The sequence below is a fragment of the Planotetraspora kaengkrachanensis genome (assembly GCF_016862895.1).
GTDB lineage: Bacteria > Actinomycetota > Actinomycetes > Streptosporangiales > Streptosporangiaceae > Planotetraspora > Planotetraspora kaengkrachanensis.
Map to the genome: position 1 here is coordinate 229,071 of NZ_BONV01000006.1, position 57,016 is coordinate 286,086.

Genomic DNA, 57,016 nt, shown 5'->3' on the forward strand with positions numbered 1-57,016 from the left:
CAGGTCGGCGGTCGCGGGGGCGGACCTGACGGCGCCCGTGCCCTCCTGCCCCGGCTGGAATCTGGGCCAGTTGCTGAAGCATCTGGGCGAAGGCCATCGGTGGGCCGAGACAATCGTCAGGACCAGGGCGACCCGGCCGCCCTCCGACCGGCGGCTTCGCGACCTGCCGGCTGGTCACGAGGAGGATGCGGCCGAGCTCGGCGCGTGGCTCGCCGAGGGCGCGGAGCGACTGGGGGAGACTCTGCGCGACGCCGGGCCCGGTGCGCTGATGTGGACGCCGTTGCCGGGAGAGGGCTCGGCGTTCCTGGCCCGGCGATTCGCACACGAGACGGCCGTCCATCGGGCCGACGCGGCCCTGGCCGTCGGAGTGGAGTACTCCCTGAATCCCGAGGTCGCCCGCGACGGCCTCGATGAGTGGATGAAGCTCGAGTCGCTGCCCCAGGCCTTCGACATCCATCCGGGCAAGCGTGAACTCCTCGGCCCCGGCCGGACCCTGCTCTTCCAGGCGACGGACGGCGACGCGGCGTGGCTGGTCGACCTCACCGGCGACACCATCGCCTGCCGGCGTGCAACGGGCGAGGCCGCCGTCACCGTGCGCGGCCCGTCGGCCGGCCTGCTGCTGGTCCTCTATGGACGGCGGGCGCCGGCCCGTGAGGACGGCGTCGAGGTCCTCGGCGACGCCCACCTCCTCGACTGGTGGCTGAGCCGAGTCGGGTTCGGATCCTAGGCGAGGGGCCGGCCCGGCCGGACGCGCTGGTCCAGTGCCTGCACCCACTTGACCGCGACCGCGGCGACCTGGACCAGCTCGGCACGCAGCCGTTCGGGATCGTTCTCGGCGAACGCCTCCATGACCTCCTCGTACAGGATGTCCCGCCAGGTCGGCAGGCCACGGGCCGCGGCGTCCTCCACCGCCTGCCTGGCCCGGTCGGCCTCGGCCCGGCGCTCCGGTCCGGTGCCGTCGGGGAGCTCCTGCACACCCCACATGGCGTCCTGCGCCGCGCGCTCCACGCTCACGTCCGCCAGCACGCGGGCCAGGGAGCCGGGTGCGCCGTAGTCGCCGGGCTGGGTCATCTCTCCGGTTCCCTTCGCAAGGTGCGCACACGGGCCCGCCGCCCGGTGCATGTCAATGAACCCCCCCGGCGCCGGGCCTCGGCGGGCTGATCCGGCAGGGCGATGGGTACGGCATCCGGATGGGGGGATCCATGGACGACGTCGCAGAGCTCACCCAGCTCGTTCTGCACGAGCGCCAGGCGCGTGACCGCGGGTGGTGGACCCGCATGAACGCGTGCTTTCATCCGGACTCGACGGTCCGCCTGAGCTGGTTCGCGGGCGGCGGGCCGGACTTCGTGGCCGCGTCACGGGAGATGAGCGCCCGAGGGGTCAGGTTCACTCATCGGCTCTGCCCGCCGGTTGTCCATCACTACGGGGACCGTGCCGTCGTCGAGATGCCGGCCGCGATCGAGACGCGCACCGACGTCGACGGGGTGCAGGCGGATCTGAGCTCCTTCGCCCGGCTGCTCTACCGGGCCGGGCGGCACTCCGGCTCCTGGGCCGTCGTGTCGCTGGACGCCGTCTATGAGCGGGACATACTTCTTCCCGCGCTCCCGGGCACGCGGCTCGACCTCGATCCCGCGGTGTTCATGGCCTACCGCCCCAGCTACCGCGTCCTGGCGTACCTGTTCGACCGGCTCGGGTACCGCGTCGCCGACGATCTGTACGGTGACGACGTACCCGGCCCGGTCGAGGAGCTCTACCGTTCGGTGTTCGCCTGGGCGGAGGGCTGATCCGCCGCGGGGACAGCCGGCGTCCTGGCCGTCTCCCTGAGGACGGCCAGGAGGTCCGCGGGCGTGTCGACGACCGAGATGACCTCCGGCGCGGTGAACTCGCCCGGCTCGCCGAACCCCCAGCGGACGGCGACGCTCCGCACCCTGCACTCAGCGGCTCCCGCGACGTCCTCGCGGCGGTCGCCGACCATGACGGTCGCCTCGGGCGGGGCGCCGAGCACGTCGAGCGCGTGACGGATGACGTCGGCCTTGTAACGCCGGGAGCCGTCCAGGGTCGCCCCGGCCACATAGGTGAAGAAGCCGCCGAGCCGGAAGTGTTCCACGATCCTCTCGGCGAAGACCGCCGGCTTGGACGTCGCGACGGCCAGCGTCCAGCCGTCGGCCACGAGGGACTCCAGGACGGCGGGGACGCCGGGGATGACCTCGTTCTCGTACATCCCGACGTCGGCGTACCGTTCCCGGTAGGCCGCCACAGCCGCGTCCACGTCCCGCACTCCGAGCCTCGCGAACCCGTCCCACAGCGGGGGGCCGATGAGTGAGCGGAGGGTCGCGTGGTCCACGTCGTACACCCCCACCGCGGAGAGTCCATGCCGCATGGACCGGACGATTCCGGTCTCGGGGTTCGTCAGCGTGCCGTCGAGGTCGAAAAGGCCGTACCGGGAAGGTGCCATCTGCGGGCGTCCGCTCCTTCGGTCGTCGTGCGAGGAATGCCGGGCGGCGGCCCGGCCTACGCGGTGAGGATACGGATCGGAAGATCGCCGGCCTGCACCGTCCAGCCGTCCGCATGCCGCTCGAGCACGGTCCCGGGGGAGGAGGGCCGGTCGCCGGGGACACCGTACGCGTGCAGGACCGTCTTCTCGATGCCGTCGAGGTGGATCCGCGCCTGCGGAGAGGTGACGTTCAGCGCGGCGACCCTGCGGCGGATGGTCGCGACCGGCTCGGTGAGGTCGATCAGGCGCTCGGCGTCGGTGTAGAACGGCGCCTCCGACGCCTGCGAGGGGTCCTGCGGGATGCCGGGATCCCCGGCGACGGCGCGGGCCGCGCCCTCCTCGAGGCATTCGGCCAGCAGTTCGCTCCACAGCCGCCCCAGCGTCGGGCCGTCGAGGTCGTCCGGCAGCGGGCGCTCGCGCCGGCTCAGTACGGCGCCGGTGTCGAAGTCCTTCTCGGTCCGGTGGAGGGCGGCCCCTACCGTGGTGGCGCCTTCGTAGATCAGTCGCCCCGGGTTGGGCCCGCGTCCGGCCGGCAGCGGCGACGGGTGCAGGTTGAGCGCCCCGTACTTCGGGATGCCGAGGATCTCGGCCGGGATCAGCCGGGGGAACGCGGCGGAGATCACCAGGTCGGGCCGCAGGGAGTCGATCACCGGGGCGGCGACCGAGCGCAGCCGGCCGGTGACGAGGACGTCGGCGTCCCGCGGGAGATCGAGCACGAACGGCGTCGCGTTCTCGTCGTAGCGCTGGTTGGCGCCGGTCGGCGGCGTGACCACCAGGACGATCTCGTGGCCGTGTCGGTCCGCCCAGTCGGCGACAAGCCGGTAACCCGGCAAATATGCATGCATCGCAACAATGCGGAGTTTTGGAGCATTTACGGCATTAGCGGCATTCACGGGCAAAGTCTGTCATGCAACTCAAGGCTTGACGGGGTCGTCCGGGACCGGTGAGACGGACCTCACGCCGGACACGCCGTGGGACAAAATCGTTTGTCCCCGACGACCGCCGTCTGTTCTACTCGCCGGGACAGCCGATCCACCGAGGAGGCGAAATGCGCGCAGCGTGCATGTCCATCCAGCAGGCGAACTCCACTCACCCAAAGGACATGACGCTACGTGAGAACGCTGAACTTGGGGATTTTGGCGCATGTAGACGCTGGTAAGACCAGCCTCACCGAGCGGCTGCTGCACGCCGCCGGTGTCATCGACGAGATCGGCAGCGTCGATGACGGGAACACCCAGACCGATTCGCTGGCGCTGGAGCGGCAGCGCGGAATCACGATCAAGTCCGCCGTCGTCTCCTTCGTCATCGGGGACGTCACGGTCAATCTGATCGACACGCCGGGCCACCCGGATTTCATCGCCGAGGTCGAACGTGTCCTGAGCGTGCTCGACGGCGCCGTGCTCGTGATCTCCGCCGTCGAGGGGGTGCAGGCGCAGACCCGCGTGCTGATGCGGGCCCTGCGGCGGCTGCGCATCCCCACCCTGATCTTCGTGAACAAGATCGACCGCAGGGGTGCGGACGACGCGCACGTCCTGCGTGTCATCGCCGAGACGCTGACGCCGTCCGTCGTCTCGATGGGCTCGGCGTACGGCCTCGGCACGCCCGAGTCCGGCTTCACCGAGTACGGCGCGGCCGACGGCGCGTTCACCACCGCGCTGGCCGACGTCCTGGCCGGAAACGACGACGAGATCCTGGCCGCATACGTCGGCGACAGGCCCCCGGTCCCGTACGGCGGGCTCCGTGCCGAACTCGGCGCGCAGACCGGGCGGGCGCTGGTCCATCCGGTGTTCCTCGGCTCGGCGATCACCGGTGCCGGGGTCGACGCGCTGATCTCCGGACTCACCGAACTGCTCCCCGCGAGGGAGGGCGACGCAGGAGGACCGGTCTCCGGCACCGTGTTCAAGGTCGAGCGGGGTCCGGCCGGGGAGAAGATCGCCTACGTCCGAATGTTCTCCGGAACCCTCCGCACCCGCGACCGGCTGCGCCTGCGCGAGGACGAGCGGAAGGTCACCGCGATCCGCGTCTTCGACCACGGTTCGGCGGTGCCCCGCGATTCGGTCGCCGCCGGGCGGATCGGGCAGCTGTGGGGTCTCTCCGACGTCCGGATCGGTGACCCGATCGGCCTGCCGGCGACGGACTCGCAGGCCCACCATTTCGCGCCGCCCACCCTGGAGACGGTCGTCGTCCCGCGCCTCTTCGGGGAGAAACAGGCGCTGCACGCCGCCCTCGCCCAGCTCGCCGAGCAGGATCCGCTGATCAACCTGCGGCAGGACGACATCAGGCAGGAGCTGTTCCTGTCCCTCTACGGAGAGGTGCAGAAGGAGGTCATCCAGCAAACACTGGCGGCCGACTACGCCATCGACGTCGACTTCCGCGAGACGACCACGATCTGCGTCGAGCGGCCGGTCGGCACCGGCTCCGCCGTCGAGATCCTGGGCAGGGGGGCCGACCCGTTCCTCGCCACCGTCGGGCTGCGCGTCGAGCCGGCCGCCCCGGGCTCCGGCGTGCGGTTCGACCTGGACGTCAAGGTCGAGACGATCCCGCTCTACGTGTACAAGGCCGTCGAGGAGTTCCGCGCGGCGCTCGAGGAGACGGTTCGCAAGACGTTGCGCCAGGGCCTGCGCGGATGGCAGGTAGTCGACTGCGCGGTGACGCTGACGCACTCCGGGTACGCCTCGCCGGAGACCACCGCGAAGGACTTCCGCCTGCTGACTCCGCTGGTGCTCATGAGCGCACTGAAGCAGGCGGGCACCATCGTCTGTGAGCCGATCCACCGCTTCCATCTCGAGGTCCCCGCCGGCACGGTCGGCGCGATCGCCCCTGTCCTGGCCCGGTCGCGCGCCGTGCCGCGGGCGACGGTGACGCGCGGGCCGACGTGCCTGATCGACGGGGACATCCCGGCCGGCCGGGTGCACGACCTGCACCGACGGCTGCGGGGGCTCACCCACGGCGAGGGGGTGATGGAGTCCGCCTTCGACCACTACGAACCGGTCCGCGGGCCGGCCCCGGTCCGGCGGCGGACGGACGACAACCCGCTCAGCCGCGACGAATATCTGCTGCACATCAGGCGGCGGGTCTAGCCATGACGACCACCACCCACCGGGCGACGACCCGGAGTTCCGTCCTGCGCCACCTCCGCCCGGGGCCTCGCGCGGCCGCCGTCCTGGTCGTGTCCGTCGCCGCCACGACGGTGCTGCCGCTGCTCGCGCCTCCCCTCACCGCCCACTTCGTCGACGACGCGATCGGCGGGGCGAGCACCCGTCATCTCGTGCTGATCGCCGCGGGCTATCTCACGCTCGCCGTCGCCGGGCAGGTCGCCCGGATGCTCACCGCCTGGCTGGCGACCGGGCTCGCCTGGGACGGCACGAACCGCCTGCGGGAGACGCTCGCCGGGCACGCCCTCGGCCTCGACATGGCCTACCACGGCAGGCACACGCCAGGCGAGATGATCGAGCGGGTCGACGGGGACGTGGTCGCCGTCGCCGAGTTCGTGGTCGCCTTCCTGCTGGACGTCGTCGCCGGAGTCCTGCTGCTCGCCGGCGTGCTCGTCATCGTCTTCGCCGTCGACCCGCGCATCGGCGGCTTCCTGCTGGTCTACTGCGTGCTGGCCGGCTACGCCATGGCCCGGGCGCAGCGGCTGGCCGTACCGTCTGCAGCCGGTGCGCGCGCGGAGGGCGCGGCCTTCTTCGGCGGCCTCGAGGAACGGCTGGCCGGTGCGGAGGACATCCGGGCCAACGGCGCGGGCGAGCACGCCGTCCACCGCCTCTACCAGGCCGGCTCCGCCTGGTACTGGGCGAACCATCGGAGCGGCCGGATCGGGGTCGGACTCCTCGCGGGCACATGGGTGGCGTTCGCGGCCGGTACGGCCGTCGCGCTCGGCCTCGCCGCGTGGGGCCAGCGGTCGGGGGCGATCACGGTCGGCACCGCCGTGCTGCTCTTCCAGTACACGCTGATGGTCCGGGCGCCGTTCGAGCGGCTGATCGACCAGCTCAGGCAGTATCAGGCGGCCCTGGCCGGCATCACGCGCATCGGCGACCTGCTCGCCGTGCGGCGCACGCTGCCCGCGCCCGCCGATCCCCGGCCGTTGCCGGCCACCGGGCCGCTTGAACTGTCCGTCGAAGGCGTGGGCTTCGCCTACCCCGACGACGGCGAACAGGTGCTGTCGGACGTCACCCTCAGCCTGGCGCCGGGTGAGACGCTCGGCCTGGTGGGCCGTACCGGCAGCGGCAAGACCAGCATCGCGCGACTGGTGTTGCGGCTCTACGACCCGACCGAGGGCGCCGTCCGGGTCGGCGGGGTCGACCTGCGCGACGCCGACCCGGGAGCGGTCCGCCGGCGGATATGCGCCGTCACTCAAGACGTGCAGATCTTCGCGGCCGGCGTCCGGGACAACCTGACGCTCTTCCGGCCGCCGCCCGCCGATCGCGTGCTGCGGGACGTCCTCGTCGACGTCGGCCTGGGCGACTGGCTGGCGTCCCTGCCCGACGGACTCGACACCGTGCTCGGGGGCGCGTCGGGAAGCGGGGTGTCGGCCGGTGAGGCCCAGTTGCTCGCGCTCGCCCGAGCGTTCCTCGCCGACCCCGGGCTCGTCGTGATGGACGAGGCGTCCAGCCGGCTCGACCCGGCAACCGAGCGGCGGATCGAGCGGAGCGTCGACCGGCTGCTCACCGGCCGGACCGGCGTGATCATCGCGCACCGGCTCTCCTCCCTGTCCCGCGTGGACAAGATCGCCGTCATCGACGGCGGCAGGGTGGTGGAGTACGGCCGCCGCGAGGACCTCGTGGCGGACCCCACGAGCAGGTTCGCGCGCATGCTGGACCTGGCGGGGGTGAGCCGATGAGGCCCCTGTCACTGGTGGTCGCCCGCCTCGTGCGCAACGACCTGCGCCGCTACCTCGTGGGCGGCCTGCTGTGGCTGCCGGTCAGCGTCATCCCGCTTGGCAGCGGGCTGTTGCTGCAGCAGATCTTCGACCGGATCGGCGGGGACCGCGTGGCGGGTCCGGACCAGATCCTCTGGCTGTGCGCGGCGTTCGTGGGCGTCGAGGTCGCCCGCAGTCTGATCATGTACGTCGCGAACCTGTACGGAGGCTACTGGTGGGACGCGATGGCGACCCTCTTGCGGGCCAACGTCCTCCGCTCGCTCCTGACCGCGCCAGGGCCCGCCGCGGGGAGGCAGCCGCACTCGCCGGGCGAATCGGTCGCCCGCCTCCGGGACGACGTGAGCGACCTGGTCGAACTCGTCGACGAAAGCGTTCCGCTCGCCGGGACGTTCCTCTTCAGCGGCGCCGCACTGGCGATCATGGCGACCGTCGACCCCGTCATCACCCTGGTGCTGATCGTGCCCATGATCGTGGCCGGCCTGCTCAGCCGGCTGATGAGCGCGGTGGTGCGGCGGCTGCACAGCCGTGCCCGGGGGCTCGGCGCGGCCGTCACGGCGTTCATCGGCGAGACCTTCGGCGGCGTGCTGGCGATCAAGACCACGGGCGCCGAGGACGCGGTGCTCGAGCGCCTGCGCGCGCACAACAGGAGCAGACGGGACGCGGCCGTGAAGGACCGGCTCGCGGCCGACCTGCTCGAAACCTCGACGAGCGCGACCGTCGAGATCAGCATCGGCCTCGTCCTGCTGCTCGCGGCGCCCGCGATGCGCCGCGGCGACTTCACGGTCGGCGATCTCGCGCTGTTCACCAGCTACGTCGGCTGGCTCACCGCGCTGCCGCGCATCGTCGGCCGGGTGCTCTTCCGGCTGCCCCAGGCCGCGGTCTCGACCGAGCGGCTCACGCGGCTGATGGCGCCGCACGAGGACGCCGACCACCTGTCGAGGAACAGCGGCGTCTGGTTCCACCGGGAACCGCCCCGCCCGCCGGGGTCCGTGCCGGCCCACGACGACCCACTCGAGGTCCTCGAGGCGCGCGGGCTGACCGTGCGCCACGACGAGAGCGGCCGCGGTGTGCACGGGATCGACCTGGTGATCCGCCGGGGATCTTTCACCGTCGTCACCGGAGCCGTCGGATCGGGCAAGACGACTCTGGTGCGGGCCCTGCTCGGCCTGGCGCGGGCCGACGCGGGCACCGTCCTCTGGAACGGCCGGCCCGTCGCCGACCCGGGGACGTTCCTGGTGCCGGGCCGCGCGGCGTACGCGAGCCAGGTGCCGCGGCTGCTCTCGGAATCGCTCAGGGAGAACCTGCTCCTCGGCCGGTCCGGAGACGACGCCGACCTCGCCCGAGCGCTGGAGTCCGCGGCCTTCGAGGAGGACCTGGCCGAGATGCCCGACGGCCTGGACACGGTCGTCGGCCCCCGCGGCGTCCGGTTGTCCGGAGGCCAGGCACAGCGGGCGACCGCCGCGCGGGCGCTGGTCCGGATGCCCGACCTGCTGGTCGTCGACGACCTGTCGTCCGCTCTCGACGTGGAGACGGAGAAGCTGCTGTGGGACCGGATCGCCGGGGCCGCCCGCGACGGGCGCGGCCCCGCGACGCTGCTGGTGGTGTCGCACCGGCAGGCGGCGCTCGAGCGGGCCGACCAGGTCGTCGTGCTCGATCGCGGCAGGGTCGCCGGGCGCGGCACTCTCGGCGACGTCCTTGAGACCTGCCCGGAGATGCGGCGGCTGTGGCACGAGGAGCGCGTCGTCGAAGCCGAAGAGAGCCCGGTGCCGCCCGGCGGCTGAGACACCCGCCGGTTCCCACGGCGGAGCGCGGCCGCGCCACGGCGGTCGTGCTCCCGTCCGCGCCGCCCCGCCGCCTGACCTGGCCGGACGTGTTGGCATGCTGGTCGCCACACTTTCATGGCGGCATCTCCGTCCTGTGCCGGGCGACTCCCACGATGAGCGTGAAAGCGGATCCGGGGATCGGGCTATACACACTGACCGCTTTTCACCCGTGGAGAGGCAACCGATGACAGGGAGGCTTTCGTGACCGCCCCACCCTGGCCGGACGTGTCCACCGAGATCCGGCTTTCCCACGACGAACCCGAACGGTTCGCCGCGGTGTTCGACGCGCACTTCAGCGAGATCCATCGATATGTGGCGAGCAGGCTCGGGCCGAGCGCCGCGGAGGACGTCGTCGCCGACACCTTTCTGACCGCGTTCCGCAACCGGTCGCGCTACGACGTGAGCCGGGGCGGCGTCCGCCCGTGGTTGTACGGCATCGCGACCAACCTGATCAGCCGGCAGCGGCGGGTGGAGGTGCGCGCGCTGCGAGCCATGGGCAGGCAGGGGCCGGAGCCCCACGCGGAAGGCCCGGAGAACCGGGTCGTCTCCGACGTCACGGCGCGGGGACTGAAGCCGGCGCTGGCCGCGGCGATCGCCTCGCTGAACGACGGTGATCGGGACGTGCTCCTGCTGGTGGCCCTGGCCGAGCTGACCCACGAGGAGGTCGCCGCGTCGCTCGGGATTCCGTACGGGACCGTCGGATCCCGGCTCAACCGCGCCAGGAAGAAGGTGCGCGCGGTCCTCGGCGACACCAACCCCATGAACGACCTCACGGACTTTTCGCGAAAGAAGAACCAGCATGGATGACCTGAAGATGGTGCGTGACGTGTACGGGGAGATCGCGCCCGACCCGCAGCTGGAGACCCGGATCCGGGCCAGGCTCGCCCACGAGGGCGGCCGTCCGTCGTCCCGGCGCGGATTCTCCCGCGGTCGCATGGGCGTCAGCGTCGGGCTGCTCGCCGCGGCCGCCGCAGCCGCGGTCGCCGTCGCGGCTGTCGGCATAGGCGGCGGCATCGGCGGCGGCGGTTCGGGCACGTCCCCCGTCGCGGGCGCCCCGAATACGGAGCTGTCGGCCAAGTCGATCCTGCTGGCCGCGGCGGACCAGGCGGCGAACGAGCCGACCGGCAGGTTCTGGCGGCTACACATGATCAGCGGCTCCTCCGGCAGGGTGGAGGGCGCGACGCCGTACACGGTCTTCAGCCCGAACGAGTTCGACGGCTGGCGTTCGCCGTCCGCACAGGAGACCGACTTCACCTTCCAGCGCGAGCTGGCCGCCTACCCGCTGACGAACGCGGACAAGGCCGCGTGGAAGGCGGACGGCTCGCCGTCGTCCTTCAAGGTGCGCAACAACGAGGACTTCTACACCTACCGGGCGACCGACGGCGTGTGGACCACGCAGCGGATCACCCCTGAGCTCAAGAAGTCCGCCTCGGCGTCCTTCAAGCAGCTGTGCGCCCGGGCGGACGCCGCCGCCAAGTGCCCGCCGAGCGCCCAGTTGACCTGGGCAGAGAAGGAGAAGATCGCCTCAGACCCGGCGCGGTTCGATGAGTTGCTCTTCCCCCGGTCGGCCCAGGGGCCGGACGCGGCAGGCAAGCTCGCCCAGGGGTTCAACTTCCTCATCGAGCAGCCGGCCTCGCCTGAGATCCGGGCCAGGGCGTTCCGCGTCCTCGCCGGGCTGCCCGGGGTCCGCAGCGTGGGCACGGTGAAGTCGCTGGACGGCCGCACCGGCGTCGGGATCGCCGCCGAGGGCAAGCTGGTCGAAGGCGGCGTCGCCACGTTCGAATACCAGATCATCCTCGACCCGAAGACCAGCAAGGTGATCGGGAACAAGATGACCATCGTGGACGGGACCTACCGCGGCCTCGGCCCGGGGACGGTCCTGACCGAGCAGAGCGTCATGCAGGCGGGCTGGACCGCCGACACGCCGCACCACGGCTGAACGGCAGCCTTCTGAGACCGGAGGCCGGAGTGACTCGCCCACTCCGGCCTCCGCTGTGTTCCCTGCGATCCGCCGATTCGGCGAAGCCCGGCCGGAGAGGACGATGCGGGGGCACGCCCTGAGGCCGGCGGCGAAGGACCGGCGCGGGAACCCGACGCCGGGTCGCGGAGTAGAAGCAGGGAGGAGGCATCATGCGCACATTTATCAGCCCGGTGGCGATCGCGGCCGTTCTCGCGACGGCCGCCTGCACGTCCGGCTCCGCCGGCGGTACGGCCACGGCGGACGGGACGGCACCCGCCACGCCCGCCGTCGCGAGCGGCGTTCCGTCCACCCCGCCGCCTTCGCTCCCGCCGACCGCGGAGCCGGCGACCGGTCGGTGCGGCACGCCGGTCACGGACACGGGGGCGGGCATGCCGGACCTGCGGGGGACGTCCCCGGACGCCGAGTTGTGGGCGTTGCCGTTCGCGGCCATGCCGTTCAAGCGGGGTGAGGAGGTGAAGATCGTCTGGCGGATGACCGGAAGCGGGCCGCTCGTGGTCGGAGCCACTCTTCCGGACGGCACGAAGGCCACGCTGGCGTGGGGACCGCAGCAACATTCCGGGTCGAACTGGAAGCGGCCGGGCGAAGAGTGGGGAACCGGCTTGGTCTTCCCCAAGAAGGGCTGCTGGAAGGTGCACCTGACGCGCACCGCCGGACAGGGAGACGTCTGGTTCGCCGTCAGGTGACCGTCGCGGCGGCGTCCGGTTCCGTGCCGATCTCCCATGAGCGTGCGGAAATAAGGTGGAGCCCCTGAGCCTTTCGGGAGGACACCACATGATCGACATCGGCCGCCTCACCCCGGCGGACCGCGATGGCTGGCAGACGCTGTTCCGCGGCTACAACACCTTCTACGAGCGGACGCTCCCCGCCGAGATGTACGACCGGGCCTGGAACGCCTTCCAGGAGGACACCCGGATGCACGCCTTCTGCGCGAAGATCGACGGCGGGCTGGTGGGGATCACGCACTTCCTCGTGCACGCCAGCACCACGGCGGAGGACGTGTGCTACCTGCAGGACCTGTTCACCGCGCCGGAGGCCCGGGGTAAGGGGGTGGCGCGCGCCCTCATCGGCGCGGTGACCGGATGGGCGCGGGAGCGGGGCTGCAGCCGGGTGTACTGGTCCACCCAGGCGACCAACGCCACCGCCCGCAGGTTGTACGACCAGGTCGCCGTCAACCGGGGTTTCATCCTCTACCAGATCAGCCTGTAGCGGGCCGGACGCGCGGAAGGGTGCCGCCGGAGTGGCGGCACCCTTCTTCCACGCGGGATGAAACGACTACTTGGCGCTGTCGTCGAGCGCGACGAGCGCGGCGGCGTACCGGAAAATCTGGCTGCGGCCGAGGTCGCCGATCGTGACGATGCCGAGCGTGCGGGCCAGCGCCTCGGCGCCGGCCTCGCCCACGCCGGCGAGGGCGGCGACGGGGGCGTCCACGAGCTTGTCGAGGGTGTACTCCTCGTACTCCCGGTCGAGCAGCTTGTCGAGGTTGGCAGAAACCGCCATGGATATCTCCAATGTTTACGATCTTTAAGGCCGCTTGTGTACGGCTTGATCGGAATCTTTGCAGATTCAACCCGTGCGGGTGATTCGTCCGCTCAAAGTCGTCAGGCACCCGGGGACGGGGCTACCGGCTCGGGAGCGATCGCGGCAGCCCGAACCACGGGAGCACGTCGTTGTCGAACCGGGTCATGGCGCTGATCCGGTCGCCGGAGAGGGTGAGCACGAACAGGCCGGTCCCGTGCCGGATGCCGGTTGGGGTGCGCAAATACGCTCCGAACGCCGGCTGGCCGTTGGCTCGCGTCGGCACGAGGTCGAACCTCCGGTTCGCGCCGAAGATGCCCGTGCAGAAGCGCGCCACGACGTCTCGGCCCTCGTATTCGAGGGGCATCGGCGGCATCGAAACGAAGACGTCGTCCGTCAGCATGGACACCAGCGCGCCGAGATCGGCGGACTCGTACGCGCTGACGAACCTCGCCACGACTGCGTCCTCGGCGGGCGAGCCGGACGCGGGGGGCGGTTCACGGTCGGGAGCCTGCAGCCGTCGCCGAAGGCCGGCGCGCGCCCGTTTGAGGGCGCTGTTGACCGACTCGACGCTCGAGTCGAGCATGCCGGCCACCTCGGCGGCGTGGAATCCGAGGACGTCGCGCAGGACGAGGACGGCGACCTGACGAGGCGGCAGGACCTGAAGCGCGGTCACGAACGCCAGAGAAACGGATTCGCTCTGCTCGAAACGGGCCTCCGGGCCGAGCGGCACGTGAATCGCGTCGGCAAGGAAGGCGTCGGGAATCGGCTCGAGCCACACGACCTGGCCGAGCCGGGTCGGTTCGGGCGGTTCGACCCCGGGCACGTCCCACTCCCTGGCCGGTCGCCGGCTGGCCGAGCGACGCGCGTTGAGGCACCGGTTGGTGGCGATCCGATAGAGCCAGGTGCGGATCGAGGCGCGCCCCTGGAACCCGCCGAAGCCCTGCCAGGCGGCCAGCAGCACGTCCTGCAGGACGTCCTCGGCATCGTGAAAGGAGCCGAGCATCCTGTAGCAGTGCACCTGCAACTCCCGGCGGTGCGGCTCGGTCAGTTCCCGGAACGCGTCGCCGTCCCCGGCCTGTGCTCTTGAGATCAGGTCGGCTGTCACTGCTCCCACCTTCGCGTCACCTTCTTCGCAGATCCTGTCGTACGTCCGTCTGTGTACGGACACCGGTCAAGGGGGCGAACTGGGCGGTCGGCGGACGCCCATTTCCCCGGCCTGGCGGTGTCTGCATCGTCGGCGGATCCGGGTTCGGGCCGCCGCTCGACACTCGCGGGGTGGGCGGTTGCGACCACCCGGAGCATAGGAAGGAATCAGAGATGTCGCTGAAGGACAAGGTCGCGGTGGTCTACGGAGCCGGAGGCTCGATCGGCGGGGCCGTCGCACGCGCCTTCGCGTCCGAAGGGGCGAAGGTCTTCCTCACCGGACACTCCCTGGCATCCGTCGAGATCGTCGCCAAGGACATCGTCTCCGCCGGCGGATCGGCCGAGGCTGCGGAGGTCGACGCACTCGACGAGCAGGCCGTGGACGGGCACCTGCGGTCCGTGGTCGATCAGGCGGGCCGCGTCGACGTCTCGTTCAACGCCATCGGGATCCCGGACACGGGGATTGTGGGCGTCCCGCTGGCCGACCTGGACGTCGAGCGGTTCTCCCTGCCGATCGCGGCCTACACGACGTCGTACTTCCTGACCGCACGCCTGGCCGCGCGGCGCATGATCCCGAACAACTCGGGGTGATCATAACCGTCAGCGCGCTCCCCGCACGAATGGGCTCGCGCCTGAACGGGGGCTACGGGCCGGCGCAGGCCGCCAAGGAGGCGCTCACCCGGGACCTGTCCGCTGAGCTCGCTCCGCACGGCATCCGCGTGGTCTGCCTGCGACCACACGGCATCCCCGAGACGAGCACCATGAAGGAGGTCTTCGACACCAAGGCGGTGGCGGGCATGACCTGGGAACAGTTCGCCGGATACCTCGCCGGCACGACCCACCCGCGACGCGTCCAGACGCTCGCGGAGGTGGCGAACACGGCGGTCTTCATGGCGTCCGACAAGGCGAGCGGGATGACGGGAACGACCGTCAACCTGACCATGGGCAGCCTGGACGACTAGTCTGCTGAGTCTGGAATTCGGTTCAGACATCCGGCGAGGCGTTCAAGGATCTCGTCCGCGGTCTTGGTCCATACGTAGGGCTCGGGGTCGCTGTTCCAGGTGGCGATCCAGTTACGGATGTCGGCCTCGAGGGCCTGGATGGACTTGTGGACGCCTCGCCGTATCCGCTTGTTGGTCAGACGGCTTCAGCTATGTCGTCGGGCTGGTCAGAGCATTGGCCAGGACCGCTGCGAACTCGACGGGCCGGGACCAGTAGCCGGTGTGGTCACCGGGGAAGTCGACAATGCGTTTTCCCCATCGGTCGGCCAGGGTGGTGCTGGGGCGATAAGGAAAGTGTTGTCGCGAGTCGCGGCCGCCGGCCATCATGATCCGCGCCTGCTGAGCGTCCAGCGCCTTGAGGTCAGGGCGATAGCCGGGCGCCTGCCGTACCTCATGACGAAGGAAGAAGTCCAGATTGCTCGAGAGTCGGTTGATCAGCTCGGGGTCGACACCGGTCGGCCGCTCAAGCGCGTCCGCGCCGATGCCGGTCATGAACACCTGCATGGCCCGGCCGGCACCTTCACGCCGGTACGTCTCGTAGACCTCTTCGAAGAACGCTCGCCACTCCGACGCGTCCGGCAGCACTTCTGCCAGGGGCGGTTCGTGAGCGATGAGCCTGGTGACCAGGTCAGGGCTCTGGCTCGTAAGCGCGAGTCCTACGACCGCGCCCGCACTGCTGCCGAAAACGTGGGAAGGTCCGGCGGCGACGGTCTTGAGCAGGCAACGCGCGTCGCCTACGTGCGTCTCGCTCCACCCTGCTTCCAGGGGCCCGTCGAGCGTGCTGCGTGAGAACCCACGTCGGTCGTAGGTGATCACGGTGAACCGGTCGGCGAGCAGGTCCGCAATGGCGTCGAAGAGGCCGGCGTCGCCGTTGCTTCCCGGGATCAGCAGGAGCGTGGGCCCCCTGCCGCGGAGCTCGTAGTAGAGGCGGCCGCCGGGCACGTGCAAGGCGTGAGTCTGTTTGACAGGCATGACGCGGCCCTCCCGGTAGCTTACTTGCCGTCAGGTAAGTACTCTACTTGCCTGCCGTCAAGTAAGCAGGGGTCGCTTCGTTGAAGCGACCTGTATCGCGCTACACGGAGGGCACACCCGACCTATGAAACAGGCCCTGGCTGTACGTGGCCGGCGTCAGCGCGCGGAGTGACGCAGCGCCGCGGCGTAGCGGTCGGCGAACGCTCGTTGGGCCATCGCGGTGACCGGCCCGGCGAGACGCGTGTACCAGCGCCCTGGCCGGGTGAACGCGCTGATGGTGAAGGAGAGCGAGCCGTCGTCCGCCACGTCGAGCAGGAACGACTCCTCTCCGCTCTCCGGGTGGCCGGGCAGCGTGCCGTAGGCGAAACCGGCCCGGCGGTCCTCGTCGACCACCCAGACGACCCTGCACGGGGCCTTCAGCGCGAGGGGACCGGGACCGAGCCTGCTGACCACGACGACGCCGGGCGCGGCCCGCGGCGCCGTGGCCAGCGGGCGCAACCCCAGCGCGGAGTGCATCCGCCAGGTGAGCAGCGCCTCGGCCGCGTCACGGAAACGGACGGCCGCACCCAGGTCGTAGCGCCGGCGAAGATGGCGATATCCGTCGGGCAGGTCCGCTGATCCGGTGGCCCCGGCCTCCTCGTAGGTCAGTTCGGCGTCGGTGTAGCGCTGCGGATCCATCGCGCTCCTTCCTGGACGACATGGCACACAAGCTCACACGGGTTCACAGAGGCCGGGGCCGGAGTCTGCGCCAGGCGGCGACGCCGCACAGGGCGAACCCGGCGGCGTTGCACACGCCGTGAGTGGCGGCCATCCACTCCACCGACGGATGCGGCACCCCGGTCGCCTCACCGAACGCCCAGCTCAACGCGAGGAGCATCGTCGCGACCAGGACGGCGGCCGAGACCCCGAGCAGTCGCCGTGTGAGCCGGTCCGACACCTCACGGCGCACCTCGGTCCAGGTCAGCCACCCGACCAGCCACATCCCCGCGGTGAGGACGACCGCACCCGCGAGTTCCGCCCAGTCGTCCACGAAGTAACCGGCGAGCACGAGAGCCGTACCGGAAGGTACGGCCAGGGCCGCCGCGGTGGCCGACCTCCGCCCTCCGGCCGCGCGGCACACGAGCCCGGCGACCAGCGCCGCCGCGAAACCGGCGAAGTGGAAGTGCGCCACCGTGAGGGCGAGGAGTGACGGTTTGAAGCCGAGCAGCGCGTGCCCGGCGCGCTCCCAGACGAGTGAGATCCCCGCGACGGCCGGGGACGCCATCGCGGTGAGCACCGCCACCTCCTGAGGGGCGAGGGAGCGGACTCGCCACGCGCGTATGACGGCGTGCGCGGCGAGGACTCCGGTGGCGACCGCGTAGGGCGTGGCGAGTCCCGCGGCGACCACGCCCCGCCCGATCCAGAGGGAGGCCGCCCCCGGCAGCGCTCCGGCGATCCACAGCACGCGGACATGGCGGGGAGTCTCGATCAGGGCGAGGCCGGCGGGCACCACCACCAGCATGCCGAGCATGATGATCACGTTGACGAGGGGGGTCATGGCGCCTCTTCTTGAACGTGTTCAAAGTCAAGCGGTGAGCACACCGTACCAAGCCGTGAACCGTCTGCGAAGGCAGGGATCGCCTTCTGTTCTCACCGGTCGACGACGTTGCGCAGGGGAGCGCCCTCGAGCAGGGCGCGCACGTTCTCCGCGATCAGCGTGTCGGCGCCCAGCGGCCGTCCACCGGCGGCGTGCGGACTGATGATCACATCGGTTTCCTCCCAGAGCGGCGAGCCGGCGGGAAGCGGCTCGTCCTCGAACACGTCGAGCGCGGCGCCGCCGAGCCGTCCGGCGCGGATGGCGCCGAGCAGCGCGGAGGCGTCCACGGTGGAGCCGCGTCCGACGTTCACCACCCACGCGTGTGCCGGAAGGAGAGCGATCCGTGCGGTGTCGAGTGCGTGACGGGTCGCGTCGACGGACGGCAGGATCATGATCAGGAGGTCGGTGGCGGGGAGTTCGCCGGGCAGTTCCTCCACGCTGATCACCCGGTGACCCCCGCGTTCGCCCGCCGTGCGCGCGACGCCGGTGACATGGGCGCCTAGAGCCGTCAGCAGCGGTGCGAGCGTGCCCGCGATCGAGCCGAAGCCCCAGATCAGCACGCGTGCGTCGCGAAGTGTGCGAAAGTCCCCGCTCGTGGTGATCGGCTGGATGCCGCCCAGTTCACCCGCCCAGCGACGGCCGATCTGCGCGCGCGTCAACCGGTGCAGCCTGCGTGCCGCGGCCAGCACGAGGGCCAGCGTGTGCTCCGCCACGGGCCCGTCGTGCAGGGAGCGTCCGGAGGTGATGACGACATCCGGAGCGAACCCGGCGGCCAGCACCTGATCGGGACCCGCGGCCAGGGTCTGCACCCAGCGGAGCGAGCCGAGCCGCCGCGCGGCGTCGCGGAGCATCTCCCCGGAGTTCCCCCACGCGACGAGAGCCCCGGCGTCCACGGCGTGCTCCGGCAGAGGCTGGTGCGGATCGTAGGACACGGCGGTGACGTCGGCGGGCAGCCGCGGATCCAGCGGGATGGTGGTCGGCAGCAGGATCTTCAGGCTCATCGTTCTCCTCGTCGGCAGTGGATGTCACCACTCGCTGATACGGCCGGGCGCCGCACGTTCCGATGGTTTCACCACGATGCCGGCGGACGCGGAACCGGGCTCTGCCCGGCCTCCTTGGTTCGATAGTTGCGATCGCGCTCAGCAAGTTTCGGAGACTTTTGACGCGTTCGGTTCTTGCTCGTACGACTGACGCGCGGAGCGATGCGGGGAACATAAGCACAGGTGAGAGGCATCAACGGCATGCCTCGCACCGATCGCCGCACTAGGGTGCGGTTGCTCGCGCATCTGACGACTGGTGGGGTTCCACGGTTCGGAGATCGCGAATGTTTCCGAAACTATTGACGGCCTCTGTTCGCAAGACCTAGCGTGGCAGCGATCGAGTTCGAGGCCTGAGCGGAAGGTCGCCGGCCGAGCGCCGGAGCCGGGGTTCGGCGGCCGAGGCGAGGGCGGTCGGGGACGGATGGGTCACATGAGAGCCGCGCTGCTGCACAACGTCGGAAGTCCTCTGAAAGTCGGGGAGCTGGAACTCGACGAGCCGCACGCGGGCGAGGTCCTCGTCAGAGTCGAGGCGGCCGGCGTCTGCCACAGCGACCAGCACTATCTCGCCGGAGACCTGCGGTGCCCACTCCCGGTCGTCCCCGGGCACGAGGGCGCCGGCGTGATCGAGGCCGTGGGGCCCGGCGTCACCCGGTTCGCGCCGGGCGACCGCGTCTGTCTCATGTGGCGGCCCCGCTGCGGGCGATGCCGCTACTGCCTGGTCGGACGGCCCGCCCTGTGCGAGGCGGCCGGCATCCAGTCGAGTTCCGGCGGCCTGCTCGACGGGACCAGCCGCCTGAGCACCGGCGGCACGAAGGTCCACCACCTGCTGGGCGTCTCCTGCTTCGCGGAGCACTGCGTCGTCTCCGAGCATGCCGTGGTGCCCGTGCCCGACGGGGTTCCCGCCGAGATCGCGGCGATCGCCGGCTGCGCGGTCATCACCGGCGTGGGCGCCGTGCTCAACGCCGTCGGCCGCTGCGCCGGCGACGGCATCGTGATCTTCGGGGCGGGCGGCGTCGGGCTGTCGACCGTGCTCGGCGCGGTGCTGGCGGGCGCGGACCCGATCGTCGTCGTCGACGTCGTAGCGGAACGGCTCGAGATGGCTGAGCGGCTGGGCGCCACCCACACCGTGGACGCCTCCCGTGAGGACGCCGCCGACGCCCTGCGCGCGATCCGCCCCGGCGGCATGGAGTGGGCGATCGAGGCGGTCGGCCGCCCCGCCACGCTCGAGACGGCCCTCGACGTGCTGCGCCCGGGAGGCACGCTCGTGGCGGTCGGCCTCGGCGCGGTCGGCACCACGTTCGACGTTCCGATCAACCTGCTCGTGCAGCGGGAGAAGCGGGTGGTGGGCAGCCTGTACGGCTCGGCCAACCCGCTCGTGGACCTCCCGCGGCTGTTCGACCTCTACCTCGCCGGCCGGCTTCCGCTCGACGCGCTCGTCGGCAGGCGGTACCCGCTCGACCGCATCAACGAGGCCTTCGCCGACCTGACCAGCGGTTCGGTCGGCCGGGGCGTGGTTCTCCCATGGGAGTCGCAGTGACCATCGCGCACGACGCCGCAGAGGCGGATGAGCTTCGCTACGCCACCTATCCGAGCCTCCGCGGCCGGGTCGCCTTCGTCAGCGGCGGGTCGACCGGCCTCGGGTCGGAGTTCGTCTCCGCTCTCGCGGCCCAGGGCGTACGGGTCGGCTTCGCCGACATCGACGTCGCCGGGGCCGAGCGCCTGCTCGAACGGCTGAGCCGTACGGACTGCCCGGAGCCGGTGTTCGTCGAGGCCGACGTCAGGGACGTCGCCGAGGTGCGGGCGGCCGTCGAGGAGGTGACGGACAGGCTCGGGCCCGTCTCGATCCTCGTCAACAACGCGGCCAACGACGAGCGCCACGACAGTGCGACGGTCGACGAGGCCTACTGGGACAACGCGATCGCGGTCAACCTGAAGCACCACTTCTTCGCGATCCAGGCGGTCGTGCCCGGCATGCGCGCGCTCGGCGGCGGTTCGATCGTCAACCTGGGCTCGATCAGCGCGCACGCCGACTTCGTGGGACTGCCCGCCTACGTGACGTCCAAGGCCGGCATCGAGGGCCTGACCCGGACGCTGGCCAGGGAGTTCGGGCCGGACCGGATCCGCGTCAACTGCGTCATCCCGGGGTGGGTCTTCACGGAACGGCAGCTCGCGCAACTGGTCACGCCTGAGACGCTGGCGAAACTCGACCAGGTCCAGTCGTTGAAGGACAACATCATGCCGGCCGACGTCGCACGGATGGTGCTGTGGCTCGCGGCCGACGACAGCGCCATGTGCACAGGTCAGAAGTGGATCGTCGACGGAGGGTGGATGTGAACATGTCGGGCAGCGCGGACGGCAGCCTGCCGGAGCAGGGCGGCGGCCGCACCAGGCGGAGCGCGCACTGGTTCGGAGCCGAGGGCCGGGCGGGGATGTTGTACCGGTCCTGGATGCGCAACCAGGGGTTCGGGCCGGGGGTCTTCGACGGCCGCCCGGTCATCGGCATCGCGACCACCTGGTCCGAGCTCGCGCCCTGCAACTCGCACCTGCACCGGGTCGCCGAGGCGGTGAAACGCGGCGTCTGGCAGGCCGGCGGGTTCCCGCTGGAGTTCCCCGTGCTCGCGACCGGCGAGACGCTGATGCGCCCGACCGCGATGCTCTACCGCAACCTGCTCGCCATGGAGGCGGAGGAGCTGATCCGGGCCAACCCGCTCGACGGCGTGGTGCTGCTGTCCGGTTGCGACAAGACGACCCCCGGCCTGCTCATGGGCGCCGCAAGCGTCGACCTCCCGGCGATCATGGTGACCGGCGGGCCGATGCTCAACGGCAAGTTCAGAGGCCAGGACGTCGGCTCGGGCACCCATGTGTGGAAGTTCGAGGCGGAGATCATGGCCGGCCGGATGAGCGTGGAGGAGGGCTACGCCGCCGAGGGCTGCATGGCCCGGTCGAACGGCCACTGCATGACGATGGGCACCGCCTCGACCATGGCCTGCATGGCCGAGGCCCTCGGCATGCAGCTTCCCGGCTCGGCGACCTGGCCCGCCGTGGACATGCGCCGGATGGAGGTCGCGCAGCAGGCCGGACGGCGGATCGTGGACATGGTCGAGCAGGACCTGCGCCCGAGCGCGATCCTCACCCGGGAGGCCTTCGAGAACGCGATCAGGACCAACGCCGCCATCGGCGGGTCCACCAACGCGATCATCCACCTGACCGCCCTGGCCGGGCGGCTCGGCGTCGACCTGAAGCTCGACGACTTCGACGCGCTCGTCCGGGACGTGCCGACGATCGTCGACCTCATGCCGTCGGGCCGGTTCCTGATGGAGGACTTCTGCTACGCGGGCGGCCTGCCGGTCGTCATGCGCGAGCTCGACGAGGCGGGCCTGCTCCACCCGGACGCCGTCACCGTCACCGGCCGGGGCATCGGGGAGAACGTCGCGGACGCGGTCTGCTGGAACACCGAGGTGATCCGCCCGCTCGCCGAGCCGCTGCTGCCGTCCGGAACCGGGACCGCCATCCTGCGCGGCAACCTCTGTCCGAACGGCGCGGTGATCAAGCAGTCGGCCGCGTCGCCTTCGCTGATGCACCACGAGGGCAGGGCGCTGGTCTTCGACTCGCCCGAGGCCTACCACGCGGTGTGCGACGACGAAGACCTCGACGTCACCCCCGACGACGTGCTGGTCATCCGGGGCGCGGGCCCCAAGGGCTACCCGGGCATGCCCGAGGTGGCCAACGTGCCGCTGCCCGCCAAGCTGCTGCGCGACGGGGTGAGCGACATGGTGCGCATCAGCGACGGGCGCATGAGCGGCACCGGGTTCGGCACCGTGGTCCTGCACGTCTCACCCGAGGCCGCGGTCGGCGGCCCGCTCGCGCTGGTGCGCACCGGTGACCGCATCGAGCTCGACGTGCCGGGCAGGCGGTTGACCCTCCACGTCAGCGACGAGGAGCTCGACCGCAGGCGCGCGGAATGGCGGGCCCCCGACACGCAGGAGGAGGGCGGGTACCGCTGGCTCTACCGCAGGTACGTCCTGCAGGCGGACGAAGGAGTGGACTTCGAGTTCCTGCGTGGCAGCCGCGGAAGCGAGGTCCCGCGCGACTCGCACTGACAGCCAGGCGTCGCCGGGGAGAGGCCCGGCGACGTGCCCGCGGCCGGACCCATGTCCCTGCCGGCCGTCCCGTCCGTCGTCCGCCGCACCGGCGACCAGCGCCAAGGAGTCACCGTGAACATCGTCAGGTATCGGACGCGGGAGTCCGCGCGGCCCAGGATCGGCCTGCACGACGACGGCCATGTCGCCGAGATCGGGGGCGTGGACTCGCTCGCCGGGCTCTGGGCGTCGCCGCTCGCCGACCTGCGTGCCCGGCTCTCCGAAGGACCGCTCGGCGACCGGGTCCCTCTCGCGGACGTCGACCTCCTGGCACCGGTCGACGGCACGACCGAGGTGTGGGCGGCCGGCGTCACCTACGAGACGTCCCGCGAGGCCAGGGTCGAGGAGAGCGAACGGGCCGCGACGATCTACGAACTGGTCTACGACGCCGAGCGGCCGGAGCTGTTCTTCAAGTCGGTGCCCTGGCGGGTCGTCGGCCCCGGCGGGCGCCTGGCCGTACGCGCGGACTCCGTCGTCGACGTGCCCGAGCCCGAACTGGCGCTGGTGGTCAACCGCTTCGGGGAGACGGTCGGCTACACGGTGTGCAACGACATGTCCTCGCGCAGCATCGAAGGGGAGAACCCCCTCTACCTGCCCCAGGCCAAGATCTACTGGGGAGGGTGCGGCCTCGGCCCGTGGATCACTCCGGTCTGGGAGATCGAGGATCCGTACGACCTCACGATCGAGATGACGATCGGCAGGGACGGCGCGCCGGTGTGGAGCGGTGAGACGAGCACCGGGCGGCTGCACCGGCGGCTGGACGAGCTGGTGTCGTATCTGATGCGCGGCGACGTGCACCCCGACGGGGTGGTCCTGTCGACCGGGACCTGCCTCGTGCCGGAGGCGCCGTTCACGCTCGCGGACGGCGACACCGTCGAGATCGTCATCAGCGGCGTCGGCGTGCTCGGCAACACCGTGGTCCGCGGCATGCCACCCGGTGTGAACCCCGCGTACGGCCACGTCATCGAGGGACGGCAGTCATGATCGACAGCATCGATCCGCGTACGGGCCGGGTCGCCGAGCGTATCGACGCCGCCACGACGCGGGCGGACCTCGACGACCTGTGCGCTCGGGCCGAGACGGCCGCACGGGAGCTCACGGCGCTCGGGCGCGCGGGGCGGGCGCGGCTGCTGCGGTCGATGGCTCGTGCGATCGAGGACGCCAGGGGCGATCTGGTCACGGTCGCCGACCGCGAGACGGCGCTCGGCGAGCAGCGGCTCAACGGCGAGCTGACCAGGACGTGCTACCAGCTCGACCTGTTCGCCGACGTGGCCGAGGACGGCGCCTACCTCGAGGCCACGATCGACCACGCGGGGGACACCCCGATGGGTCCCCGCCCCGACCTGCGCCGCATGCTGGTCCCGCTCGGCCCGGTGGCGGTGTTCGGCGCGAGCAACTTCCCGTTCGCGTTCTCCGTGCCCGGCGGCGACACGGCGTCGGCGCTGGCCGCCGGATGCCCGGTCGTCGCCAAGGTGCACGAGGCGCATCCCGCGACGTCGGTGCGCGCCCACGCGGCACTCGCCGAAGGCGCCGCGGCCGCGGGCGTGACCCCCGACGTGGTCAACCTCGTCTTCGGCCGCGAGGCGGGCGTCGACCTGGTCGGGCACCCCGCCGTCCAGGCCGTCGGCTTCACCGGCTCGCTCGGCGCCGGGCGGGCGTTGTTCGACGTCGCCTCGTCCCGGCCGTCGCCGATCCCCTTCTACGGCGAGCTCGGCGCGCTCAACACGCTCGTCGTGTGCCCCGCCGCGGCGGCGGCCCGCGGCGAGGACATCGCGGCGGGGCTGGCGGCCTCCTTCACGCTCGGCGTGGGGCAGTTCTGCACGAAGCCCGGCGTGGTGCTGCTCCCCGCGGGCCCGGACGGCGAGGCGGTCCGCCGCTCGCTGGCCGAGCGGGTGGCCGCGATGCCCGCCGGGATCATGCTCAGCGAGCGCACGGCCGGTGCCTACCGGCACGGCACGGAGACGCTCCTCGGCATGGAGGGGGTCGAGGTGCTCGCCCGCGGGCACGAGGCCACGGGCGAGGGATGGGCGGGCGCCCCGCTGCTCCTGCGGGCGGACGCCGCCTCGATCACGGGGGCGCTGACCGAGGAGTGCTTCGGCCCGGTCCTGGTGGTCGTCGAGTACGACGACGAGGGGCGGCTGCTCGAACTGCTGCGGAAGTTCGGGCCCGCGCTCACCGGGACGATCCACGCCGACGAGGCGGACGCCGGGCTGTCGGCCCTCGTGCTCGCGCGGCTCGCGGGCACGGTGGGCCGCGTGGTGTGGAACGGGTTCCCCACCGGCGTCGCCGTGGCGTGGGGCATGCACCACGGCGGGCCGTACCCGGCGACCACCAGCGCCCTCCACACCAGCGTGGGCACCACGGCGATCCGCCGCTGGCTGCGCCCGATCAGCCTGCAGAACGTCCCACAGGAGCTGTTGCCGGACGAGCTGCGCGATGTCCCCGAGGGCGCCGCCGGACTGGTCCGCCGCGTCGACGGCGTCCTCACCCCGGTCAAGTAGCCGTTCGCGCCGGACGGCATGCTGGACACGCTGATTCCTCCGATAAGGGACATTGCTGCAATGACGACACAACCCCAGGCCCCCACCCCGCTCCGCTGGGCGATCATCGGCACCGGCGGGATCGCGAGCGCGTTCGCCGAGGACCTGCGGCTTTCCGACGCCGGCGAGGTGGTGGCGGTCGGTTCCCGTTCGGCCGAGCGGGGCGAGGCGTTCGCCGCCAAGACGGGCGCGGCGCGTTTCTCCGCCGACCTGGCCGAACTGCTGGACTCGGACGACATCGACGCCGTCTACGTAGCGGTGCCGCACAGCGGGCACCGCGACGCGGCCGTCGCCGCGATCGAGGCCGGCAAGGCCGTGCTGGTCGAGAAGCCGTTCACGATCAACCGCGCCGAGGCCGAGGAGCTCGTGAAGCTGGCCCGCGCGAAGGGCGTGTTCCTCATGGAGGCCATGTGGACGCGCTTCCTGCCCCACATGGTCCGCATCCGCGAACTGCTCGCCCAGGGGCGGCTCGGCGACCTCCGGCAGGTCAACGCAGCGCTCGGCGTCTGGTTCGAGAAGGACCCGGCGCACCGGATGTTCGACCCGCACCTGGGCGGCGGCGCCCTGCTCGACCTCGGGGTCTACCCGGTGTCGTTCGCGTCCATGGTGCTCGGCGAGCCGACGACCGTGCTCGGGGCGGCCCAGTTCGGTGACACCGGCGTGGACGCGCAGACCACGGTGGTGCTCCAGTACGGGCAGGGCCGGCAGTCGGTGCTCGCCACCTCGATGGAGGCGTGGCTGCCGAACCGGGCCTCGATCTCGGGGACGGACGCCCGCATCGAGGTGGACCACATGTTCTTCACACCGAAGTCGTTCACCCTGACCACGCTGACCGGGGCGGTGGAGCGGTACGACTTCCCCGTGGAGGGCAGCGGTCTGCGCTTCCAGGCGGAGGAGGTCGCGCGGTGCGTCCGGGCCGGCCTGCTGGAGAGCCCCGTGATGCCGCTCGACGAGACCTGCCAGATCATGGGCACGATGGACCAGGTGCGCGCCCAGATCGGCCTGCGGTACCCGAGCGAGTGACCTCGGCGGCCGGTCGTCGTCCGGCTTGTTATCGAGTGCGCGTTTTGTGAGAGACTGCGCAGTCGATTTCGGCGGGGCGGGCCAGGGCCCGGGTGTGGAACCGCGGTCCGGCCGCCCCGCCAGGCAGAGGGGTACATGAAACTCGGTTTGCACTACTGGAACTTCTCGACCCCGGCGGAACCCGAGCTGATCGCGCCGACGCTGGCGCAGACGGCCCGCATCGCCGAGGACGCGGGGATGTCGTCGTTCACGCCGATGGACCACTACTTCCAGATGCGGTACCGCGGGGGAAGCGCGAACGAGCCGATGCTGGAGGGATACACGACGCTCGGGTACGTGGCCGCGCTGACCACGCGGATGACGCTCGGCCTGATGGTCACCGGGGTGATGTACCGGCATCCCGGCCTGCTGGCGAAGATCGTCACCACTCTCGACGTGCTGTCGGGCGGCCGCGCGCAGTTCGGCGTCGGCGCGTCCTGGTACGAGCGCGAGCAACGCGGGCTGGGGGTGCCCGTCGTCCCGATGGCCGAGCGGTTCGAGCGGCTGGAGGAGACGATCCAGGTCTGCCTTCAGATGTGGAGCGACGACGACGGCCCCTACCAGGGACGTCACTACCAGCTCGAGGAGACCCTGTGCGTGCCTGCTCCGCTGGGCCGGCCGCGCCCGCCGATCATGATCGGCGGCGGTGGGGAGAAGAAGACGCTGCGGCTGGTCGCCCGATACGGGGACGCCTGCAACCTGTTCGCCACCGGACCGGACGAGGTGGCGCACAAGCTGGGCGTGCTGCGGGCGCACTGCGACGCCGAGGGCCGCGACTACGACGCCATAGAGAAGACCGTGATGTTCTCCCGCCCGGTCCTCGAGCAGACCGACGTGTTCCTCGCCGAGGCTGAGGAGTACGCGAGGCTGGGGGTCGGCGAGATCCAGGTGCTGCCGGACCGGCACCCGGTCGAGTTCACCACGCAGGTCGCGGAGCGCGTGGTCCCGCGCGTCGCCGCGATCGGCTGAGAGCCGGGCCGCTCGCACCCTTTCCGGCGACCGGCTGAGAGCCGGGTCGCCCGCCGGCGCCGGCGGGCGACCCGATGCGTCCTCAGTTCCGGGCCGCCGCGGAGGTGACGGTGGCCTCCATGACCCGGTCGAACCCGACGTGACGCCGGGGCCCGGTCATCGTGACGGAGACGGTCTCGCGGATGTCGGCGCTCGACGCTCCGATCCGCAGCTCCACCACGCCCGGGTCGACCTGCCGCCGCCCGGCCGCGCCGGTGTAGGAGGTCTGGTCGGCGTGCAGGGAGATCGTGACCTCCCGCGTCTCGCCAGGCTCCAGGTCGACCCGGGGCGCGGTCAGCAACGACTGCACCGGACGGGCGACCTCCGCCACCGGGTCGTGCAAGTAGACCTGCACGACCTCCGAAACCGGGCCGGCGGCTTCGTTGCTGAGCGTCACCCGCACGTCGAAGGTGCCGTCGGTCGGCCACGTCTCCGCCGGACCGGCGGAGACGGCCTTCCACGTGATCGGGGTGTAGGACAGCCCGTGGCCGAACGGGAACAGCGCGGTGGGATCCACCGAGCTCACCTCGCTGCGCCGGGCGAGCGGCGCGGCCAGGTAGGTGGAGGGCTGGGTGGCGCCGTCGCCGGGGAAGCTCACCGGGAGCCGGCCGGCCGGGTCCGCCCGGCCGGACAGGACGTCCGCCAGGGCGCGCGCGCCCTCCTCGCCGGGGAAGAACCCGCACACGACTGCCGCGAGGCGCTCGACCTGCCGGGCCAGTTCGTACGGCCGGCCGACCAGGAGGACCAGCACCACGGGCGTACCCGTGGCCAGGACGGCCTCGAGCAGCTCCTCCTGCCGTCCGGGAAGGCGCAGGCTCTCGGTGTCGCAGCCCTCTCCTGAGGTGCCCCGGCCGAACAGGCCCGCCTGGTCGCCGAGCACTGCCACGCACACGTCCGCTTCCGCGGCCGCCGCGACGGCCGCCGCGATCCCCTCGTCGTCGCCGCCGAGGACCGGCACCCCCTGCGCGTAACGCACGTCGTAACCCGCGGGATCGGCGCGCAGCGCCTCGACCAGCGTCGGCACCTCGAGGCCGACGGGCACGTCAGGATGGTGCACGCCGACATGCATCGGGAACGAGTAGCAGCCCATCATGGCCTGCGGGGTGTCGGCGCGCGGCCCGACCACGGCCAGGCGCAGCCTCGGCGCCAGAGGCAACGTGCCGGTGTTGCGGAGCAGGACCACCGAGCGGCGGGCCAGCTCTCCGGCCAGGGCCCGCTGCTCGTCGCCGTCGAGCACAGCGTCGCCCGTCCCGCTGTCCTCCTCGCGGAGGACGGAGGGCTCGGGGTCCCAGCCTTCGTCGAGCAGGCCCAGCCGGCACTTCTGCAGCAGCACGCGCCGCAGCGCGCGGTCGACGAGGGCCGGGTCGACCTCGCCGCGCTCGATCGCCTCGATCAGCGGCGGGCCGAAGGTGTTCACCGTGGGCAGTTCGACGTCGATCCCCGCCGTCAGCGCGAGCCTGGCCGCGTCGCCGGGCGACTCCGCCACGTTGTGCAGGGTCTGCAGGAAGGCGACGGAGAAGTAGTCGGCGACGACGGTCCCGGTGAAGCCGTAGGTGTCGCGCAGCAGGTCGGTGAGCAGGCCGGGGTCGGCCGCGACCGGGACCCCGTCGATGTCGGCGTAGGAGTTCATCACCGAGTCGGCCCCGGCCCGCAGCGCCATCTCGAACGGCGGCAGCAGCACGTCGGCGATCTCACGGCGGCCGGCCGACACCGGCGCGAGGTTGCGGCCCGCCTTGGACGCGGAGTAGCCGACGAAATGCTTCAGGGTGGCGACGACGCCCGCGGACTGCACGCCGCGGATGTAGGCGCTCCCGATCGTGCCGACGAGGACGGGATCCTCGCCGATGGTCTCCTCGACGCGCCCCCACCGCAGGTCGCGGGCCACGTCCAGCACCGGGGCGAGCCCCTGGTGAACGCCGAGGCGCCGCATGGTCGCGCCGATCTGCGCCCCCATCCGCTCCACGAGGTCCGGGTCGAAGCTGGCTCCCCAGCACAGCGGCGACGGGTAGACGGTGGCCTTCCACGCGGCCAGCCCGGTCAGGATCTCCTCGTGCACGAGTGCCGGGATCTCCCAGCGTCCCGCCGCCGTGATCGACCGCTGCGCGTTCGCGAGCGTGGCCGCCCCCGTGAGGACGCCGACGGGCGTCGTGCCGAACGGCCGGGTCAACTGGCCGATGCCCTGCTTCACCAGCTCGTCCCACCCGACGGGCAGCGACGTGAACTCGTGCTGGTGCGGAGCCATCTCGCCGTCTTCGTCCTTGATCCCCACCCAGACGCCGTACAGCTGCGCGACCTTCTCGGCCACGCTCATCCGCGCCATCAGGGCCTCGACCCGCTCCTCGTCGGGGACCGCGGCGTCCTTCCACACCTTCGGCGAGGGTTCAGTGCTCAGAGCCACGCTGTTCTCCGTTTGGTCGTGTGAGTCGCTCGTACGGCCGGCCGTCGTCGGCATCAGTCCAGCCACCCGCCGTACGCAGGGGTGCACTGGTCGAGCTCGTCCCACAGCTCCGGAGGGATCGGGGTGGTGGCGAGCTCGAGGGTGGTGGAGATCCGGGCGGGCTCGGAGATCCCGACGATGGTCGACGTCACCCGCGGGTCCCTCAGTGAGAACTGCAGCGCGGCGGCGGCGAGCGGAACGCCGTGGGCGTCGCAGGCCCGGCGCATCGCCCGGACCGCCTCCCTGACCGACTCGTCGGTGTCCCGGTAGGCGTAGCGGGGCTGCGCGTCGGGGCCCTTGACGAGCATCCCCCCGCCGTACGGCGCGCCGTTGACGAAGGCGACCCCTCGCCGGGCGGCGTCGTCGATCAGCGGATCGGCCTCGCGGTTCACCAGGGTCCACCGGTTGTGGTTGATCACGGCCTCGAACACGCCGGTGCCGACGAACCTGCGCATCAGCTCCACCGGGCCGCCGGCGATCCCGAGGTGGCCCACCACGCCGGCGTCGCGCAGCGCCACGAGCGCCTCGACCGCGCCGCCGGGTGCCATGGCCTGCTCGAACGTGACGTGGAACTCCGGGTCGTGCAGGTACATCATCGGCACGTGGTCGAGGCCCAGCCGTTCCAGGCTCTCCTCGACCGAGCGGCGTACCCGTTCGCCGGAGAAGTCGCCGGAGTCGGGGTCGGCGTCGGCCTTGGTGGCCAGTACGAACCCGTCGGGCAGGCCACGACGGCGCAGCACGGCGCCGATGCGCTGCTCGGCGGTGCCTGCGCCGTAGTTGTTGGAGGTGTCGAGGAAGTTGAAGGGGCCGTCGAGCACGGCCTCGACCGTGGCCTCGGCCCGCTCCTGGTCGACCGCGTACCCGTAGAGCGCGGGCATGCTCGCAAGGGGGCTCGTCCCGATGCAGATGGGAGTCACGGTGAGACCGGTGCGGCCGAACGCGCGCCGCTCCGCCGGGTCGGGAAGTTCGTACGCGGCGGTGCGCCGGTCGTCGGTCAGGTCATCGGCCATGTCAGATCACGAATTCGGTCGTGCGGCGGCCACGGCACCCGGGCTCGGCCCGGAAGATCATGCCGGCCATGGGCTGACGCCGCAGGTCGTCGGGGGAGAGTTCCTCGGTGGAGGTGCTGATGATGAGCTGGTCCAGCTCCGGACCGGCGAAGCAGCACGACGTCACCTGCGAGACGGGCAGGGTGATCGTGCGGTCCAGGCGGCCGTCGGGCCCGAACCGGCGGACGCACGAACCTCCCCAGAAGGCCACCCATACGGCGCCTTCCGCGTCGACGGTCAGCCCGTCGGGCATCCCGGCCGCGGCGGAGGTGTCGGCGAACACGCGCCGGTTCGACAGCGCGCCTGTCGCCACGTCGTAGTCGAAGACGTCGACGCGGCGCAGGGGAGTGTCCACGAAGTAGCACAGGGTCCCGTCCGGCGACCAGTCGACGCCGTTGCTGATCGTGACGTCGGTCAGCACCGTGTGCAGGGAGCGGTCGGCGTCGAGGCGGTACAGGCACGCCGCCCCGGGCTCCTGGTCGTAGGCCATGCTGCCGGCGAAGTACCGGCCCGCGGGATCGACGCCGGCGTCGTTCATCCGGATGTGCGGCCGTCCGGCCAGCGGGGCGGCGAGCCGTTCTGTGAGCCCGTCCCTGGAGGCCAGAGCGACGCCCTCGCCGTCCGCGACGACGACGGTCGCCGGGTCCGTCGTGGGGTGGACGGCGGTGACCGGCGCCGGCAGGTCGAACCACCTGACGTCGCCGGTGTCGACGTCCGCGTCGAACACCCGGCCGCGGGGGATGTCGACGAACCGCACCCGCCCGAGGATGGCGTCCCACACCACGCCCTCGCAGTGGACGCCGGAGACGTCCAGCCACGGCCGCGCCGCCGGATCGCCCTCCGCCGGCCCGGCCGGCGCCGGTGCCGTCACGGGGCCAGCGGCGCCAGCGCCGCAGCGGCGAGCCGGTGGCCCTCGACGAGCCGCGCCAGCACCGCGTCGGTCGCGGCGTCCGGGCGGGTCTCCTCGGGATGGCCCGCACGCCAGGCGGACAGCCGGCGGGCGCCCTCCGACCAGGTGACCGTCGGCCGGAACGACGGGACGAACCGCCTGATCTTGGCGTTGTCGAAGACCGCGCTGTGCTGCAGGTCGCCGACGATCAGATCCGACCAGAACCAGTCCGGGGCCACGACCGGCAGGAACTCCGAGGGCAGGTGCACGAGCCTCGCCTGGGTTCCGGCCGTGCGGCCGATGATGTCGTAGATCTCGTTCCAGGTCAGCGCCTCGTCGGAGGTGATGTGGAAGTCCTCGCCCACGGCCTGCCAGTTGCCGATCAGCCCGACGAGGCCGACGGCGAGGTCACCGGCGTGCGTGAGGGTCCACAGGCTCGTGCCGTCGCCGGGGACGACCAGTTCGTCGCCGCGCACGATCCGGTCCCACGCCGTCCAGTCGCCGGGAAGCGGGGGATGGGCGTCGTCGTAGGTGTGCGAGGGCCGCACGATCGTGACGGGGAACTCGCGCTCCTCGTACGCGTGGTGCAGGACGTCCTCGGCGGCGATCTTCTCTCTGGCGTAGGCCAGGTAGGGGTTGCGCCGGGTGGTCGACTCGACGAACGGCACCTGCCGCACCGGCTTGTGGTAGATCGACGCGCTGCTGATGTGGATGTACTGGCTCGTCCGGCCTTCGAACAGCTCCACGGCCGCCGAGGCGTCCTTGGAGCCGAAGCCGAGGAAGTTGACCACGCAGTCGAACGACGTCCCGTCCAGGGCCCGCCGCATCGACTCCGCGTCCTGGACGTCGCCTTCGATGGTGGTGACCCCCGCCGGGACCGGCCGCCGGCCGGCGGTGCGGCCGCGGTTCAGGACGTGCACGTCCTGGCCCTGGCGGACCGACTCCGCGACACAGGACGAGCTGATCGTGCCGGTGCCGCCGATGTAGAGAACCTTCACTGCAGGACTCCGGATCTTGGATTCAGGGATGGGCGGGATGCGGTCAGCTGCGGGACTTGCCGGCGTACCAGTCCTCGAAGCCGTTCTCCACGACGCTGATGAGCAGGTCGTCGGGCCGGATGCCGATCTCCTCCAGCCGCTTGGCGATCTGGTCGAACGTCGCGTATTTGGTGGTCACGTCGTACATGTGCACCATCAGGATCTGGATGCTGATCAGCTGCCGCCGGTCGACGCCGTTGTAACCCGGGTCGAAGACGATCTCTCCGGGCTCGTGGGTGCGGAAGATCTGGAACTTGTCGGTCGGGTCCATGCCGAGGCCGTCGACCAGAGCCTGGTGGATCCCGTTGCTGATCTGCTCGCCCAGCCGTTCGGCCAGGGAACGGTCGAGGTCGATCTGCACAAGAGGCAAGAGGGGTTCCTTTCAACGCCGGGCCGTCGACCGGATGTCCGGGCGCCGCGGCGGGTCATGCAGGTAGTCAGGAAGCCGAAAACTTTCGAAAGAAGTGTGAAACTTAAGGTCCGCAGTCACAACGTAGAACGGTCGGTTGAGGAACGTCAAGGGTCGGACGGCCGACGGAGTGCCGACCCCGTGACATCGTCGCCCGTCAGAGCGCCTGTCGTGTGATCATTCGCGCTCCGCGGTACCGGACGCGACCCGTGCGGCCACGGGCGGTCGGCCACGTCGGCGTAGAGCTCACACCAACGATACCGTCCGATTGTTTTGCCTGGTGGGGCGACTGATCGTGGCGCTCGGGCCGCTCGGGCCCGAGGCGGCGGCGGGCTCGTTCGCGGAGGGGTGAGGGGGTCGCGGCGCTCGGCGGAAGAGGAGCGAACCGCGGCGACGACCCCGCAACAACTTTCCATAAAGTTTCCCATCGCCTGCGGTCACGGGCCCGTCGCCTGCCGGGGCCTGCGCCCCGGCAGGCGATGTCGGCGTCGGCGCCGTCAGGCCCGGCGACGCGCGGCCCGCGCGGGCGCCTTCAACGGCGCGGTGCTGTCCCTGGTCACCAGGCTCGTGGACAGCTCGAGACGGAGAGGCTGCTCACCGGGGGTGTGCGTGGTCTCCAGCACGTTGCGGATGGCCAGCACCGCCATCTGGGCGAGTGGCTGCCGGATCGTGGTCAGCCGGGGGAACATCCACTCGCAGACCTCGGTGTCGTCGAACCCGACGACGCTGAGATCGTCGGGGATGCGCAGACCTCTGGAACGGGCGGCGTCGTACACGCCGGCCGCCTGCTGGTCGGAGCCGGCGAAGACGGCCGTGGGCGGTTCCGGCAGGTCGAGCAGCTCGAGCGCGGCCCGCCTGCCGCCCTCGGCGTAGAAGTCGCCCTGCCGTACCAGGCTCTCGTCGAGGGGCAGGCCCGCCCGGCCGTGCGCGGCCCGGTAGCCGTCGAGGCGTTCCAGGCCGCACCGCACGTCCGGAGGCCCGGTGATCATTCCGATCCGGCGATGGCCGAGTTCGGCGAGGTGCTCGGTGGCGGCGAACCCGCCGGCCCAGTTGGTGGCGCCGATGGTCGGAACGTCGCGGTCGTACCCGCCGACCTGGTCGATGACGACGAAGGGGGTGTCGATCGGGCGCAGCGTGTCCGGGCTGACCTGCCGGGTGTTGGAGACGACCAGCACCACCCCGTCGGTGGGCCGGGAGGCGATGGTCTTGAGCCATTCGCGCGGCTGGGCCTGCCGGTCGTGCGTCACGGTCAGGACCAGGCTGGCCCCCAGCCGGTAGGCCTCCTGCTCGGCGCCTCGCAGCAGCTCGCAGGCCCAGGCCGTGTCCAGCTCGGTGATCACGAAGTCGACCAGGCCGACCTTTCCCGTCTCCGCCCTGGCCCTGCGCTGGTATCCCGTCGCGATCAACGCGTCCTGGACCCGCCGGCGGGTCTCGGGGCCCACGGCCTCCCGGCCGTTGAGCACCTTGCTCACCGTCGGCGCGGACACGCCCGCCTCGCGTGCGACCATCGCGATCGTCACCCGGTCGGCGTCGGCGTTCCGGGAGCTTCCCGATGCCCGCTTCTGCGTCCTCGTCTCCTGCTCGGTCGCCACGACACCTCTCACGCGCTGAGCCAGTGCTGTCGAAAGTTTCTATCACGGTAGCACCGCTGGTGACGGGCCTCAGAGCATGCGACGGGTAAGCTGCTCACGGCATGAATACCTAAATGTCCGAATTGGGCCCCGACGTGGCCCGGCGACACGCTCCGGCATCGGCCCGCGCGGCGTTCTGGATCCGCTACGCGACCGAGTGGTCTGACGATGACCTGCGGATAACACACCGACGATCTCGGGGAACCGTCCGCGTGGATACCTGGGCGCCGTCACGCGGGGGTCGCGTGACCCGCTCCCCGTAACTGAACGGAAACAAATTCGGCCGAAGTTATTGACACTGTCGCCGGGCCGGTGTTTTTCTCTCACCAGAAGACTTTCCGAAACTTTCGGTTCCGTGAGCAGTGCAGCTCCACCGACCGGTGACCCCGGCCGGGAGAGTGCGCACGCCCTGTCCCGCGACCCCGTGCCGACGTCCGTGTCGCCGCGTGCGAGCGGGACCCCCGTGCTCATGCGGTGAGCACAGGCCGTCGCGGCCGCCCCCACGCAGCGGAGGACGGCGCGACGTCGACACGACCAGTGCGTGCGAGTCACGTGCAAGGAGAGATCACATGCTGGGATCCTCGCGAATCTGGAAGCGCCGCCTCCCCGGAGCCGCGGCCGTGTTCACGGCCGCGGCGCTGGCGCTCGCCGGATGCGCCGGCGGAGGCACGGCCGAGACCACGGACAAGGGTTCGGCCGACTCGGGCTCGATCACCTGGTGGGGGTGGACACCCGACTCCGCCCCCGCCGAGGCGTACATCAAGGCGTTCAACCAGGTCTACCCGAACATCAAGGTCACCTATAAGAAGCTGACCATCGACGGCTACGACGCCGCGATCCGTCCGGCCCTCGCCTCCTCGGTCGGCCCGGACGTCTTCGACGTCGCCCCCGGCGCCGCCAACGGCTCGGTCGACATCTACGGCGTCAACGCCGTCGACCTCACCCCCGCGGTGGAGAAGGCGCTCGGCGCCGACTGGAAGTCGAAGCTGGCCCCCATCGGCGTCTCCAGCCTGACCGCCGACGGCAAGCTCGCCGGGTTGTCCATCGGGTCGAACTACGCCGGATCGGTCTGGGTCAACCAGGACCTGTTCGACAAGTACAGCCTCAAGCCGCCGACGAACTACGACGAGTGGAAGCAGGTCTGCGCGGCCTTCAAGAGCCACGGCGTCAAGTGCTTCGTGCAGGGCGCCGCACAGACCGCGTTCAACGAGGACACCCTCCAGGCGATCAGCAACAACATCAAGCCGGGCGTGTGGGCCCAGGCCCTGGACAAGAAGGTCCCGTGGACCGACCCGACGATCGTCCAGGCGCTGACCATCTGGAAGAAGCTGTTCGACGACGGGATCATGCAGGAGGGCGCGCTGGGCGTGCAGCAGTACCCGGACGCCAACAACGACTTCATGTCGGGCAAGGCCGCGATGGTCATGATGGGCACCTGGTACATGCAGTACTCCACCGTCGACGGCAGCACGGCCGCCATCTCGGGCGCGGGCGTCGGCGACCCCAAGCCGTTCACCCAGCTGCCGATCGCGTTCCCCGACGTGGCGGGCACCGGCAACGTCGGCTCGCTCTACGGTGACGCGGACTTCGGCCTCGCCGTCAACAAGAAGTCCAAGTCCATCGCCGCCGCCACCACCTTCGCCACCTGGCTGACGACGTCGCAGGCGGGTCAGCAGGCGGTGGCCGACATCCTCAACGACATCCCCGCCCTGATGAGCGTCCAGCCGAACTGGTCCTCGATCAAGCTGGTCAACGCCGAGAAGCAGCAGCCGGCGCTGGAGAAGCTGATCACCGACGCGGGCAAGTCGCCCGAGCCGCGCCTCGCGACGGTGAGCGCGGACCTGCAGACCGCCATCGGCGTGGCCTCGACCACCGTGGCCGCGGGACAGGCCACACCCGAGCAGGCCGCGGCCACGCTGCAGAGCTCCGCCGAGAAGATCAAGTAGAGCCGCAGGCGGCACGTCTCATCCCACACGCGCAGGGAGACTCATGACTTCCATCACCTCGCAGAAGACCGGGGCGCGCCGTCCATCGCACGCCCCTCTTCCGGACGGCTCCCGGAAGAGGGGCGGGAGGCCCTGGGGCCTGCCGTGGATCATGCCGGCGTTCGTCTTCGTGGTCGGTCTGCTCTACTACTGCATCATCGAGACCGGTTACCTCTCGACACTCGACTGGGACGGCACGAGCCCCACTCCCACCTCGGTCGGGTTGGGCAACTACAGCGAGATCCTGCAGGACCCGATCTTCTGGAAGGCCATCTGGCACACGGTGGTCTTCTTCGTCGTCACCTTCACGGTGCAGACCGCGATCGGGTTCGTGTTCGCCGCGCTGCTGCACTCGAAGGTGAAGCTGGGCGCCGTCTACAAGGTCCTCGTGTTCACGCCGGTGGTCCTCGCGCCGGCGACGATGGCGCCCGTGTTCCGGCAGATGTTCGCCGCGGACGGCCAGCTGAACTGGGCCCTGGACCACATCGGGCTCGGGTTCCTCGCCCAGCCCTGGCTGGCCCAGTCGAGCACCGCGATGCCGGTGATCATGTTCATCACGGTCTGGCAGTTCACCGGTCTCACGTTCGTGCTCTACTTCGCCGCCATGGGGCAGATCGACCCCGAGACGCTCGAGGCCGCGCGCACCGACGGGGCGAGCAACCTCCGCGTCCTGGTCAGCATCGTCTGGCCCGGCGTACGGGGGACCACGGTGGCCCTGGCGATGCTGGGCGTCATCGGGGCGTTGAAGACCTTCGACGTCCCGTACCTGGTCACCATCGGGGGCCCGAACTACAGCACCGAGTTCCTCGGGACCTACATCTACCGGATCAGCATCCCGTCGGCCCACGTCGGCTACGGGGCGGCCCTGTCGATCCTGCTGCTCATCCTGGCGTTGATCGGCGCGATCGCCGTCGCGGCCCGCGCCAACCGTAAGGACGGTGAATCCAGTGTTTGAGGCGCGCAGGCCGAGCACCAGGCTGCTGCTCCAGCTCCTCGTCACCCTGATGATCATCCCCTACCTGTTCCCCCTGGTGGTCATGATCCAGGGATCGCTGGCGGGCAAGGGGCTCGGCAACTACGAGGCGGTGTTCGCCGTCGGCACCGTGGGCACGTTCTTCAGGAACAGCGTCATCGTGTCGGTCTCGACGATCCTGATCGTCTACGTCCTCACCATGTTCGCGGCCTTCGGGTTCTCCAAGCTGCACATCCGCGGCAAGGAGGTGTACTTCTGGATGATCCTGGCCGCCCTCACCCTGCCCGAGGTCGTGCTGCTCACCCCGCTGTTCGCGACCACCCTCAGCATCGGCGTGTACGACACGTACTGGGCGGTGGTGCTGCCGCTCGCCGCGCTCCAGATCCCCTTCGCGGTCCTGCTGGCCAGGAAGTTCATCGACGGCGTCCCCGACTCGCTCTTCGACGCCGCACGGGTCGACGGCGCGAGCGTCTTCACCGCCTTCCGCTACATCGTCGTGCCGATGACGCGGCCGATCGCCGCGGCGATCGTCGTCCTGACGCTCATCGGCTCCTGGAACGACTACCTGCTGCCGCTGGTGCTCATCCAGGACCCCGCCAAGCAGACGATCACGCTGCTTCCGCAGTTCTTCGTCAGCCAGTTCAGCAACGACCAGACCAAGGTCCTGGCCAGTGCGGTGATCACCGCGATCCCGGAGATCGTGGCCTACCTCTGCCTGCAGCGCCTCTTCGAGCGAGGCCTGGCGGCCGGCGCGCTGAAGTAGGCGCCGCACACCACCGATTCCCCCTGTGTGATCCACGCTTTCAGATTTGAGGAACAGAGCACATGACGTCGGACAGCACGGCCTTCCTCCGTACGGCGGGCCGCGAATTCGTCGACCAGTCGGGCACGCCCGTGCGCCTGCGGGGTGTGGCCGTCGGCGGCTGGCTGAACATGGAGAACTTCATCACCGGTTACTCCGGCAACGAATCACTGATGCGCGGCACGGTCCGTGAGGTCCTCGGAGAGGAGAAGTACGAGCTGTTCTTCGAGCGGCTGCTGACCGCGTTCTTCGACGAGGACGACGCGAAGCTGCTGGCCGGTATGGGCATGAACTGCGTGCGACTGCCGGTCAACTACCGGCACTTCGAGGACGACGCGCGGCCGTTCGTGTTCAAGGAGGAGGGCTTCCGCCACCTCGACCGGGTGATCGAGGCCTGCGCGCGGCACGGGATCTACTCGGTGATCGACCTGCACGCTCTGCCGGGCTCGCAGAACCACCACTGGCACTCCGACAACCCCACGCACCGGCCCGCGTTCTTCGACCACCCGCACTTCCAGGACCGGGTGGTGGCGATCTGGGAGCGCATCGCCGAGCACTACAAGGACAACCCGTGGGTGGCGGGCTACAACCCGATCAACGAGCCGGCGGACGAGTCGCGCAAGGTGGTCGGGCCGTTCTACACCCGCCTGGTCGAGGCCATCCGCGCGATCGACGACCGCCACATCCTGTTCTTGGACGGCAACACGTACTCGACCGAGTTCGACGTCTTCGACGCCGAATGGGACAACACCGTCTACGTCTGCCACGACTACGCCGCCCCGGGCATGGGCAACGGCGGCGACTACCCGGGAGTGACCGACGGCAAGTACTACGACACGGCGGCTCTGGAGGCCAAGTACCTCCAGCGCACCGAGTACAGCCGGCGTACCGGGACGCCGATCTGGGTGGGGGAGTTCGCCCCGATCTACACCGGCGACGAGCGCAGGGACGCCATGCGTCGGCAGGTTCTGGCGGACCAGCTCGACATCTACCGGGGCGACGGGGCGAGCTGGTCGAGCTGGATGTACAAGGACCTCGGACGGCAGGGCGTGGCCATGGTCCGCCCCGACTCCCCGTACATGAAGCGCTTCGGCGACTTCGTGGCCAAGAAGAACCGGCTCGGCGCCGACAACTGGGGCAGCGACGGCAACGGGATCATCGAGGTGACCAAGCCGTTCCAGGAAATGATCGCCCGTGAGTTCCCCGACTTCGACCCGTACCCGTGGGGCAGGTTCGACTGGGTCCGCACGCTCATCCTCAACCTCACGGTCGCCCAGCCCCTGGCCTACGAATACGCCGAGCTGTTCCGCGGGCTGGATGATGACGAGCTGATCGCCCTGGCCGACTCGTTTGCGCTGCGGAACTGCGACATCCGCACGACCCTCGTCGAGCAGTTGCGCGCCGGCTGACGCCGCCGTCCTGACGGGCGTGCCGCGTTCGAGAATGAGTGGGGGCGGCCCCGGAAAACTTTCCGGAGCCGCCCCCACTCACGACGCCGGCTCCGTCACCTCCGCGGCCCGCGGCGTAGGCCCGCCTGGTTGGCCCAGAGCACCGCGACGATCAGGATCGCCGCGAGGCACGCCATGACGACGGGCACCACCCGCCACGCCGGTCGCCACGGGACGGCAAGGAGGAAGGGGACGAAGAATCCGGCCGCTATCAGGGGGAACCCGATCAGGCCCAGGCGGTCGAATGCGGACCAGGAAAGACGCGTGCGCACCAGCAGCGAGCCGCCCATCAGCACCGCCCCGACCCATCCGAGGGCGCAGGCGAAGGCGAAACCCATGGGGATCCATGCGACGCTGCGGGAACCGCCGATGGACAGCCCCAGCACGTGACCGCGCCACATGTCGGCCATCCCGTGCGCGCCGGGCCGGGCCTTGTCGTACAGCTGCTTGTCCACCGGGATCGTGTACCGGCGGTGGGACGCCCCGACGACCTCGACGACCACCTTGTAATCGACGTCCGCAGCGGCGACTTCGCCCACTGCGGCCACCCTGAAGATGGGCGGCTGGGGCGGTGGGAGGGGAGGCGGGTTCGGGAGCGGGTTCACCGGAGGCTGGTGGTCGGGGGTCGTGGAGATCGAGCGCGAGACGACGGTCACCGCCACTGTGGTGATGCAGTCCATCCGCCCGTCGGCTCGCAGGGTGTCGCATCGCGAGGCGTCCGCGAAGTCGTACGCGTCGGCGTAGCTGGAGGAGCCCGCCACTACGGCCACGCAGGCGAGGCCGGCGCCGACCACGAAGAAGATGAACCGGCCGGTACTCCATCGCCTTACCAGGCGGTTCACGACCGGGGGTACGAGGCCCATAAACCATGATCCACTGCTGGTCTGGCAGGGGTCAAGATTCGGCCACACAAGGTCGCCCGCGCGCGCCGGCGCGGCCGTCGACGCCGCTCAGTCTTCTGCGAGGGCGAGGAGTTTGGTGACGGTGTTCCAGTTGCGCATCGTGGCGACCGCTGACGACCGCTTCCCCAGCAGTGGCGGCAGCTTCGGGCGCCCGAGGCCGTCGGGGAAGTACATGTAGAGCTCACGTCTGCCGACGCGCATCTCCTCCGGGGCGTAGCTCGCCGGGTCGATGCCCTCCAGCGCCCGCCGGTCCGGTTCGGCGGCAAGGAACACCACCGCGAACTTGGCCGGGTCCCGCACCTCCAGGGGATTCTCCTCGACCACCGCGCGCAGTTCCCCGGCCGTCCGGACGACGACGGCCACCTCCATGCCCAGCTCTTCGGTGATCCGCTGCTCGATGGTGGCGGCGACGCGCTCGCGGGGAGCCTCGTCACCGGTGAACACGGCGTTCCCGCTTCGCAGGTGGGTGCGCACCCCCGTGTGTCCCAGTCCCTCCAGCAGCGCGCGCAGGTCGGCCATGGCCATCTGGCTGCGGGGATTGACGTTGATGCCGCGTAAGAGCGCCACGTATCGCATGGCGTCGCCTCCTGGGTCCGGGGGAGCACCGGTGACGCTACCGCCTGTACCTGTCGCCGAATGTCATGTTCGGCGAACCGCCGGCCGTTCCGGCGGGAGGGAGTTCACGAGGACGGACCGCCCAAGCGCTCGAGATTCCTCGACGTCGTCGCGTGAGAGGCGATCGTGCCGCAAAGAGTGAGAGCAGGCCCGCTGGGGACGGGCCTGCTCTCTCCTGACGAGGGGGACCTCCGGGGCAGGGGAACCTCGGGGGCTCGTCAGGGGATCAGGGGCGGATACGCGGGGTCGAGCAGACCCCGCTCCGCGAGCGCGCCGTACAGCGGCGTGGTCTCCGGGAAGTGGCCCCAGCCGTGGTCGCCGGACCCGTCGCCGACGTGTCCGAGGAGCTGGCGCTGGATCGGGTTGAGCGTCTCGAACCACGGCTGCCGCGGCAGGTCGGCCACCTCGTCCCGGATGGTGATCCAGCGGTAGGTGTAGCCGAAGAAGGCGACGACGCGGGTGAAGTCCGAGTAGTTGTCCGACCGCGCGTGCCACAGCCTGCGGTCGAACAGCAACACGTCTCCGGGGTTGACCGTGAGCTCGACCGCTCCCTCGGGCCGCGGGTGCGCCATGTCGCGCCGGGGCGGACCGGGCAGCCAGTTGGTCTTGTGGCTGCCGGGGATGACGGTCAGGTTGCCCCTGCCGGGGCGGGAGACGTCGGAAAGCCAGTAGGCCAGCTTCACCGACAGCCTCGGCCGGGGATCCACCTCGATCTCCCGGTTCTGCCTGCCGCCGTCCTGGTGCCACTCCCACCGGAACGGCCGCGGCTTGCGCAACATCGGGTGGACGTCGAAATGCGAGTGATAGACGTGCACGTTCCAGCCGAGGAGGGACCACACATAGGGGAAGACAGCCGGATGGTCTGCGAGTCCGGCCAGTTCGGGGCAGTAGGTGGCGGCGCTCAACTGATGCAGCGCGACCCCGTCGGCGCCTTCCGGCGAGTTCATGTACACGCGCTGGACGGCGCCGTGGTAATGATCGACTTCCTCAGAGCTGAGCGCACCGGGAATGACCAGAAAGCCGTCCTGTTCGAACTGCTCCCGCTCGGCGGCGGTCATGGGCGTCCAGGTGTCGATCACGGAGAACTGGGTCATGGTCACGCTCTTTCGGTGGTCCCTCGATGAACAACTGGAACCCGCGGGCTTCGACAGGCCTGTGGGCCGGCCGAAGCCGTGCACGGGTCACCCTCTATTCGCCGAAGTCCTGTTTCGGGTTCGCAGTAAGAAGTGGACCGAAACGCCCAAAAGTTACAAACGACTTGTCCGGGGGTTCTGCCGGCCGGGCAGCGGGCGACACGTTCGTGCTCCCGTGGTAGGTCTGACCCCCATGACCGAATACCGCGCCTCCTTCGACGCCACCGTCACCTTCGGCAACGGCGGCGACCTGACCGTGCACGGCTTCCGGGTGGACGTGCCCGGCCCGGACGTCGGAGACGGCGAGATCGCCGCCCTGTTCGTCGCCTCGCTCGGCCTGTTGATGAGCGACGCGGTCGAGCTCCGCGATGTCGAGATCTTCGCCGAGCCGCACAAGGGGACCAGGGGAGGCCCGTCGGATCACCGGGCCGGTCCGGACGGTGCGTCCGGCAGGTTCGTCGAGCTCGGCCATGTCGTCCGCGCCGGAATGGTGACCTATCCCGGCCTTCCCGCGCCGGAGATCGACGCCCATCTGACCCGGGAGGCTTCACGTGAGCTCTACGCTCCCGGCACCGAGTTCGCCATCGGCAGGCTCACCCTGGTGGGGAACACGGGGACCTACCTCGACGCGCCGCACCACCGCTACGCGGACGGCGCGGACCTCGCGTCGATCCCGCTGGAGGCGACCGTGGACCTGCCCGCGGTGGTCGTCAGGATGACGGGGGACCGTCGGGCGGGCATCGGCGTGGGGGCGCTGGCAGGCCTGGACGTCCGCGGCGCGGCCGTGCTTCTGCACACCGGTGACGACGCCAGGTTCGGCACGCCGGGCTACGCGGAGGACCGGCACTTCCTCACGCGAGAGGGCGCCGCCCACCTGGTCGAGCGGGGCGCGGCGCTGGTCGGGATCGACGCGCTCAACATCGACGACACCGCCGACCTCGAACGGCCCGCCCACACGCTGCTGCTCGCGGCGGGCGTTCCCGTCGTCGAGCACCTGACCGGTCTCGATCAGCTCCCGCCGACGGGCGCCAGGTTCACCGCGGTGCCGCTGCGCGTCGAGGGCTTCGGGACGATCCCCGTCCGCGCCTTCGCGCGTCTCCCGCGGTGAACGTCCCCCCGTCTCTACGCGCCGGCCAGTTCCTTCAGCACGTCGCGCGGAGCGGGGCGCCAGCCGAGCTCCTCGCGGGCCCGTGCGGAGGTGAACCGCTGGTCAAGGGCGAAGGCGTCGGCGATGGGGCCCATCTCGTCCCGAGCCTGCGCGAGCGTGATCGAGGCGACCTTCCCTGGACAACCGATCGCCTCGCTGACGGCCTGGGCCACCTCCAGCACGCTGGGGGCCTCCGCGCCGACTCCGTTGTACCTCGCGCCCGGCTCGGCGCCGAGCGCGCGCACGTACAGCTCGGCGATGTCGTCGACGTGCACGAGGGCCCACCGCTTGGCGCCGTCCCCGATGTAACGGACCTCGCCCCTTTCCTTCGCAGGCCGGACGAAGAAGTCCTCGATCAGCCCGCGACCGCCGCCGTACACGATGCCCGGCATCACGAGCACCGGCCGGCCGCCGAGGTCCGCCCGGGCGAGGACCTGCTTCTCGTTGGCCGACCGCCAGGCGACGATCGAGGGCGGCGCCGGCGGGGCGTCCTCTTCCGCCGGGCCCTGGGTGTCTCCGTAGACCCAGACCCCTCCGGTGTGCACGTACGGCCGGTCGCCTGCGCCGTCCTGCATCGCCGTGGCCGCCGCAAGATCGACCTCGACGACGTCGCCACCCACATGCTGGGCGAGGTGGATGACGCCGCCGGCGCCGGCCGCCGCGTCCCGCAGCACGTCCAGATCGGCCAGGCCGCCGGGGACCACTTCCGCGCCGAGCGCGCCCACGGTGCGCGCCGCGGCCTCGCTGCGGGCCAGCGCCGCTACGGTGTGGCCGTGCGCGATCAGGGCGCGGATGGTGGCCTGGCCGATGTAGCCGGAGGCCCCGGTCACGAAGACCTTCATGTCCTGCTCCTTCAGATGATGCCCAGAAGATGATCGGCGGGCCGGCCGGACCCCCGCCGCGGACGCGTCCGCCGACGCGTTCCACGAGGTCAACTCTGGTCCCGGAGGGAGAGGCCGTCCAAGACCTCTTTTCCATCACGCAATACCCTGAAGGTATGACCCATGCGGACGTCGACCTTCGGAAGCTGCGCTACTTCGTGGCGGTGGCGGAGGAGCTGAACTTCGGAAGGGCCGCGCAACGGCTGCACATCGCCCAGCCCGTCCTGTCGCGGCAGATCCAGGCGCTCGAGAGAGAGCTGGACGCGCAGTTGTTCGTCCGCGACAAGCGTCGCACGAGGCTGACGCCGGCGGGGGAGCAGTTGGTCGCCGACGCCGAACTGGTGCTGGCCGGAGCGGAGGCGCTGCGCCGCCGGGTCGCCCAGGCCGCCAGTGCCGCGGGCACCTTCACGGTCGGCTTCATGCCGGGCCTCACCGTCACGGGGCCGGTCAGGGCGTTCGGGGACGCGCATCCCGGGCTCACGGTCGAGGTGCTGCGCACCAGCTGGAACGACCAGGTGAGCGTGTTGCACGACGGCCGGGCTGACGTCGGCTACGTGCGGCTGCCGATCGACGCCGCCGGGCTCGAGGTGCGCCCCCTCTTCAGCGAACGGCGGATGGCCGTCGTCGGCACCGGGCATCGGCTCGCCGGCCGTACATCGGTGAACATCGCCGATCTCGCCGACGAGCACCTGCTGCAACATCCCGACACGGTGCCCGAGTGGGGCCAGGTGGCCAGGGAGACACGCGGACGCCGGGAGACACCGCCTCCGGAGATGCGCAGCGTGGAGGAGAAGCTCGAGCACGTCGCCGCGGGGCGCGGCATCAGCATCCTGCCGGAGTCGACCGCGACCTACTACCAGCGGCCCGACGTGGCCTACGTGCCGATCGCCGACATCCCGCCGGGTCAGGTGGCGCTCGCCTGGGTGGCGGCCCGTCGCGACCCGCTCATCGCCGGGTTCGCCGCCCTGGCCGTCACGATGCGCTGACCGTCAGTCGCGCGTGCGTGTGCCGACGGGCGTCGCGTCATGCGAACGCCGCAGACGCCCACGCGACGCGTACGAAGCCGTCGTAGGTGATCTCCTCGCTGCTGCGGACCATCGTCACCTGGAGCCGAACGCGGCTGCCCCCGGAGACCGGCACCTTGATCTGCTGCGGGTTCTGGTAGGTCCGGCATGGCGAGCCAGGAAGGCCAAGGGGCGTCCGAGCAGGGGATCGGCCGCCAGGCAGGGGAGGCTGCCGCCCCAGCTCAGGCGGCCATCTGAGGCGTAGAAATGTCAGTGGCGACAGGCAGGATGAATCCATGACCGACGCGCCCCCCATCGCCACCCTGGCCGACGCCACGGCCTACGCCGAAGCCGTCCAGATCGCCGTCGACTCGTCAGCGGCCTATTACGCCGACGGCACCTCCACGCTCGACGACGACGCCTACGACCGGCTGGTCCGCGGCATCCAGGCCTACGAAGAGGCGCACCCCGAGTCGGTGCTTCCCTCGTCACCGACCGGCAAGGTGGCCGGCGGGGCCGTGGTGGGCGACGTGCCGCACACCGTGCCCATGCTCAGCCTGGACAACGTGTTCGGCGCCGAGCAGCTCACCGACTGGGCGGCCGGGCTGGAGCGCAGGCTCGGCAGGCCCGTCACGGTGTGGAGCGTAGAGCCCAAGCTCGACGGGCTGGCGATCTCCGCCCGCTACCGGCACGGCCGCCTGACGCAGTTGATCACACGGGGTGACGGCACGGCGGGCGAGGACGTCTCCCACGCCATGGGCACCATCGTCGGCCTGCCCGACCGGCTGGCCGAGCCGGTCACGGTGGAGCTGCGCGGCGAGGTGATGATGACGGCCTTCCAGTTCGAGCAGGCGTGTGCCAAGCGGCAGGCGCACGACGGCACCACGTTCGCCAACCCGCGCAGCGCAGCCGCGGGCACGTTGCGGGCACAGGACCGTCCGTACGTGTGCGAGCTGACCTTCATCGGCTACGGCGTCCTGCCGCCGCCTGACGACGACTCCGACCTCGCCGTTGGCCTGCGCGAGCTGCCGCACAGCCAGATCATGGACTGGGTGGCCGCGCAGGGTGTGCAGACCACGGCCGCAACGCCTGTAGCCGGCATCGTGGCCGAGACGCTGGAGCGCGTGCAGGAGCGCGTCAGGGAAATCGCCGCGATCCGTGCCGAGCTGCCGTTCGGCATCGACGGCATCGTGATCAAGTGCGATCTGGCCGCTGATCAGGCACAGGCGGGGTTCAGCTCTCGTGCGCCCCGGTGGGCCGTGGCATTCAAGCTGCCGCCGGTCGAGAAGATCACTCGCTTGCTCGCCGTGGAGTGGAACACCGGCCGCACCGGTGTCATCGCCCCGCGCGCGGTGCTGGAGCCGGTCGAGCTGGACGGCAGCATCGTCACCTACGCCACCTTGCACAACGTCGCCGACATCACCCGGCGCGGCCTGATGCTGGGCGACAGGGTGACCGTCTACAAGGCGGGCGACGTCATCCCGCGGGTGGAGTCGCCCGTGGTGCACATGCGCACCGGCGACGAGCGGCCGATCGCGATCCCGGCGGTCTGCCCGTCCTGCGGCGATGCCATCGATACCAGCCAGGAGCGATGGCGGTGTGTGCGCGGCCGTGGGTGCCGGGCGATCGCCTCGATCACGTACGCCGTCAGCCGCGACCAGCTCGACATCGAGGGCCTGGCGGAGAACCGCATCCAGCAACTGCTGGACACGGGGCTGATCGCCGACTTCGCCGACCTGTTCTTCCTGACCCGCGAGCAACTGCTCGGGCTGGAGCGGATGGGGGAGACCAGCACAGACAACCTGCTGGCGGCGCTCGAGCGAGCCAAGGGCCAGTCGCTGAGCAGGGTGTTCTGCGCGCTGGGCGTGCGTGGCACCGGCCGTTCCATGAGCCGCCGCATCGCCCGGCACTTCGCCACGATGGACGCCATCCGCGCCGCCGACGCCGAGGCGATCCAGCAGGTGGAGGGCATCGGCCCGGAGAAGGCACCGGTCGTGGTGGCCGAGCTGATCGAGGTCGCGCCGCTGATCGACAAGCTGGTCATGGCGGGGGTGAACATGACGGAGCCGGGGGTCGCGCCCCCCGCACCGGACGACCAGGCCGCCGTCGCGGACACCGGCACTCACCTGCCTCTCACAGGCATGTCCATCGTGGTCACCGGTGCGATGACCGGGAAGCTGGCGGCGTTGTCGCGTAACGAGATGAACGAGCTCATCGAGCGAGCCGGCGGCCGCGCCTCCTCCAGCGTCTCGGCCAAGACCAGTCTGCTGGTGGCGGGGGAGAACGCGGGCTCCAAGCGGGCCAAGGCCGAAACGCTCGGCGTGCCGATCGTCACCTCCGACGACTTCGCCGCCCAGGTGGCCGCCTTCCTGGCTGAGTGAGTGTTTGAGAAGATCGTTTGCGGCTAGGTTCAGGCGCAGATGTAGCGTGCTTGGTGTTGGGCGGTTTTCTCGGGTGAGGCGGCGGGCCATGCCGGCGACGGCGGCGAGAGGGCGGTCGCGTGGCCGGCGGCCTGGCGTGATGCGCCGACCAGCCCGTCCGTCGTTCACTCCAGGTGTGCGCGGATGCGATCGGCCACCTCGGCGGCCTCTTCGGGTGTCTGCGTGACGACTCCGTTCTCGGTCATCAGCGCGTAGTGCTGCTGCCTGCCGTACGGGACGCCCGGGGGCAGCGGCGCGACGTGCCAGTGCAGGTGGGCGTTGCCCTGACGGCTGCCGAGCGACAGCAGGTAGGTGCGCTCGGTGGGGACGCTCGCCTCGACCGCGAGGGCGACGCGGCGGACGAGCGCCATCAACGAGAGGTAGTCCCCCTCGTCGAGATCACGGACGGCGTGCTCGATGTGCGCCTTGGGCGCGACCAGCGTCCTGCCCACCATCGTGGGATGGCGGTCGAGGAAGGCGATGTGCCGCTCGTCTTCGAAGACCACCTCGTGCCGGTAACCGGGGTCGCCGCCCACGAGGGAGCAGACGAAGCACGGGCCCTGGCGGGCGCGCAGCTCGTAGCCGGTCACGTCGAACGGCGCTCGCCGATCAGAAACCGAATCGTTCATGACCTTTCGACCTCCCGGGTGTCGTACGGCGGGCCGCGGCGTCCCCCTCCGGGGCGTACCGCTGGTGGAGCTGTGCGAGGCGATCCTGGAGCTTGGCATGGCGGAACTGGTAGACCGGGCCCGCCTGGCGGAGCAGGCCCGTCCGGTGGGCGTCCTCGAGGAAGCTCATCAGCCGCCGCGGCGTACGGCCGCGCAGGCGCAGCATCGACACGGCGACGATGTAGATGGAGCTGGCGCCGGTGAAGCCGAAGGTGAGCGTGAAGACCACGCCGCCCGCGATCCCGAAGGCGACCCCGGCCTCGACTCCCCGCAGCAGGCCGGAGAACCCGTTCACCAGCGTTCCGGCGATTCCGAAGGCGAGTCCGAGCGCCAGCCCGAAGGTCAGCGACCGTCCGTACACCAGTTGGAGGTCGCGCCGCAGCGTGATCAGCGGCGCCTGCGGGCGATCGCTCGTCAGCGGGGTCGTCACCCACCGGTTGAGCCCGAGCGTGAGACCCCCAACGGTGCCGACGACCAGGCCGAAGAGGACGAAGTCCCCGGCCGCCGAGCTGATCCCCGCGACGCGCCACAGCGCGAAGGCGGCGAGCATGCCCACGGGGAGCACGAGCACCAGCCCCAGCGCCAGCTGCCCGGCGAGCCGCTGGAGGTGGCCGCCAAGCCGCAGGTTCGCATAGGCCGGCTCGAGCGTGGAACCCTTCAGCCGCTCGAGGATGAACCCGCCGACCAGACCGCCCACCAGCCCGCCTACGGGTCCTCCCGCGAGGCCGAACAGGAGCGCGTCCCAGAGGCTGCCCTCGTGCGGGCTCCGCAGCGCCACGATGACGTCGCTGGTCAGCCCGACCGTGAGTCCCACGGTGAGTCCCACGGTCACACCGCCGACCAGGATGCTCAAGCGCCTGGACACGGCGCGGTGCAGGTGCCACCAGCGGAAGTCCCGGGTGCCGGTCGCGGACATGTGGTGGGCGAGGAAGGACAACCAGCGCCTGGCGTCCTCGGGGCTCCACGCGCGGTGCGGCCGGAACGGATGGTCGTGGTCGTGGGGGTCGGCGGGGTCGTGCTCCGGCGGGGTCGCCGCGAAGGTGGCCTGTACGAGGTTGTCGAGAAGGTGGTCGGTGACGGAGGCCGCCGTCGGAAAGCGCGCGGGGTCGCACAACGGGGCGGGGTCCGTGTGGGTCTCGATGTAGACCTTGCACAACAACCACAGGGACAGCGGCGTGGACAGGGCGCCGGAGACCGGCCCGTCCGGGTCGTTCTTGATGGTGGACAGCAGACCCGTCCACGCGGCCGCCTGACGGGGCGCCAGGCGGTTGCGGACGTACGCGATCACGTCGGCGTTCTTGACGGGGCGCGGCTCGATGACGGCCCCGCCGGCGAGCATGTCGCCGCCGGGGAGGCTGACGGCGTCCAGGTACTCCGTCGTGCGGCAGGTGAGGATCACCGCCTCGGTGGTCGGAGCCGCGTTAAGGGCGGCGATCACCCGGGGCTGGATCCGCACGGGCAGTTCGTCGAGGCCGTCGAGGACCGGCAGGATGCGGCGGTGCGCGACGAGGCCGCGCGCGGCGTCCGGCCCGAAGTCGGGGGCCCGCAGCGCGGAATAGTTCTCCCGCAGCCGCCGGACGAGCCACCTGTGCACGGACTCGGCTTCGGGATCCCAGCCCGACATCGACAGCAGCACGGGGACGGGGTCGCCGGGCTGGGGATCCTCCAGGAGTTCCCTGAGCAGCAGGACGGCCAATGTGGTCTTGCCCATCCCCGGCTCGCCCAGGATCACCAGGCGCCGCCGCGCGAGCTTGCGGAAGCGGCCCGCCATCTCCGGCATGCGGTCGGTGCGCCCGTCGAACCGCACCCGGCCGAGTCCGAACCACGATCGCAGGAACCTCGGCCGGTCGATCCGGTCGTCCTGGTCCATGACGTCGAGGCCGGAGATGCGCCAGCGGACCGGCAGCGGCGACGGCTCGTCGAGCTCCCGGATGAGGATCTCCTCACGCCACTGCGCGCGCACGAGGACCCGCAGCGCCTGTTCGGCCCGGTCGACCTGGTCGGGGGTGCTGGTCCTGCCCGGCCGCCGCTCCCGCCAGGTGCCGACCACCGGGGGGATGAGCGCCAGCACGCCGAGGGCGACACTGGCGAGTTGTGCCCAGTTGGCGGCCTTGTCCGACTCGGACAGCTCGGCCAGCGCGTAGCTGATGCCGAGGATGACGGCCACGACCGCGACCGGGATCGCGACGCGTCGCCACCCGGGCAGGCCTCTCATTCCCACATGGTGACAGCGATGATGATGGACGACGGAATTTGGCCGCATTAGGACAGCGAACCTGTTGCCGGATCAAGTGCTCGATCCACGCAAGACCGGCAGCGCGTCGTCCTGGCCGGTCGGCGTCAGGCCCTGTCGAGGATGAGGTCCGCGGCGTGCCAGGCCATCGCCATGATGGGGCCGTTCAGGTTGCCCGACACCATGGTCGGCAGGACCGAGCAGTCCACCACCCGGAGACCGTCGACGCCTCTCACGCGCAACCGTGAGTCGACCACATGGCCGTCGTCCGGGCCCATCGCGCACGTCCCGATCGCGTGGTAGCCGCAGTAGCCTCCGTCGAGCGCGGCGTCGACGACGTCCTCGTCGGACTGAACCTCGAGGCCGGGGAACGTCTCGTACATGAGCCGCGAGGCGATCGGTTCCTGTGCGAAGAACTCGCGCATCCGGTGGAAGAGGTCGACGCCCACGCGGCGGTCGTGGTCGGACGCGAAGTAGCCGGGGTCGACCCGCAGCGGAGCGTCCGGATCGGCCGACGTGATGGCCACGCTGCCTTCCGACGTCGGGCGGAGCACTTCGGCGACCACCGACAACCCGGGCTCCTTCTCGACCGCGACCGTCTCACCCGCCTTGTACGTCGAGACCGACCACGGTCCCATGAGCAGCTGGGCGTCCGGGCGGTCGAGCTCCGGACGGGACTTGAGGAAGGCGATCACGTCGTACGCGGGGGCGGCGAGTGGGCCCTTCCTGTTCAGCAGGTACTTCAGGGCGGTCACGCCCTGCCGGCCGGGTGTGGAGAGCAGTCTGTTGTAGCCGAGGTTCTCCTTGAGGCGGAACTTCAGCGCCAGGCATCGGTGCTCACGCATGTGCGCGCCCACCGCCGCCCGTTCCAGACGCAGCTCGACTCCGGCGGAGCGCAACACGTCGGACGGCCCGATTCCGGATGACTGCAGCAGTTTGGGCGTGGCGAGGCTCCCGAGGGACAGGACGACCTCGCGGCGGGCCAGGTAGTCCGTCAGGCCGCCTCTGGCGTCGCGCGCCCGTACGCCGATGCACTTGTCGCCCTCGAAGAGCAGCTCCGTCGCGAGGGCGCCCGTCACGACGGTGAGATTGCCCCGGCCGCGGACGGGGTGCAGGAACGCTCTGGCCGCGCTGAATCTCCGGCCGTCCTTGATGGTCGCCATCGCGTGGCCGATGCGCTCGCCGTCGGACTCGTTGACGTCAGCCATGGCGGTCAGGCCGAGTGCGGCGCCTGAGGCGATCATCTCCTCGCACAGCGGATCAGGATCGCGGGGGAGGGACACGTGCAGGGGCCCGCCCACACCGCGGGTCTCCGTCGCGCCGAGCGCGTTGTCCTCGATGGTGCGGAAGATCGGCAGGATGGTGTCCCAGCCCCAGCCCGGATTGCCCAGCCGTACGAGTTCGTCGTAGTCGGCCTGCCCGCCCCGGTTGTACACCATTCCGTTGATCGAACTGGATCCGCCGAGGACCCTTCCGCGGGGCCAGATCTCGGATGCGGCGCTCGGGCCGAACGGGAGCGTCGGATAGTGCCAGACCTTCGCCGGATCGTCGAAGAGCTTCCCGAACCCCTTCGGAATCCCGTAGAGGGGGTTGCGATCGGAGCCACCCGCCTCGAGCAGCAGCACCGTGACCTTCGGATCCTCCGACAACCGGTTGGCCAGCACGCATCCGGCCGACCCCGCCCCGACGATCACGTAATCGATCATGTAAGTGGATATATCGATGTCTTGATATATCCGTCAATACGGCTCTGCTGGGCCGTGCCCGGATGCGGGACCTAACCGCAGTGGGACCAGCCGCTCTTCCAGCTGGCCGAGCCGTACCCGCCGCCCCAGATCACGCAGGTGCCCGGGGCCGCCAACCGGACCGGGCCCGCGTAGGCGGTGTAGTCGCCCGCGTCGTTGCCGCTGGAGCCGCCCTGAACCTGCAGGACGGCACTCATCTTGATCTTCTGGGTGATGACGTACTTCGACATCGTCACCACACAGTTCTTGCCCGACCCGTTGTTGTAGAGCAGGTAGACGGTGGCGCCGTTCAGGGCGTGCGAGTCGACGACTCCGTACCCGGACCCGCACACCTGAGCCGCCGTGTACGGGTTCGGCTTTGGGGGAGTCGCGGGAGGGGCGGAAGTCGGCGGGGCGCCGACGGGGTGGACGACGAAGGCGGCTGTGCGGGGTCCGCCGGAGGCGGTGCGGCACTGGCGGGGGCGGACCGGGAGGCCGACGCCGCGGGTGTGTGAGCGGAGGTGCCGGCCCCCTTCTGACCCTTGCCCGCGGAGGCGTCGTCCGCGGAGGTCTTGCCCGCCGAACCGTCACCGGCCTGGCCGCCTGAGGGGCGTGTCGACGCGCCTGCCTGACCGTCGTCCGCGGCCTGGTCGCCGCCGGACGCGTCCACGGTTTCCGCCTGCTGCGCGACGGCGGTGGATCCGCCGGGCTCGTCGGACGACTTCGCGAGCGCCAGGGTGCCGACGACCAGGGCCGTGCCGGCGACCACCGCCGAGACCGCCAGTGTGACGCCGCGCCGCTGCCTGCCTTTGCCCACCTGGGTCTGGTCGGCGGCGTGTCCGTTCCCGTGATGCCCGCCGCCCTGCGTGTCGTCGACCGCTCGACCGCTTCGCGGCGCAGGAGCGTTCCGGTGGTCTTCGCCGCCCCACCGGCCGCCCGCTCCGGCCGGCTGCCCGCCCATCAGGTAGGCCGCCACGTCCTCGGCCGAGGGACGGCGGGCGGGATCCTTGGACAGGCACGCGGCGACCACGTCACGCAGCGGCGAGTCCAGGGCGGTGAGATCGGGCTGCTCGTTGAGGATCCGCTGAATCACCGCGGGGATGGTGTCCGAGCCGAAGGCGGGAGTCCCCGTGGCGGCGAACACCATGGTGATGCCCCAGGCGAACATGTCCGCGGCGGGCGTCACGTTCGACCCGTGGACCTGCTCGGGAGCCAGGTACGAGGGCGTGCCGAGGGTGTCGCCGGTGGCCGTCGTGCCGGGCGTGTCCAGCGCCTTGGCGATGCCGAAGTCGATGACGACCGGACCCTCCGGGCCCATCAGCACGTTGGCGGGCTTGAAGTCGCGGTGCAGGACACCCGCCCGGTGGATCGCGGCCAGAGCGGTGACCGTGCTGATCGCCAGGCGGTCGAGTGAGGCTCCCCGGCGCGGTCCCTCGCGCTGCACGAGTTCGCGCAGCGACGGACCTGGGACGTACTCGCTGACGATGTAGGGCTGGTTGCCCTCGAGGTCGGCGTGCAGGATGGGGGCGGTGCAGAACCGGGCGACCCGCAGGGCGACCGAGACCTCGCGCAGGAACCTGGCGCGGGCCTCGGGATCGCTGGAAAGCCGGGCGTGCAGCAGCTTGATCGCGACCTGCTCGCCTGAGGGTGATCGGCCGAGGTACACGGCGCCCTGGGCGCCTTCTCCGATGCGCGCCACGATCTCGAAGTCGCCGAGGCGGCGCGGGTCATCGACCGTGAGGGCCTGCGCCACACCGACTCCCCGAAAGCGGATTTAGCACGACTTGTGAGGGAGAACAGTACCAGCGAGGCAGGGGATGCGTAGATCACCAAGCCCCCCCAACCCTTGTGGTGATCATGCACAGGTTCGCCCGCGCATGCCCTGGCCTGCACCGCCGTTCCGCGTGATCATGCACAGGTTCGCTCGCGACCGGGCTGACCTGCGCGAACCTCCGCCGTGATCATGCGCCGTGATCATGCGCCGTCATCAGGCGCGGTGGTCCTGCGCATGTCTCCGGACTCATGAGCGGTCACGGGCGCGACGCGGTACCCGAACGGAGCCGGTGAACTCTCGACAGTCGAGGGCCCGTCAGGGATTGACCTGGTATGACCCGCTTAGAGATGCATTGTCGGATCGCACTACACTCCTGTGATCCCGTCATCTGGGCGCACGGGCGCTGCGAACGGCTGCGGGCCCTCGGCGTTGTTCACGGGAAGAGGATCGACATGATCGATTTGCGTAGCGACACCGTCACCCGTCCGAGTCAGGCGATGCTGGCGGCGATGGCGGCGGCCGAAGTGGGCGACGACGTCTGGGGCGACGACCCCACGGTCCTGCGCCTGCAGGCGACGGTGGCGGAACGCGCCGGCAAGGAGGCTGGTCTGTTCTTCCCGAGCGGCACGCAGAGCAACCTCGCCGCGCTGATGGCGCATTGCGGCCGGGGCGACGAATACATCGTCGGCCAGTCGGCGCACACGTACCGGAACGAGGGCGGCGGCGCGGCCGTGCTCGGCAGCATTCAGCCGCAGCCGATCACGAACGCCGCTGACGGCTCCCTGCCGCTCGACGAGATCGCCGCCGCGATCAAGCCGATCGACGATCACTTCGCACGCACGCGCCTGCTCGCTCTCGAGAACACGATCGGCGGGAAGGTGCTGCCGGCCGGGTACGTCGCCGACGCGGTCGCGCTGGCGAAGGGCCGCGGCCTCAGCACGCACCTCGACGGCGCGCGCGTCTGCAACGCCGCCGTCGCTTCGGGGCAGTCGATCGCGGCGCTCTGCGCACCGTTCGATTCGGTCTCGATCTGCTTCTCGAAGGGTTTGGGAGCGCCGGTCGGTTCGGTGCTGGTCGGCAGTGCCGACGTGGTCGAGAGCGCGCGCCGCTGGCGCAAGATGCTCGGCGGCGGCATGCGGCAGTCCGGAGTGCTCGCGGCCGCGTGCCTGTACGCCCTCGAGCACAACGTCGACCGTCTCGCGGAAGACCATGAGAACGCCGAGCATCTCGCGCGGGGGCTCGCGGAAATCGACGAGGTCCACGTGCAGTCGTGGGCGACCAACATGGTGTTCGCGGAGTTCCCGCAGGAGCAGTGCGCCGCGCTCGAAGCGTCGCTCAAAGAGCAGGGCATTCTCACGCAGATGCTCTACGCGTCACGCTTCGTCACGCACATGGACCTCACGCGCGCGGACATCGACATGTTCGTGTCGGCGGTGAAGAAGCACTTCGCCGGATAGGGCGTCGTTACCGCGCGGCCCGTGCCGCGCCCGGTGGTCACAAGTCGACGAGTTCGACGTTCACGGTCGCGACGTCACCCACGTCGAGGGCTTCGGCGGCGCGGACGGCACGCTTGATGGGCAGCGCATAGGTGCCGTGCGCGCTGTCGGGGAATATCGACGTCTTCCAGGTGCTCCCGCCGACCGTGACCCGCACCCGCAGAGAACCGAAGCCGCGACGCGATCCGCCCGCCCGGTCGCGGATCTCCTCGGACGCCTCGGCGGGGAGGCTGACGAAGGTCCACGTGTCAGAGCGCCGGGCATCCCATATCCACAGCTCGGCATCGAAAATGACCACCACGCGGCCATCATGGCACCGGGGTCCGACAGGCGGGTCTCCTCCATCACGGTGGGACGCCGTCGCGCGGCCGGCAGCCGCGCGGAAAGGCCGGCTGGAGCCGGTGACCCACGGGCGAACGACCGGCGAATGGTCGTCGTCTCGTGATCTCCAGTGGTGGGTGAATGGCGCATTATGTTACTGCGTGTTCTTACCGAGCGATGGGGAGTTCACTTGCAGTCGGCATGGTCCGATCCGCCGTTCCAACCCCTTGCCGCAGACGATCCGCGTGAGATCGGCGGCTACCGCGTCCTCGCCCGGCTGGGCGCCGGCGGCATGGGCAGGGTGTACCTGGGCAGCACCCAGAGCGGACGGCGGCTGGCGATCAAGGTCATCCGGCCCGAGTACACGGAGGACCCCGAGTTCCGCCGACGCTTCCAGCAGGAGATCGACGCGGCGCAACGGGTGCAGAGCATCTACACCGCCCCGGTCATCGACGCCGACACCCGGGCGGAGCAGCCGTGGCTGGCCACCGCCTGCATCCCCGGCCCTTCGCTCGCCCAGGCGGTGACCGAACTCGGGCCGTTGCCGGTGGACACCGTGCGCGTGCTGGTCGCCGGCGTCGCCGAGGCCCTGCAGGCCATCCACCGAGCCGGAATCGTGCACCGCGACCTCAAGCCCGCCAACGTCCTGCTCGCCCCGGACGGGCCCCGGGTCATCGACTTCGGAATCGCCCGTGCGGCCGACAGCACCCCGCTCACGCGTACCGGACGGCGGATCGGGTCGCCGCGGTTCATGTCGCCGGAGCAGGCCAGCGGGGAGTCGGCGACCACCGCCAGCGACATCTTCGCCCTGGGCTCCACGGCCTATTTCGCGGCCACGGGCCGTACTCCTTTCGGGGAGGGC

50 protein-coding genes and 1 pseudogene (2 of these 51 only partly in view) are annotated in these 57,016 nt (G+C 70.8%); 26 read left to right on the forward strand and 25 right to left on the reverse strand.

Annotated features, from left to right (window positions below; genetic code table 11):
* A protein-coding gene (locus Pka01_RS10865; protein ID WP_239114886.1) for a maleylpyruvate isomerase family mycothiol-dependent enzyme crosses the window boundary here: on the forward strand, positions 1–727 show its 3' portion. 95 nt of this gene lie to the left of the window's left edge; only the last 727 of its 822 coding nucleotides appear in the window; the start codon falls outside the window, past its left edge; it ends in the stop codon at positions 725–727.
* Here the strand turns inward: Pka01_RS10865 and Pka01_RS10870 are convergent.
* The gene (locus tag Pka01_RS10870) at positions 724–1,071 is read right to left on the reverse strand and encodes a hypothetical protein (RefSeq protein ID WP_203882535.1); all 348 of its coding nucleotides are present in this window, start codon (positions 1,069–1,071) and stop codon (positions 724–726) included. The genes Pka01_RS10865 and Pka01_RS10870 overlap by 4 nt on opposite strands.
* Positions 1,072–1,202: 131 nt before the next feature.
* On the opposite strand from Pka01_RS10870, the gene Pka01_RS10875 reads away from it, so the two are divergent.
* Positions 1,203–1,784 carry a nuclear transport factor 2 family protein gene (locus Pka01_RS10875; protein WP_203882536.1) on the forward strand — a complete coding sequence of 194 codons (582 nt, stop codon included), beginning with the start codon at positions 1,203–1,205 and terminating at the stop codon, positions 1,782–1,784.
* Here the strand turns inward: Pka01_RS10875 and Pka01_RS10880 are convergent.
* Complete coding sequence (locus Pka01_RS10880) at positions 1,751–2,455, reverse strand: HAD hydrolase-like protein (RefSeq protein WP_203882537.1); 705 nt, start codon at positions 2,453–2,455, stop codon at positions 1,751–1,753. The two genes, Pka01_RS10875 and Pka01_RS10880, sit on opposite strands and share 34 nt — an antisense overlap.
* Before the next feature lie 56 nt (positions 2,456–2,511).
* Positions 2,512–3,339 (reverse strand): methionyl-tRNA formyltransferase, encoded by an 828-nt coding sequence (locus Pka01_RS10885; RefSeq protein WP_203882538.1) that lies wholly within the window; start codon positions 3,337–3,339, stop codon positions 2,512–2,514.
* A 267-nt stretch (positions 3,340–3,606) separates the two neighbouring features.
* On the opposite strand from Pka01_RS10885, the gene Pka01_RS10890 reads away from it, so the two are divergent.
* The 7 genes from Pka01_RS10890 to Pka01_RS10920 all read left to right on the forward strand — a co-directional run bounded on the left by Pka01_RS10890 (position 3,607) and on the right by Pka01_RS10920 (position 12,383).
* The gene (locus Pka01_RS10890; RefSeq protein ID WP_203882539.1) at positions 3,607–5,574 is read left to right on the forward strand and encodes an elongation factor G; all 1,968 of its coding nucleotides are present in this window, start codon (positions 3,607–3,609) and stop codon (positions 5,572–5,574) included.
* A 2-nt stretch (positions 5,575–5,576) separates the two neighbouring features.
* A complete protein-coding gene (locus Pka01_RS10895; protein ID WP_203882540.1) occupies positions 5,577–7,334 on the forward strand; it encodes an ABC transporter ATP-binding protein in 1,758 nt (585 codons plus the stop codon).
* Positions 7,331–9,154 carry an ABC transporter ATP-binding protein gene (locus Pka01_RS10900; protein ID WP_203882541.1) on the forward strand — a complete coding sequence of 608 codons (1,824 nt, stop codon included), beginning with the start codon at positions 7,331–7,333 and terminating at the stop codon, positions 9,152–9,154. The genes Pka01_RS10895 and Pka01_RS10900 overlap by 4 nt, the downstream gene beginning before the upstream one ends.
* Positions 9,155–9,397: 243 nt before the next feature.
* Positions 9,398–10,003: an RNA polymerase sigma factor gene (locus Pka01_RS10905; protein WP_239114888.1), complete on the forward strand. Its 606-nt coding sequence runs from the start codon at positions 9,398–9,400 to the stop codon at positions 10,001–10,003.
* Complete coding sequence (locus tag Pka01_RS10910) at positions 9,996–11,135, forward strand: CU044_5270 family protein (RefSeq protein ID WP_203882542.1); 1,140 nt, start codon at positions 9,996–9,998, stop codon at positions 11,133–11,135. The genes Pka01_RS10905 and Pka01_RS10910 overlap by 8 nt, the downstream gene beginning before the upstream one ends.
* Positions 11,136–11,326: 191 nt before the next feature.
* A complete protein-coding gene (locus Pka01_RS10915; protein WP_203882543.1) occupies positions 11,327–11,860 on the forward strand; it encodes a hypothetical protein in 534 nt (177 codons plus the stop codon).
* Between the two features lie 88 nt (positions 11,861–11,948).
* The gene (locus Pka01_RS10920; protein ID WP_203882544.1) at positions 11,949–12,383 is read left to right on the forward strand and encodes a GNAT family N-acetyltransferase; all 435 of its coding nucleotides are present in this window, start codon (positions 11,949–11,951) and stop codon (positions 12,381–12,383) included.
* Positions 12,384–12,449: 66 nt separating this feature from the next.
* On the opposite strand, the gene Pka01_RS10925 is transcribed toward Pka01_RS10920, so the two are convergent.
* Positions 12,450–12,674 (reverse strand): hypothetical protein, encoded by a 225-nt coding sequence (locus Pka01_RS10925; protein ID WP_203882545.1) that lies wholly within the window; start codon positions 12,672–12,674, stop codon positions 12,450–12,452.
* Positions 12,675–12,795: 121 nt separating this feature from the next.
* Positions 12,796–13,809 carry a sigma-70 family RNA polymerase sigma factor gene (locus Pka01_RS10930; protein WP_239114889.1) on the reverse strand — a complete coding sequence of 338 codons (1,014 nt, stop codon included), beginning with the start codon at positions 13,807–13,809 and terminating at the stop codon, positions 12,796–12,798.
* 203 nt (positions 13,810–14,012) lie between these two features.
* Between Pka01_RS10930 and Pka01_RS40715 the strand changes: the two are divergent.
* Positions 14,013–14,716 (forward strand): annotated as a pseudogene (locus Pka01_RS40715) (SDR family NAD(P)-dependent oxidoreductase); the annotation flags it as partial.
* Between the two features lie 273 nt (positions 14,717–14,989).
* On the opposite strand, the gene Pka01_RS10945 reads toward Pka01_RS40715, so the two are convergent.
* From Pka01_RS10945 to Pka01_RS10960, 4 genes are all read right to left on the reverse strand, one after another.
* On the reverse strand, positions 14,990–15,811 hold the full coding sequence (locus Pka01_RS10945; RefSeq protein WP_203882548.1) for an alpha/beta fold hydrolase: 822 nt from the start codon (positions 15,809–15,811) through the stop codon (positions 14,990–14,992).
* A gap of 156 nt (positions 15,812–15,967) precedes the next feature.
* Entirely contained in the window at positions 15,968–16,489 is a 522-nt protein-coding gene (locus Pka01_RS10950) for a DUF1990 domain-containing protein (protein ID WP_203882549.1), read from the reverse strand.
* A 43-nt stretch (positions 16,490–16,532) separates the two neighbouring features.
* Positions 16,533–17,348 (reverse strand): YndJ family protein, encoded by an 816-nt coding sequence (locus tag Pka01_RS10955; protein WP_203882550.1) that lies wholly within the window; start codon positions 17,346–17,348, stop codon positions 16,533–16,535.
* A gap of 92 nt (positions 17,349–17,440) precedes the next feature.
* Positions 17,441–18,388 (reverse strand): phosphoglycerate dehydrogenase, encoded by a 948-nt coding sequence (locus Pka01_RS10960; RefSeq protein ID WP_203882551.1) that lies wholly within the window; start codon positions 18,386–18,388, stop codon positions 17,441–17,443.
* A 469-nt stretch (positions 18,389–18,857) separates the two neighbouring features.
* Between Pka01_RS10960 and Pka01_RS10965 the strand changes: the two genes are divergently transcribed.
* The 7 genes from Pka01_RS10965 (at position 18,858) to Pka01_RS10995 (ending at position 27,137) form a co-directional block, all read left to right on the forward strand.
* Positions 18,858–19,964 carry an alcohol dehydrogenase catalytic domain-containing protein gene (locus tag Pka01_RS10965; protein WP_203882552.1) on the forward strand — a complete coding sequence of 369 codons (1,107 nt, stop codon included), beginning with the start codon at positions 18,858–18,860 and terminating at the stop codon, positions 19,962–19,964.
* The gene (locus Pka01_RS10970) at positions 19,961–20,761 is read left to right on the forward strand and encodes an SDR family NAD(P)-dependent oxidoreductase (protein WP_203882553.1); all 801 of its coding nucleotides are present in this window, start codon (positions 19,961–19,963) and stop codon (positions 20,759–20,761) included. The genes Pka01_RS10965 and Pka01_RS10970 overlap by 4 nt, the downstream gene beginning before the upstream one ends.
* A 2-nt stretch (positions 20,762–20,763) precedes the next feature.
* A complete protein-coding gene (locus Pka01_RS10975) occupies positions 20,764–22,527 on the forward strand; it encodes an IlvD/Edd family dehydratase (RefSeq protein ID WP_203882554.1) in 1,764 nt (587 codons plus the stop codon).
* Between the two features lie 114 nt (positions 22,528–22,641).
* Positions 22,642–23,550 carry a fumarylacetoacetate hydrolase family protein gene (locus tag Pka01_RS10980; RefSeq protein WP_239114890.1) on the forward strand — a complete coding sequence of 303 codons (909 nt, stop codon included), beginning with the start codon at positions 22,642–22,644 and terminating at the stop codon, positions 23,548–23,550.
* On the forward strand, positions 23,547–25,067 hold the full coding sequence (locus tag Pka01_RS10985; protein WP_203882555.1) for an aldehyde dehydrogenase (NADP(+)): 1,521 nt from the start codon (positions 23,547–23,549) through the stop codon (positions 25,065–25,067). Before Pka01_RS10980 ends, Pka01_RS10985 begins: the two co-directional genes overlap by 4 nt.
* Positions 25,068–25,127: 60 nt before the next feature.
* Positions 25,128–26,129, forward strand: coding sequence for a Gfo/Idh/MocA family protein (locus Pka01_RS10990; protein ID WP_203882556.1), 1,002 nt, complete (start codon positions 25,128–25,130; stop codon positions 26,127–26,129).
* Positions 26,130–26,264: 135 nt separating this feature from the next.
* Positions 26,265–27,137, forward strand: a complete 873-nt coding sequence (locus Pka01_RS10995) for an LLM class F420-dependent oxidoreductase (protein WP_203882557.1) — start codon at positions 26,265–26,267, stop codon at positions 27,135–27,137.
* 82 nt (positions 27,138–27,219) lie between these two features.
* Here the strand turns inward: Pka01_RS10995 and Pka01_RS11000 are convergent, their stop codons facing one another.
* From Pka01_RS11000 to Pka01_RS11025, 6 genes are all read right to left on the reverse strand, one after another.
* Positions 27,220–29,574, reverse strand: a complete 2,355-nt coding sequence (locus Pka01_RS11000) for a beta-xylosidase/alpha-l-arabinosidase (protein WP_308442230.1) — start codon at positions 29,572–29,574, stop codon at positions 27,220–27,222.
* 53 nt (positions 29,575–29,627) lie between these two features.
* Positions 29,628–30,623, reverse strand: coding sequence for an aldo/keto reductase (locus tag Pka01_RS11005; protein WP_203882559.1), 996 nt, complete (start codon positions 30,621–30,623; stop codon positions 29,628–29,630).
* Between the two features lies 1 nt (position 30,624).
* Positions 30,625–31,533, reverse strand: coding sequence for an SMP-30/gluconolactonase/LRE family protein (locus tag Pka01_RS11010; RefSeq protein WP_203882560.1), 909 nt, complete (start codon positions 31,531–31,533; stop codon positions 30,625–30,627).
* Complete coding sequence (locus tag Pka01_RS11015; protein ID WP_203882561.1) at positions 31,530–32,549, reverse strand: NAD-dependent epimerase/dehydratase family protein; 1,020 nt, start codon at positions 32,547–32,549, stop codon at positions 31,530–31,532. The genes Pka01_RS11010 and Pka01_RS11015 overlap by 4 nt, the downstream gene beginning before the upstream one ends.
* 43 nt (positions 32,550–32,592) lie before the next feature.
* The gene (locus Pka01_RS11020) at positions 32,593–32,949 is read right to left on the reverse strand and encodes a tautomerase family protein (protein WP_239114895.1); all 357 of its coding nucleotides are present in this window, start codon (positions 32,947–32,949) and stop codon (positions 32,593–32,595) included.
* A 545-nt stretch (positions 32,950–33,494) separates the two neighbouring features.
* Positions 33,495–34,589 carry a LacI family DNA-binding transcriptional regulator gene (locus tag Pka01_RS11025; RefSeq protein ID WP_239114891.1) on the reverse strand — a complete coding sequence of 365 codons (1,095 nt, stop codon included), beginning with the start codon at positions 34,587–34,589 and terminating at the stop codon, positions 33,495–33,497.
* 608 nt (positions 34,590–35,197) lie between these two features.
* Here Pka01_RS11025 and Pka01_RS11030 point away from each other — a divergent pair.
* From Pka01_RS11030 to Pka01_RS11045, 4 genes are all read left to right on the forward strand, one after another.
* Positions 35,198–36,574: an ABC transporter substrate-binding protein gene (locus tag Pka01_RS11030; RefSeq protein WP_203882563.1), complete on the forward strand. Its 1,377-nt coding sequence runs from the start codon at positions 35,198–35,200 to the stop codon at positions 36,572–36,574.
* A gap of 43 nt (positions 36,575–36,617) precedes the next feature.
* Complete coding sequence (locus tag Pka01_RS11035; RefSeq protein ID WP_203882564.1) at positions 36,618–37,568, forward strand: carbohydrate ABC transporter permease; 951 nt, start codon at positions 36,618–36,620, stop codon at positions 37,566–37,568.
* Positions 37,552–38,349 carry a carbohydrate ABC transporter permease gene (locus Pka01_RS11040; RefSeq protein WP_203882565.1) on the forward strand — a complete coding sequence of 266 codons (798 nt, stop codon included), beginning with the start codon at positions 37,552–37,554 and terminating at the stop codon, positions 38,347–38,349. Before Pka01_RS11035 ends, Pka01_RS11040 begins: the two co-directional genes overlap by 17 nt.
* A gap of 62 nt (positions 38,350–38,411) precedes the next feature.
* Complete coding sequence (locus Pka01_RS11045) at positions 38,412–39,797, forward strand: glycoside hydrolase family 5 protein (protein WP_203882566.1); 1,386 nt, start codon at positions 38,412–38,414, stop codon at positions 39,795–39,797.
* Between the two features lie 95 nt (positions 39,798–39,892).
* On the opposite strand, the gene Pka01_RS11050 is transcribed toward Pka01_RS11045, so the two are convergent.
* The 3 genes from Pka01_RS11050 to Pka01_RS11060 all read right to left on the reverse strand — a co-directional run bounded on the left by Pka01_RS11050 (position 39,893) and on the right by Pka01_RS11060 (position 42,447).
* Positions 39,893–40,699, reverse strand: a complete 807-nt coding sequence (locus tag Pka01_RS11050) for a hypothetical protein (protein ID WP_203882567.1) — start codon at positions 40,697–40,699, stop codon at positions 39,893–39,895.
* An 87-nt stretch (positions 40,700–40,786) separates the two neighbouring features.
* A complete protein-coding gene (locus Pka01_RS11055) occupies positions 40,787–41,314 on the reverse strand; it encodes a DUF1697 domain-containing protein (protein ID WP_203882568.1) in 528 nt (175 codons plus the stop codon).
* A gap of 257 nt (positions 41,315–41,571) precedes the next feature.
* Complete coding sequence (locus tag Pka01_RS11060; protein WP_203882569.1) at positions 41,572–42,447, reverse strand: phytanoyl-CoA dioxygenase family protein; 876 nt, start codon at positions 42,445–42,447, stop codon at positions 41,572–41,574.
* Between the two features lie 232 nt (positions 42,448–42,679).
* On the opposite strand from Pka01_RS11060, the gene Pka01_RS11065 reads away from it, so the two are divergent.
* Complete coding sequence (locus Pka01_RS11065) at positions 42,680–43,594, forward strand: cyclase family protein (RefSeq protein ID WP_308442231.1); 915 nt, start codon at positions 42,680–42,682, stop codon at positions 43,592–43,594.
* Positions 43,595–43,608: 14 nt separating this feature from the next.
* On the opposite strand, the gene Pka01_RS11070 is transcribed toward Pka01_RS11065, so the two are convergent.
* Positions 43,609–44,475, reverse strand: coding sequence for an NAD-dependent epimerase/dehydratase family protein (locus tag Pka01_RS11070; RefSeq protein ID WP_203882570.1), 867 nt, complete (start codon positions 44,473–44,475; stop codon positions 43,609–43,611).
* Between the two features lie 155 nt (positions 44,476–44,630).
* Between Pka01_RS11070 and Pka01_RS11075 the strand changes: the two genes are divergently transcribed.
* Positions 44,631–45,500, forward strand: coding sequence for a LysR family transcriptional regulator (locus Pka01_RS11075; protein WP_203882571.1), 870 nt, complete (start codon positions 44,631–44,633; stop codon positions 45,498–45,500).
* A 314-nt stretch (positions 45,501–45,814) separates the two neighbouring features.
* On the forward strand, positions 45,815–47,899 hold the full coding sequence (gene ligA, locus Pka01_RS11080; protein WP_203882572.1) for an NAD-dependent DNA ligase LigA: 2,085 nt from the start codon (positions 45,815–45,817) through the stop codon (positions 47,897–47,899).
* Positions 47,900–48,063: 164 nt separating this feature from the next.
* On the opposite strand, the gene Pka01_RS11085 is transcribed toward ligA, so the two are convergent.
* The 5 genes from Pka01_RS11085 to Pka01_RS11105 all read right to left on the reverse strand — a co-directional run bounded on the left by Pka01_RS11085 (position 48,064) and on the right by Pka01_RS11105 (position 54,316).
* On the reverse strand, positions 48,064–48,567 hold the full coding sequence (locus tag Pka01_RS11085) for an HIT family protein (protein ID WP_203882573.1): 504 nt from the start codon (positions 48,565–48,567) through the stop codon (positions 48,064–48,066).
* The gene (locus Pka01_RS11090) at positions 48,548–50,821 is read right to left on the reverse strand and encodes an NACHT domain-containing protein (protein WP_203882574.1); all 2,274 of its coding nucleotides are present in this window, start codon (positions 50,819–50,821) and stop codon (positions 48,548–48,550) included. The genes Pka01_RS11085 and Pka01_RS11090 overlap by 20 nt, the downstream gene beginning before the upstream one ends.
* A gap of 125 nt (positions 50,822–50,946) precedes the next feature.
* A complete protein-coding gene (locus Pka01_RS11095) occupies positions 50,947–52,545 on the reverse strand; it encodes a GMC family oxidoreductase (protein WP_203882575.1) in 1,599 nt (532 codons plus the stop codon).
* Between the two features lie 71 nt (positions 52,546–52,616).
* On the reverse strand, positions 52,617–52,916 hold the full coding sequence (locus Pka01_RS11100) for a spore-associated protein A (protein ID WP_203882576.1): 300 nt from the start codon (positions 52,914–52,916) through the stop codon (positions 52,617–52,619).
* A complete protein-coding gene (locus tag Pka01_RS11105; RefSeq protein ID WP_203882577.1) occupies positions 52,874–54,316 on the reverse strand; it encodes a serine/threonine-protein kinase in 1,443 nt (480 codons plus the stop codon). The genes Pka01_RS11100 and Pka01_RS11105 overlap by 43 nt, the downstream gene beginning before the upstream one ends.
* Positions 54,317–54,789: 473 nt before the next feature.
* Between Pka01_RS11105 and ltaE the strand changes: the two genes are divergently transcribed.
* A complete protein-coding gene (ltaE, locus tag Pka01_RS11110; protein WP_203882578.1) occupies positions 54,790–55,794 on the forward strand; it encodes a low-specificity L-threonine aldolase in 1,005 nt (334 codons plus the stop codon).
* Positions 55,795–55,831: 37 nt separating this feature from the next.
* On the opposite strand, the gene Pka01_RS11115 is transcribed toward ltaE, so the two are convergent.
* Positions 55,832–56,134 (reverse strand): DUF1905 domain-containing protein, encoded by a 303-nt coding sequence (locus tag Pka01_RS11115; RefSeq protein WP_203882579.1) that lies wholly within the window; start codon positions 56,132–56,134, stop codon positions 55,832–55,834.
* A gap of 210 nt (positions 56,135–56,344) precedes the next feature.
* Here Pka01_RS11115 and Pka01_RS11120 point away from each other — a divergent pair, with 210 nt between their 5' ends.
* Positions 56,345–57,016 carry the 5' portion of a serine/threonine-protein kinase gene (locus tag Pka01_RS11120; RefSeq protein WP_239114892.1) on the forward strand. 864 nt of this gene lie beyond the right edge of the window, so 672 of the gene's 1,536 nt are visible here — the first part of the coding sequence; the start codon lies at positions 56,345–56,347; its stop codon lies off the right edge, out of view.

What these genes read in the sequence shown, in the direction of transcription:
- Pka01_RS10870 (WP_203882535.1), bottom strand. Translation starts at nt 1,071, where the DNA reads ATGACCCAGCCCGGCGACTACGGCGCACCCGGCTCCCTGGCCCGCGTG.
- Pka01_RS10875 (WP_203882536.1), top strand. Translation starts at nt 1,203, where the DNA reads ATGGACGACGTCGCAGAGCTCACCCAGCTCGTTCTGCACGAGCGCCAG.
- Pka01_RS10880 (WP_203882537.1), bottom strand. Translation starts at nt 2,455, where the DNA reads ATGGCACCTTCCCGGTACGGCCTTTTCGACCTCGACGGCACGCTGACG.
- Pka01_RS10885 (WP_203882538.1), bottom strand. Translation starts at nt 3,339, where the DNA reads ATGCATGCATATTTGCCGGGTTACCGGCTTGTCGCCGACTGGGCGGAC.
- Pka01_RS10895 (WP_203882540.1), top strand. Translation starts at nt 5,577, where the DNA reads ATGACGACCACCACCCACCGGGCGACGACCCGGAGTTCCGTCCTGCGC.
- Pka01_RS10900 (WP_203882541.1), top strand. Translation starts at nt 7,331, where the DNA reads ATGAGGCCCCTGTCACTGGTGGTCGCCCGCCTCGTGCGCAACGACCTG.
- Pka01_RS10910 (WP_203882542.1), top strand. Translation starts at nt 9,996, where the DNA reads ATGGATGACCTGAAGATGGTGCGTGACGTGTACGGGGAGATCGCGCCC.
- Pka01_RS10915 (WP_203882543.1), top strand. Translation starts at nt 11,327, where the DNA reads ATGCGCACATTTATCAGCCCGGTGGCGATCGCGGCCGTTCTCGCGACG.
- Pka01_RS10920 (WP_203882544.1), top strand. Translation starts at nt 11,949, where the DNA reads ATGATCGACATCGGCCGCCTCACCCCGGCGGACCGCGATGGCTGGCAG.
- Pka01_RS10925 (WP_203882545.1), bottom strand. Translation starts at nt 12,674, where the DNA reads ATGGCGGTTTCTGCCAACCTCGACAAGCTGCTCGACCGGGAGTACGAG.
- Pka01_RS10945 (WP_203882548.1), bottom strand. Translation starts at nt 15,811, where the DNA reads ATGCCTGTCAAACAGACTCACGCCTTGCACGTGCCCGGCGGCCGCCTC.
- Pka01_RS10950 (WP_203882549.1), bottom strand. Translation starts at nt 16,489, where the DNA reads ATGGATCCGCAGCGCTACACCGACGCCGAACTGACCTACGAGGAGGCC.
- Pka01_RS10955 (WP_203882550.1), bottom strand. Translation starts at nt 17,348, where the DNA reads ATGACCCCCCTCGTCAACGTGATCATCATGCTCGGCATGCTGGTGGTG.
- Pka01_RS10960 (WP_203882551.1), bottom strand. Translation starts at nt 18,388, where the DNA reads ATGAGCCTGAAGATCCTGCTGCCGACCACCATCCCGCTGGATCCGCGG.
- Pka01_RS10965 (WP_203882552.1), top strand. Translation starts at nt 18,858, where the DNA reads ATGAGAGCCGCGCTGCTGCACAACGTCGGAAGTCCTCTGAAAGTCGGG.
- Pka01_RS10975 (WP_203882554.1), top strand. Translation starts at nt 20,764, where the DNA reads ATGTCGGGCAGCGCGGACGGCAGCCTGCCGGAGCAGGGCGGCGGCCGC.
- Pka01_RS10985 (WP_203882555.1), top strand. Translation starts at nt 23,547, where the DNA reads ATGATCGACAGCATCGATCCGCGTACGGGCCGGGTCGCCGAGCGTATC.
- Pka01_RS10990 (WP_203882556.1), top strand. Translation starts at nt 25,128, where the DNA reads ATGACGACACAACCCCAGGCCCCCACCCCGCTCCGCTGGGCGATCATC.
- Pka01_RS10995 (WP_203882557.1), top strand. Translation starts at nt 26,265, where the DNA reads ATGAAACTCGGTTTGCACTACTGGAACTTCTCGACCCCGGCGGAACCC.
- Pka01_RS11005 (WP_203882559.1), bottom strand. Translation starts at nt 30,623, where the DNA reads ATGGCCGATGACCTGACCGACGACCGGCGCACCGCCGCGTACGAACTT.
- Pka01_RS11030 (WP_203882563.1), top strand. Translation starts at nt 35,198, where the DNA reads ATGCTGGGATCCTCGCGAATCTGGAAGCGCCGCCTCCCCGGAGCCGCG.
- Pka01_RS11035 (WP_203882564.1), top strand. Translation starts at nt 36,618, where the DNA reads ATGACTTCCATCACCTCGCAGAAGACCGGGGCGCGCCGTCCATCGCAC.
- Pka01_RS11045 (WP_203882566.1), top strand. Translation starts at nt 38,412, where the DNA reads ATGACGTCGGACAGCACGGCCTTCCTCCGTACGGCGGGCCGCGAATTC.
- Pka01_RS11050 (WP_203882567.1), bottom strand. Translation starts at nt 40,699, where the DNA reads ATGGGCCTCGTACCCCCGGTCGTGAACCGCCTGGTAAGGCGATGGAGT.
- Pka01_RS11055 (WP_203882568.1), bottom strand. Translation starts at nt 41,314, where the DNA reads ATGCGATACGTGGCGCTCTTACGCGGCATCAACGTCAATCCCCGCAGC.
- Pka01_RS11060 (WP_203882569.1), bottom strand. Translation starts at nt 42,447, where the DNA reads ATGACCCAGTTCTCCGTGATCGACACCTGGACGCCCATGACCGCCGCC.
- Pka01_RS11065 (WP_308442231.1), top strand. Translation starts at nt 42,680, where the DNA reads ATGACCGAATACCGCGCCTCCTTCGACGCCACCGTCACCTTCGGCAAC.
- Pka01_RS11070 (WP_203882570.1), bottom strand. Translation starts at nt 44,475, where the DNA reads ATGAAGGTCTTCGTGACCGGGGCCTCCGGCTACATCGGCCAGGCCACC.
- Pka01_RS11075 (WP_203882571.1), top strand. Translation starts at nt 44,631, where the DNA reads ATGACCCATGCGGACGTCGACCTTCGGAAGCTGCGCTACTTCGTGGCG.
- ligA (WP_203882572.1), top strand. Translation starts at nt 45,815, where the DNA reads ATGACCGACGCGCCCCCCATCGCCACCCTGGCCGACGCCACGGCCTAC.
- Pka01_RS11085 (WP_203882573.1), bottom strand. Translation starts at nt 48,567, where the DNA reads ATGAACGATTCGGTTTCTGATCGGCGAGCGCCGTTCGACGTGACCGGC.
- Pka01_RS11090 (WP_203882574.1), bottom strand. Translation starts at nt 50,821, where the DNA reads ATGAGAGGCCTGCCCGGGTGGCGACGCGTCGCGATCCCGGTCGCGGTC.
- Pka01_RS11095 (WP_203882575.1), bottom strand. Translation starts at nt 52,545, where the DNA reads ATGATCGATTACGTGATCGTCGGGGCGGGGTCGGCCGGATGCGTGCTG.
- ltaE (WP_203882578.1), top strand. Translation starts at nt 54,790, where the DNA reads ATGATCGATTTGCGTAGCGACACCGTCACCCGTCCGAGTCAGGCGATG.